At 56.5% G+C, this 55,242-nt stretch carries 59 protein-coding genes, 3 tRNA genes, 1 CRISPR repeat array and 1 other annotated feature (1 of these 64 only partly in view); of the genes, 15 read left to right on the plus strand and 47 right to left on the minus strand.

Annotated features, from left to right (window positions below):
• Positions 1-307 precede the first annotated feature (307 nt).
• Positions 308-994 carry a hypothetical protein gene (locus NFS22_RS13700; protein WP_251318317.1) on the minus strand — a complete coding sequence of 229 codons (687 nt, stop codon included), beginning with the start codon at positions 992-994 and terminating at the stop codon, positions 308-310.
• A gap of 157 nt (positions 995-1,151) precedes the next feature.
• On the opposite strand from NFS22_RS13700, the gene NFS22_RS13705 reads away from it, so the two are divergent.
• The 3 genes from NFS22_RS13705 to NFS22_RS13715 all read left to right on the plus strand — a co-directional run bounded on the left by NFS22_RS13705 (position 1,152) and on the right by NFS22_RS13715 (position 2,865).
• On the plus strand, positions 1,152-1,436 hold the full coding sequence (locus tag NFS22_RS13705; RefSeq protein WP_251318318.1) for a helix-turn-helix domain-containing protein: 285 nt from the start codon (positions 1,152-1,154) through the stop codon (positions 1,434-1,436).
• Positions 1,437-1,541: 105 nt separating this feature from the next.
• Positions 1,542-1,787, plus strand: coding sequence for a helix-turn-helix transcriptional regulator (locus NFS22_RS13710; RefSeq protein ID WP_251318319.1), 246 nt, complete (start codon positions 1,542-1,544; stop codon positions 1,785-1,787).
• Positions 1,788-1,824: 37 nt separating this feature from the next.
• Positions 1,825-2,865 (plus strand): IS30 family transposase, encoded by a 1,041-nt coding sequence (locus tag NFS22_RS13715; protein ID WP_251318320.1) that lies wholly within the window; start codon positions 1,825-1,827, stop codon positions 2,863-2,865.
• A gap of 227 nt (positions 2,866-3,092) precedes the next feature.
• On the opposite strand, the gene pyk is transcribed toward NFS22_RS13715, so the two are convergent.
• On the minus strand, positions 3,093-4,523 hold the full coding sequence (gene pyk / locus NFS22_RS13720; protein ID WP_251318321.1) for a pyruvate kinase: 1,431 nt from the start codon (positions 4,521-4,523) through the stop codon (positions 3,093-3,095).
• Between the two features lie 225 nt (positions 4,524-4,748).
• Between pyk and NFS22_RS13725 the strand changes: the two genes are divergently transcribed.
• Positions 4,749-5,486, plus strand: coding sequence for an XAC2610-related protein (locus tag NFS22_RS13725; RefSeq protein WP_251318322.1), 738 nt, complete (start codon positions 4,749-4,751; stop codon positions 5,484-5,486).
• A gap of 51 nt (positions 5,487-5,537) precedes the next feature.
• Here the strand turns inward: NFS22_RS13725 and metG are convergent, their stop codons facing one another.
• The 4 genes from metG to mnmA all read right to left on the minus strand — a co-directional run bounded on the left by metG (position 5,538) and on the right by mnmA (position 10,163).
• The gene (metG, locus tag NFS22_RS13730; protein ID WP_251318323.1) at positions 5,538-7,580 is read right to left on the minus strand and encodes a methionine--tRNA ligase; all 2,043 of its coding nucleotides are present in this window, start codon (positions 7,578-7,580) and stop codon (positions 5,538-5,540) included.
• A gap of 84 nt (positions 7,581-7,664) precedes the next feature.
• Positions 7,665-8,498, minus strand: coding sequence for a hypothetical protein (locus tag NFS22_RS13735; RefSeq protein WP_251318324.1), 834 nt, complete (start codon positions 8,496-8,498; stop codon positions 7,665-7,667).
• 227 nt (positions 8,499-8,725) lie between these two features.
• Positions 8,726-9,028, minus strand: a complete 303-nt coding sequence (locus NFS22_RS13740; RefSeq protein ID WP_251318325.1) for a hypothetical protein — start codon at positions 9,026-9,028, stop codon at positions 8,726-8,728.
• Positions 9,009-10,163, minus strand: coding sequence for a tRNA 2-thiouridine(34) synthase MnmA (gene mnmA / locus NFS22_RS13745; RefSeq protein ID WP_338147975.1), 1,155 nt, complete (start codon positions 10,161-10,163; stop codon positions 9,009-9,011). Before mnmA ends, NFS22_RS13740 begins: the two co-directional genes overlap by 20 nt.
• 223 nt (positions 10,164-10,386) lie before the next feature.
• Here mnmA and nrdD point away from each other — a divergent pair, with 223 nt between their 5' ends.
• From nrdD to nrdG, 3 genes are read left to right on the plus strand one after another with little or no spacing between them, the layout of a single operon-like run.
• Positions 10,387-12,513: an anaerobic ribonucleoside-triphosphate reductase gene (nrdD, locus tag NFS22_RS13750; RefSeq protein ID WP_251318326.1), complete on the plus strand. Its 2,127-nt coding sequence runs from the start codon at positions 10,387-10,389 to the stop codon at positions 12,511-12,513.
• Between the two features lie 57 nt (positions 12,514-12,570).
• A complete protein-coding gene (locus NFS22_RS13755; protein WP_251318327.1) occupies positions 12,571-13,089 on the plus strand; it encodes a YcxB family protein in 519 nt (172 codons plus the stop codon).
• Positions 13,090-13,102: 13 nt separating this feature from the next.
• Positions 13,103-13,621 carry an anaerobic ribonucleoside-triphosphate reductase activating protein gene (nrdG, locus tag NFS22_RS13760; protein WP_251318328.1) on the plus strand — a complete coding sequence of 173 codons (519 nt, stop codon included), beginning with the start codon at positions 13,103-13,105 and terminating at the stop codon, positions 13,619-13,621.
• 44 nt (positions 13,622-13,665) lie between these two features.
• Here the strand turns inward: nrdG and NFS22_RS13765 are convergent, their stop codons facing one another.
• The 12 genes from NFS22_RS13765 to NFS22_RS13820 form a co-directional block, all read right to left on the minus strand.
• Positions 13,666-14,211, minus strand: a complete 546-nt coding sequence (locus NFS22_RS13765; protein ID WP_251318329.1) for an ATP-binding cassette domain-containing protein — start codon at positions 14,209-14,211, stop codon at positions 13,666-13,668.
• A 44-nt stretch (positions 14,212-14,255) separates the two neighbouring features.
• Positions 14,256-15,038: an ABC transporter permease gene (locus tag NFS22_RS13770; RefSeq protein ID WP_251318330.1), complete on the minus strand. Its 783-nt coding sequence runs from the start codon at positions 15,036-15,038 to the stop codon at positions 14,256-14,258.
• A complete protein-coding gene (locus NFS22_RS13775; protein ID WP_251318331.1) occupies positions 15,025-16,080 on the minus strand; it encodes an ABC transporter substrate-binding protein in 1,056 nt (351 codons plus the stop codon). Before NFS22_RS13775 ends, NFS22_RS13770 begins: the two co-directional genes overlap by 14 nt.
• Positions 16,081-16,098: 18 nt before the next feature.
• Complete coding sequence (locus NFS22_RS13780; RefSeq protein WP_251318332.1) at positions 16,099-16,740, minus strand: Crp/Fnr family transcriptional regulator; 642 nt, start codon at positions 16,738-16,740, stop codon at positions 16,099-16,101.
• 151 nt (positions 16,741-16,891) lie between these two features.
• Entirely contained in the window at positions 16,892-17,464 is a 573-nt protein-coding gene (locus tag NFS22_RS13785) for a rubrerythrin family protein (protein WP_251318333.1), read from the minus strand.
• 100 nt (positions 17,465-17,564) lie between these two features.
• Positions 17,565-18,941, minus strand: a complete 1,377-nt coding sequence (locus tag NFS22_RS13790) for an immunity protein Imm33 domain-containing protein (protein ID WP_251318334.1) — start codon at positions 18,939-18,941, stop codon at positions 17,565-17,567.
• Between the two features lie 60 nt (positions 18,942-19,001).
• Positions 19,002-20,273, minus strand: coding sequence for a hypothetical protein (locus NFS22_RS13795; RefSeq protein WP_251318335.1), 1,272 nt, complete (start codon positions 20,271-20,273; stop codon positions 19,002-19,004).
• The gene (locus NFS22_RS13800) at positions 20,270-21,415 is read right to left on the minus strand and encodes a hypothetical protein (RefSeq protein WP_251318336.1); all 1,146 of its coding nucleotides are present in this window, start codon (positions 21,413-21,415) and stop codon (positions 20,270-20,272) included. The genes NFS22_RS13795 and NFS22_RS13800 overlap by 4 nt, the downstream gene beginning before the upstream one ends.
• Positions 21,416-21,429: 14 nt before the next feature.
• The gene (locus NFS22_RS13805; protein WP_251318337.1) at positions 21,430-21,987 is read right to left on the minus strand and encodes a Fe-S-containing hydro-lyase; all 558 of its coding nucleotides are present in this window, start codon (positions 21,985-21,987) and stop codon (positions 21,430-21,432) included.
• Positions 21,988-22,091: 104 nt separating this feature from the next.
• Positions 22,092-22,739, minus strand: a complete 648-nt coding sequence (locus NFS22_RS13810) for a hypothetical protein (protein ID WP_251318338.1) — start codon at positions 22,737-22,739, stop codon at positions 22,092-22,094.
• Between the two features lies 1 nt (position 22,740).
• Positions 22,741-23,580 (minus strand): fumarate hydratase, encoded by an 840-nt coding sequence (locus tag NFS22_RS13815; protein ID WP_251318339.1) that lies wholly within the window; start codon positions 23,578-23,580, stop codon positions 22,741-22,743.
• Between the two features lie 113 nt (positions 23,581-23,693).
• Positions 23,694-23,948 (minus strand): hypothetical protein, encoded by a 255-nt coding sequence (locus NFS22_RS13820; protein ID WP_251318340.1) that lies wholly within the window; start codon positions 23,946-23,948, stop codon positions 23,694-23,696.
• 82 nt (positions 23,949-24,030) lie between these two features.
• Here NFS22_RS13820 and NFS22_RS13825 point away from each other — a divergent pair, with 82 nt between their 5' ends.
• Positions 24,031-24,252, plus strand: coding sequence for a helix-turn-helix domain-containing protein (locus tag NFS22_RS13825; protein WP_251318341.1), 222 nt, complete (start codon positions 24,031-24,033; stop codon positions 24,250-24,252).
• Between the two features lie 367 nt (positions 24,253-24,619).
• Here the strand turns inward: NFS22_RS13825 and ilvC are convergent, their stop codons facing one another.
• From ilvC to NFS22_RS13875, 10 genes are all read right to left on the minus strand, one after another.
• A complete protein-coding gene (gene ilvC / locus NFS22_RS13830) occupies positions 24,620-25,639 on the minus strand; it encodes a ketol-acid reductoisomerase (protein ID WP_251318342.1) in 1,020 nt (339 codons plus the stop codon).
• Positions 25,620-26,186 (minus strand): acetolactate synthase small subunit, encoded by a 567-nt coding sequence (ilvN, locus tag NFS22_RS13835; protein ID WP_251318343.1) that lies wholly within the window; start codon positions 26,184-26,186, stop codon positions 25,620-25,622. The genes ilvC and ilvN (NFS22_RS13835) overlap by 20 nt, the downstream gene beginning before the upstream one ends.
• A gap of 13 nt (positions 26,187-26,199) precedes the next feature.
• A complete protein-coding gene (gene ilvB, locus NFS22_RS13840) occupies positions 26,200-27,903 on the minus strand; it encodes a biosynthetic-type acetolactate synthase large subunit (RefSeq protein WP_251318344.1) in 1,704 nt (567 codons plus the stop codon).
• 236 nt (positions 27,904-28,139) lie between these two features.
• Complete coding sequence (locus NFS22_RS13845) at positions 28,140-28,631, minus strand: YfbM family protein (RefSeq protein WP_251318345.1); 492 nt, start codon at positions 28,629-28,631, stop codon at positions 28,140-28,142.
• Positions 28,632-28,656: 25 nt separating this feature from the next.
• Entirely contained in the window at positions 28,657-29,028 is a 372-nt protein-coding gene (locus tag NFS22_RS13850; RefSeq protein ID WP_251318346.1) for a hypothetical protein, read from the minus strand.
• 24 nt (positions 29,029-29,052) lie between these two features.
• Positions 29,053-29,562, minus strand: a complete 510-nt coding sequence (locus NFS22_RS13855; protein WP_251318379.1) for a GNAT family N-acetyltransferase — start codon at positions 29,560-29,562, stop codon at positions 29,053-29,055.
• Between the two features lie 5 nt (positions 29,563-29,567).
• Positions 29,568-30,053: an acetolactate synthase small subunit gene (gene ilvN, locus NFS22_RS13860; RefSeq protein WP_251318347.1), complete on the minus strand. Its 486-nt coding sequence runs from the start codon at positions 30,051-30,053 to the stop codon at positions 29,568-29,570.
• Between the two features lie 12 nt (positions 30,054-30,065).
• A complete protein-coding gene (ilvB, locus tag NFS22_RS13865) occupies positions 30,066-31,694 on the minus strand; it encodes a biosynthetic-type acetolactate synthase large subunit (RefSeq protein ID WP_251318348.1) in 1,629 nt (542 codons plus the stop codon).
• Positions 31,695-31,733: 39 nt separating this feature from the next.
• Positions 31,734-31,962 (minus strand) — a binding site (T-box leader).
• 185 nt (positions 31,963-32,147) lie between these two features.
• Positions 32,148-32,690 carry a hypothetical protein gene (locus tag NFS22_RS13870; RefSeq protein ID WP_251318349.1) on the minus strand — a complete coding sequence of 181 codons (543 nt, stop codon included), beginning with the start codon at positions 32,688-32,690 and terminating at the stop codon, positions 32,148-32,150.
• Positions 32,691-32,786: 96 nt separating this feature from the next.
• On the minus strand, positions 32,787-33,260 hold the full coding sequence (locus NFS22_RS13875) for a hypothetical protein (protein ID WP_251318350.1): 474 nt from the start codon (positions 33,258-33,260) through the stop codon (positions 32,787-32,789).
• A gap of 227 nt (positions 33,261-33,487) precedes the next feature.
• Between NFS22_RS13875 and NFS22_RS13880 the strand changes: the two genes are divergently transcribed.
• The 3 genes from NFS22_RS13880 to NFS22_RS13890 are packed head-to-tail and all read left to right on the plus strand — an operon-like array spanning position 33,488 to position 34,701.
• Complete coding sequence (locus NFS22_RS13880; protein ID WP_251318351.1) at positions 33,488-33,847, plus strand: PadR family transcriptional regulator; 360 nt, start codon at positions 33,488-33,490, stop codon at positions 33,845-33,847.
• A 15-nt stretch (positions 33,848-33,862) separates the two neighbouring features.
• Complete coding sequence (locus NFS22_RS13885; RefSeq protein ID WP_251318352.1) at positions 33,863-34,258, plus strand: hypothetical protein; 396 nt, start codon at positions 33,863-33,865, stop codon at positions 34,256-34,258.
• Positions 34,255-34,701, plus strand: a complete 447-nt coding sequence (locus tag NFS22_RS13890) for a hypothetical protein (protein ID WP_251318353.1) — start codon at positions 34,255-34,257, stop codon at positions 34,699-34,701. Before NFS22_RS13885 ends, NFS22_RS13890 begins: the two co-directional genes overlap by 4 nt.
• Before the next feature lie 49 nt (positions 34,702-34,750).
• Here the strand turns inward: NFS22_RS13890 and NFS22_RS13895 are convergent, their stop codons facing one another.
• Together NFS22_RS13895 and NFS22_RS13900 are read right to left on the minus strand one after the other, a co-directional pair.
• Positions 34,751-35,074 carry a sigma-70 family RNA polymerase sigma factor gene (locus tag NFS22_RS13895; protein WP_251318354.1) on the minus strand — a complete coding sequence of 108 codons (324 nt, stop codon included), beginning with the start codon at positions 35,072-35,074 and terminating at the stop codon, positions 34,751-34,753.
• A complete protein-coding gene (locus NFS22_RS13900; protein WP_251318355.1) occupies positions 35,055-35,288 on the minus strand; it encodes a hypothetical protein in 234 nt (77 codons plus the stop codon). The genes NFS22_RS13895 and NFS22_RS13900 overlap by 20 nt, the downstream gene beginning before the upstream one ends.
• A 233-nt stretch (positions 35,289-35,521) precedes the next feature.
• Here NFS22_RS13900 and NFS22_RS13905 point away from each other — a divergent pair.
• Positions 35,522-35,597 (plus strand) — tRNA-Thr (locus tag NFS22_RS13905).
• Positions 35,598-35,606: 9 nt separating this feature from the next.
• A tRNA-Tyr gene (locus tag NFS22_RS13910) sits at positions 35,607-35,691 on the plus strand.
• Positions 35,692-36,045: 354 nt separating this feature from the next.
• On the opposite strand, the gene NFS22_RS13915 is transcribed toward NFS22_RS13910, so the two are convergent.
• The 3 genes from NFS22_RS13915 to NFS22_RS13925 all read right to left on the minus strand — a co-directional run bounded on the left by NFS22_RS13915 (position 36,046) and on the right by NFS22_RS13925 (position 39,598).
• Positions 36,046-36,456: a hypothetical protein gene (locus NFS22_RS13915; RefSeq protein WP_251318356.1), complete on the minus strand. Its 411-nt coding sequence runs from the start codon at positions 36,454-36,456 to the stop codon at positions 36,046-36,048.
• Between the two features lie 151 nt (positions 36,457-36,607).
• Complete coding sequence (locus NFS22_RS13920) at positions 36,608-38,215, minus strand: leucine-rich repeat protein (protein WP_251318357.1); 1,608 nt, start codon at positions 38,213-38,215, stop codon at positions 36,608-36,610.
• Between the two features lie 57 nt (positions 38,216-38,272).
• Complete coding sequence (locus tag NFS22_RS13925; protein WP_251318358.1) at positions 38,273-39,598, minus strand: glucose-6-phosphate isomerase; 1,326 nt, start codon at positions 39,596-39,598, stop codon at positions 38,273-38,275.
• 191 nt (positions 39,599-39,789) lie between these two features.
• Between NFS22_RS13925 and NFS22_RS13930 the strand changes: the two genes are divergently transcribed.
• Positions 39,790-39,865, plus strand: a tRNA-Val gene (locus NFS22_RS13930).
• Positions 39,866-40,027: 162 nt separating this feature from the next.
• Here NFS22_RS13930 and NFS22_RS13935 read toward each other — a convergent pair.
• Complete coding sequence (locus NFS22_RS13935; protein ID WP_251318359.1) at positions 40,028-41,296, minus strand: tyrosine-type recombinase/integrase; 1,269 nt, start codon at positions 41,294-41,296, stop codon at positions 40,028-40,030.
• Positions 41,297-41,299: 3 nt separating this feature from the next.
• Entirely contained in the window at positions 41,300-41,596 is a 297-nt protein-coding gene (locus NFS22_RS13940) for a DUF6809 family protein (RefSeq protein ID WP_251318360.1), read from the minus strand.
• A 79-nt stretch (positions 41,597-41,675) separates the two neighbouring features.
• On the opposite strand from NFS22_RS13940, the gene amrS reads away from it, so the two are divergent.
• A complete protein-coding gene (amrS, locus tag NFS22_RS13945; protein ID WP_160570068.1) occupies positions 41,676-42,497 on the plus strand; it encodes an AmmeMemoRadiSam system radical SAM enzyme in 822 nt (273 codons plus the stop codon).
• 165 nt (positions 42,498-42,662) lie between these two features.
• Positions 42,663-43,821: direct repeats of the CRISPR family, unit length 32 nt; unit sequence ATTTCAATTCACGCCCCCGCGAGGGGGCAAAC.
• A gap of 178 nt (positions 43,822-43,999) precedes the next feature.
• On the opposite strand, the gene cas2 is transcribed toward amrS, so the two are convergent.
• The 12 genes from cas2 to NFS22_RS14005 form a co-directional block, all read right to left on the minus strand.
• Complete coding sequence (cas2, locus tag NFS22_RS13950) at positions 44,000-44,290, minus strand: CRISPR-associated endonuclease Cas2 (protein WP_251318361.1); 291 nt, start codon at positions 44,288-44,290, stop codon at positions 44,000-44,002.
• A 2-nt stretch (positions 44,291-44,292) separates the two neighbouring features.
• Entirely contained in the window at positions 44,293-45,318 is a 1,026-nt protein-coding gene (gene cas1c, locus NFS22_RS13955; RefSeq protein ID WP_251318362.1) for a type I-C CRISPR-associated endonuclease Cas1c, read from the minus strand.
• Positions 45,315-45,977 carry a CRISPR-associated protein Cas4 gene (gene cas4, locus NFS22_RS13960; protein WP_251318363.1) on the minus strand — a complete coding sequence of 221 codons (663 nt, stop codon included), beginning with the start codon at positions 45,975-45,977 and terminating at the stop codon, positions 45,315-45,317. The genes cas1c and cas4 overlap by 4 nt, the downstream gene beginning before the upstream one ends.
• Positions 45,970-46,965: a type I-C CRISPR-associated protein Cas7/Csd2 gene (cas7c, locus tag NFS22_RS13965; protein ID WP_160570071.1), complete on the minus strand. Its 996-nt coding sequence runs from the start codon at positions 46,963-46,965 to the stop codon at positions 45,970-45,972. Before cas7c ends, cas4 begins: the two co-directional genes overlap by 8 nt.
• Before the next feature lie 3 nt (positions 46,966-46,968).
• The gene (locus tag NFS22_RS13970) at positions 46,969-48,726 is read right to left on the minus strand and encodes a type I-C CRISPR-associated protein Cas8c/Csd1 (RefSeq protein WP_251318364.1); all 1,758 of its coding nucleotides are present in this window, start codon (positions 48,724-48,726) and stop codon (positions 46,969-46,971) included.
• A complete protein-coding gene (gene cas5c, locus NFS22_RS13975; protein WP_160570073.1) occupies positions 48,720-49,370 on the minus strand; it encodes a type I-C CRISPR-associated protein Cas5c in 651 nt (216 codons plus the stop codon). Before cas5c ends, NFS22_RS13970 begins: the two co-directional genes overlap by 7 nt.
• A gap of 123 nt (positions 49,371-49,493) precedes the next feature.
• Positions 49,494-51,686 (minus strand): CRISPR-associated endonuclease Cas3'', encoded by a 2,193-nt coding sequence (locus NFS22_RS13980; protein WP_160570074.1) that lies wholly within the window; start codon positions 51,684-51,686, stop codon positions 49,494-49,496.
• 237 nt (positions 51,687-51,923) lie between these two features.
• Positions 51,924-52,322 carry a hypothetical protein gene (locus tag NFS22_RS13985; RefSeq protein ID WP_251318365.1) on the minus strand — a complete coding sequence of 133 codons (399 nt, stop codon included), beginning with the start codon at positions 52,320-52,322 and terminating at the stop codon, positions 51,924-51,926.
• Between the two features lie 359 nt (positions 52,323-52,681).
• Positions 52,682-53,448 (minus strand): IS5 family transposase gene (locus tag NFS22_RS13990; RefSeq protein WP_420908868.1). Its coding sequence is split into 2 segments (ribosomal slippage): positions 52,682-53,088 and positions 53,088-53,448, totalling 768 coding nucleotides; the frame shifts between segments, so codons are not numbered across the junction.
• A 64-nt stretch (positions 53,449-53,512) separates the two neighbouring features.
• Positions 53,513-53,836, minus strand: a complete 324-nt coding sequence (locus NFS22_RS13995) for a hypothetical protein (RefSeq protein ID WP_251318366.1) — start codon at positions 53,834-53,836, stop codon at positions 53,513-53,515.
• Positions 53,802-54,317 carry a MotA/TolQ/ExbB proton channel family protein gene (locus NFS22_RS14000; protein WP_160570077.1) on the minus strand — a complete coding sequence of 172 codons (516 nt, stop codon included), beginning with the start codon at positions 54,315-54,317 and terminating at the stop codon, positions 53,802-53,804. The genes NFS22_RS13995 and NFS22_RS14000 overlap by 35 nt, the downstream gene beginning before the upstream one ends.
• Before the next feature lie 147 nt (positions 54,318-54,464).
• Positions 54,465-55,242, minus strand: the 3' portion of a protein-coding gene (locus NFS22_RS14005) for a putative periplasmic lipoprotein (RefSeq protein WP_160570078.1). It continues 605 nt past the right edge of the window; the window shows 778 of its 1,383 coding nt (coding positions 606-1,383); its start codon lies beyond the right edge, outside the window; the stop codon is at positions 54,465-54,467.

The following is a 55,242-nucleotide window of genomic DNA, read 5'->3' on the forward strand; positions in this document are numbered from 1 at the left end:
GCCTGGTCCCAGGTCAAGGGCCTGGCCGTGGTATGGTACATGGTGGTGGCCGCCGTTGTGGTGGGCTTTATGGTGGCCTACGCCGCCATGTTTGGCTTTGATAAGCTCAAAGAGGCCATCATGCAGCTTGAAAAGAAAAAGGCGTAAAGCCCCCGGCGGGAAATGCCTCTATTTGGCCCGTAAAGGCCCCCACAAGGGCCGTCAAGGCCGGGAGGGGTAAAGATACCCCCGGCACCGTGACCGGGGGTGTTTTTTCCAATGGAAAAAAGCCGGAGGGGCCTGCTGGCCTCTCCGGCTTTTTATGTTTTTACTGCTGGATGTATTCCGTGCCGCCTATGTTCAAAGATACCGGCTCCCCGGTGCTCCTATCAATCAAGACCTGGAATTTTTCCGTACTTTCCACGCCCATGGCGTTTTGGGCTGTTACGCTGGATTGTATCACATCATAGCCGTCCTCATTGACCCCAAAGGCCCACTTGGATGCGCTGCCAAACTGGGCACTGTCCGGGTGGCTCAGGCACTCCTTGACCAAGAGCTGGACGCTGACCCGGTACTCATCACACTGGGCAGAGGACACATAAAAGCTGGGCACCTGGGCCACCACGGCCCCGTCCACATAGATGTCCTGGTCATCAAAGTAAATGGCCTCAACGGCCTTTGTACCGTTGTCCAGCCACACCACGATGGTCCCGTCCATGCCCCGGTAGTGGTCCGTTTCCACGTCCCTGACATGGTAGGAGGTTTGGCTTTCCCCCTCTTTGAACTGGGTGACCTCTTTGACCTCCAGAACGCCGCAAGCGTCAAACACCTCAAGCAAATCCCGCTCCTGCTGTTCTGTCAGCCCTATTGTTTCCGCCAGCAGGCTTTTGGGCTTTTGCCCTGCCGTGCCGCTGACCCCTGCCGCTATCCCGCCGATGATAGCAATGAGGACAACGGCAAAGATGGCCAGCGGGATGAGGCACCCCCGGCGCTTTTTGGGCTCATTATTTGGCATCCCTCTCTACCTCCTCAAAAATTCTGTTTTCGGTCTTTCTTGACCTTTACAAACCCCATTATATCTGGCCTCTGCCGTGCTGTCAAGCAACAGAGCCTATTTGATAATGACTTGACGGCCATGCAAAGTATAATTACTTTGAAAGGAGGCGCTGCGGATGATTGCGGAGAAAATAAAGGCGTTAAGAGAGGCACGGGGCTGGACACAAGCGGAGCTTGCCCGCCGTATGGGTATCACCCGCAACGGCGTGAACTCCTGGGAGCAAGGACTTTCCATCCCGTCCCCGGCCAGCATCGTGGAGCTGGCAAAGACCTTTTCCGTGTCTACAGACTATCTTCTGGGCCTGGAGCCGTTGGCCAGCATTAACGTGTCCGGCCTGGATGAGCGGGACGTTGCAACACTTGCCATGCTTGCGGACCGGCTGAGGGCCACAAAGGATTAAAAAATTGCCCGGCAAAATTTCTTTTTGCACGGGCTTTTTTCTATCTTGACATTATATACCTTTTGGTATATAATTCGTTTATAAACATCAAAGGAGGCCGCACCTGTGGACAGCAGACTAAAAACAGCCCGCCTTGCACATGACCTGTCACAGTCACAATTAGCCAAGGCCGCTGGCATCAACCTCCAAATGCTCCAGCACTATGAGCAAGGCGTGAGGGACCTGAGTGGTGCCAAGCTGGCCACGCTGCTCAAGCTGTGCAGGGCGCTCCAGTGTTCTTTAGAGGACATCCTGCCAGACGGAGAAACAACGGAGCTATTGAGGCTATACACAGCAGAGCAAGCGGGGTGAACAGCCCCGCTTTTCTTATTTTCTGGAGGTGCTATAAATGAACCACAAAGGAGCCACCCATTTCACACTCAATGACCGGCAGACCCTGGAGCGGATGCTGAGAAAAGGCTTTTCAAAGCCCGCTATTGCGGAGGCCCTGGGCAAGTGTGAACGGTCTATCTACTATGAAATAGGCCGGGGCCTGTGCGTCCAGCGCACCACGGACCTCATTGACGTTGAGGTCTATTGTGCGGACGTGGCACACCGCAAATACAAGGCTTTCCTCAAGGAAAAGGGCAAGGAGCTCAAAATCGGCCATGACCACGCCCTGGTCCAACGGCTGGAGGAGCTCATCATGGTCCAAGGCTTTGCCCCTGGTGCCGCCCTTGCGGAAATCCGAAACAACGGAGAGCATTTTGACACGGAAATCTGTGAGAATACGGTCTATAATTACATCTACCGTGGGGACGTGTTCCTCTTTCTTACCCCGGAGCACCTGCATGACAAAGGCCGCCGCCACTACGCCGCCAAGAGCAAAAAGGAGGCGGCCAGGGCTCCCCGTGGCCAGAGCATCGAAAAGCGCCCGGAGGAGGTCAAGAGCCGGGGCAGTTTTGGGCACTGGGAGATGGACAGCGTTATGGGGTGCAAGGGCTCCAAGCAAGCCCTCCTGGTGCTGACAGAGCGGAGGACCCGCATGGGGATTGTCCTGCTGGTGGAGGACCACACGGCGGCCAGCGTGGTCAAGGCCATCAATAGCCTGGAGCGGCGCTTTGGTAAACTGTTCTATAAACTTTTTAAGAGCATCACCGTTGACAACGGCTGTGAGTTTCAAGACTTCGAGGGCATAGAGATGTCCCACCGGCGCAAGGGCAAGCGGACTATTGTGTTTTTCTGCCACCCGTACAGCGCCTATGAGCGGGGCAGCAATGAGAACATGAACCGGCTGATTAGACGGTTTTTCCCCAAAGGCACCAACTTTGATGAGGTCACAAAGGAGGAGGTGATGGCAGCGGAGCGGTGGGTCAACAACTACCCCCGCAAGATACTGGGCTGGAAGTCCGCCACCATGCTCTTTGACCAGGAGCTCCAGGCGGCGTAACGCCCCGGTCCTATATAAGCGTACCAGCCGAATGGGATTGACCCATCCGGCTGGCTTGTCATGTCATTTTGTTGTGAAAACGCATAAAATATGCCCGCCTCACTTATGCAAGGTGCTATTCTTTCTTGTCTTTTGCAAATTTCTCTTGACTTTTAGGTAGTCTAAAAAATTTATTCTGAACACAAAAGGCCGCCCCGTCTGGGGCGGCCTTTGTGTGATGCAGGCTGTTACATGGATTCCTCGTCAATAACCTGGGCTTTAATCAGGTTGGTGCAGCCGCTCTTCCCCAGGGGGATGCCGGCGGTGATGACCACCACGTCGCCGTTTTGAACCAGCCGCTCCTTCACCGCCACCTCGGTGGCCAGAGAGAAAATGCGGTCGGTGGAGGTGACCTCCCCGGTGAGGAAGGGGATGATCCCCCAGGAGATGTTCAGCTGGCGGCGCACCTTTTCGTGCATGGCCAGGGCGGCGATGGGACAGGCGGGGCGGAAGCGGCAAATCATCCGGGCACTGCGGCCGGAGTTGGTGGCGGCCAGAATGGCCTTGGCCTCCAGATCCTTGGCGGTAAGACAGCAGGTGTGGGTAATGGCGTCGTTGATGTCAGCGGTGGGCAGGATGCGCTGCTTCTGGAACTGCTTCCAGTAGTCAATGGCCCCCTCGGTCTCGGTGACGATACCCACCATAGCCTGGAGGGCCTCCACCGGGTACTTGCCCCCGGCGGTCTCGCCGGAGAGCATCACACTGCCAGTGCCGTCGTACACGGCGTTGGCCACGTCGGACACCTCGGCCCGGGTGGGCCGGGGGTTGCGCATCATGGAGTCCAGCATCTGGGTGGCGGTAATCACCGGCTTGCCCACCTGGAGGCCCTTGCGGATCATCTGCTTTTGCAGGATAGGCACCCGGGCGGCGGGAATCTCCACGCCCAGGTCGCCCCGGGCCACCATAATGCCGTCAGCGGCCTCCAGAATGTCATCCAGGTTGTCCACGCCCTCCTGGTTTTCAATCTTGGCGATAATCTTCACATCGTCCCCGCCGTACTGGTGGAGGACGGCCCGGACGGCCTCCACATCCGCCGCCCGGCGGACAAAGGAGGCGGCAATAAAGTCAAAGTCGTTCTCCACGCCGAAGCGGATATCGTCAATATCCTTCTCCGTGAGGGCGGGCAACTGGATATGTACGCCGGGAATGTTGATGGACTTGTTGGCGGACAGGGTGCCGCCGTTTTCCACTGTACAGATAATTTTCGTATCCTCAATCCGCTCCACCCGGATGGCCACCAGGCCGTCGTCAATCAGAATCTCCTGGCCTGGAGTCAGCTCCTGGTGGAGCTTAGGGTAGGTGACAGACACCCAGCCCTGATTTCCCACCACATCCTCGGTGGTGAGAGTAAAGGGGTCGCCGGGCTCCAGGGTGATGGATTTGGTCTCAAAGCTCTTGATGCGGATCTCAGGTCCCTTGGTGTCCAGGATGGTGGCCACCGGACGGCCCATGGAGTCCCGGACGTTTTTCAGCATGTTCAGCCGCTCCAGGTGCTCGCCGTGGCTGCCGTGGGAAAAATTGAACCGGGCCGCGTCCATACCGGTGCGGATCAGGGTACGGATCATATCCTCACTGTCCACTGCGGGGCCCAGGGTGCAGATAATTTTTGTTCTTCTCATAGTGATTACCTCCTTCGGGTATCAACGTTCTTTTCTGTTCGGACGCCCTTATGTTACAGGAAAAAATCCCGGATGAATAGGGCAGATTTTCATAAAAATGAAGCTTCTGTCGGAAAAAAAGTGGGCTGTCCCACCAAGAAAACCGCTATTTTGCGTCATATTATGTTTGTCTTGCGGGGAAAAGAGGATTTTGCTATACTGGTGTAAAAAGGGGGCTGAACCGTGATGAAACGAAAACAGTGCCTGGCAGTTTGCCTGCTCTGCGTGATAATTCTGACTGGGTGCGGTTCCGGGGAACGGGAGGCCGGTTCCGGGCCAGAGGGGGCGGAAAACGCTGTGTCCAGCCGTTCTGATTTGGAAACCAGGCAGGGGCGGGAGGCCATCCCGCTGGAGCTGCCCCAGGGGGAGGTTCCGGAGCGAACGGTGGTGGAATACACCTGGGACCACCCGGTTACAGTGGACGGCGGCCGCCAGCTGACTATCCGGCTGTTCTGCCAGGCGGAATACCAGTACAGCTCCTGGGGGTACAGCGTAAAGGACATAGAGGTGCTGGAGGGGAATGCCCTGCTGCAAAGTATATCCATAGAGGAGGCCGACACCGCAGCTCTGGTTCAGGAGGGGATCGACCCGGACTATGCCCAGGCGCAGACCCACTGCTGGGAACCGGACGGCAGTCTTCACCTCAACGACCTGAATTTCGACGGTCACCCCGATCTGCGGCTGCTGGAGGGTACCGGCGTGGTCAACAGCCGCTATCTGTGCTGGCTTTGGGACCCGGATTCCCAAACCTTCCGCTTTGCCTTCTCTCTGGTGGGCTATGATGTACAGATCGATGCGGAGGAGAAACAGATCATCACCACCGCCCGGGATTCCATGACCCACATTACAAGCTATTATACATATGACGAAACTGGTACGCTCCAGCTGGTGGATAGGGACTCTGTAACGCCGGAAATGGGGTAACAGACGAACAGCCGCCCGGTGCATATGCGCCGGGCGGCTCGCTTCATAATATCAGCACATTTTGGCCCCGGCGGGGATTTTGTCGTCCAGGATCAGCAGGTTCAGGCACTCCTCCCCCTTCTCGGTGTGGACGGCGGAGATGAGCATGCCTTGGCTCTCCTGCCCCATCATCTTCCGGGGGGGCAGGTTGACAATGGCCATCAGGGTCTTGCCGATCAGCTCCTCAGGCTTGTACCACTTGGCAATGCCGGAGAGAATCTGACGGTCGGTTCCGGTGCCGTCGTCCAGGGTGAATTTCAACAGCTTGTCGCTCTTCTTCACGCTCTGGCAGTCCTTCACCTTCACTGCCCGGAAGTCACTCTTGCAGAAGGTGTCAAAGTCCACCTTCTCCTCCAGCTGGGGCTCAATCTCCAGGCTGGGGAGGGCGGCCTTTTTGGCGGCCTCGGCGGCTGCCTCCAACTGCTCCAGGGCCTTGTCCGTGTCGATGCGGGGGAAGAGGTTGTCCCCGCGCTGAACGGTGACGGTCCCGGACAGGGAACCCCAGGCGGCGGCGCTCTCCCAGGTGGAGCACGCCTCGCAGGCGCCGATCTGACGGAGCACCTCAGCGGCGGAGGTGGGGATAAAGGGAGTGAGCAGGATGGCGCAGATCCGCAGGGTTTCCAGCAGATTGTACATCACATGGGCCAGCCGGGAGCCATTGGCCTCCATGTCCTTGGCCAGCACCCAGGGGGCGTTCTCGTCGATATACTTGTTGGCCCGGCCGATGACCTTAAAGATTTCCGTCAGGGCGTTCTGGAAGGCGAAGCGCTCCATCTGATCCTCGTACAGGTTCCGCAGGTTAGCGGCCTGAACGATAAGAGACATATCGTAAGCGTTATCTTCGGGGCCTACAGGGGCGGCGATAAAATGCTCTTTTACACACTCTTCCGCCAGGTGTCGGTCGGATTCCGACGCTCCAGAGCCCTCAGGCAGCTGCCCACCGAAGTACTTGCCCACCATGGACACGGTGCGGCTGAGCAGATTGCCCAGGTCGTTGGCCAGGTCCACGTTGATGGTCTGGATCAGGGCCTCGTTGGAGAAGTTGCCGTCAGAGCCGAAGGGGAAGGTGCGCAGCAGGAAGAAGCGCAGGGCGTCCACCCCGAACAGCTCGGCCAGGATATAGGGGTCCACCACGTTGCCCTTGGACTTGGACATTTTCCCTCCGTCCAGAAGCAGCCAGCCGTGGCCGAACACCTTTTTGGGCAGAGGCTCTCCCAGGCTCATGAGCATGGCGGGCCAGATGATGGAGTGGAACCGGACAATCTCCTTGCCCACAAAGTGGACATCAGCAGGCCAGAACTTTTCATAGTCGTCATACCTGTCGTTGAGGAAGCCCAGGGCGGTGATATAGTTGGACAGGGCGTCCACCCACACATAGACCACATGTCCCGGGTCAAAGTCCACCGGGATGCCCCAGGTGAAGGAGGTGCGGGACACGCACAGGTCTTCCAGGCCGGGCTTGATAAAGTTGTTCACCATCTCGTTCACCCGGGAGCGGGGCTCCAGGAAGTCGGTGTCCTCCAGCAGGTGCTGGATCTTTTCCGCATACTTGGACAGCTTGAAGAAGTAGGCCTCCTCCTCCGCGTCCTGCACCTCCCGGCCGCAGTCGGGGCACTTGCCGTCCACCAGCTGGCTGTCCGTCCAGAAGGACTCACAGGGCTTGCAGTATTTGCCCACATACTTGCCCTTGTAGATATCCCCGTTGTCGTACATCTTCTTAAAAATTTTCTGGATGGCGGACACATGGTAATCGTCGGTGGTGCGGATAAAGCGGTCGTTGCTGATGTTCATCAGCCTCCACAGATCCAGGATGCCCCGGTCCCCCTGGACAATGTTGTCCACAAACTGCTGGGGGGTAACTCCCGCCTCCCGGGCCTTGTCCTCAATCTTCTGGCCGTGCTCGTCGGTGCCGGTGAGGAACATCACCTCGCAGCCGGTAAGCCGCTTGTAGCGGGCCATGGCGTCGGTGGCCACGGTGCAGTAGGTGTGGCCAATGTGCAGCTTATCGCTGGGGTAGTAGATGGGGGTGGTGATATAAAAACGTTTCTTTTCCATTTCAGCAATCTTCCTTTTGTCATTTGTAGAGGCAGCCTGCCGCCGCCCGCTGTGGTATTTGATTTTCGCAGGCGTTCCTGCCCATCACCCGTGCTGTTCCTCCTCACAGGGAGGCATTCGTTCCGGCCAGGGCCCGCCCAGCAGTCCGCGGACAAAGCCCAGGGCGGACAGGGAAAAGGCCGCCGTGGCAAAGATGGTAAACCAGTCGGGCCAATCGGCCAGAGAGGTAATCCCCACCGCCACCCCCATCAGGGCACAGAAGGCGGTCCTTCTGGGCCGTGGCTTGCCGTAGAAAAAGCCCGCCAGATAGTAGTGGGCCAGGGTGAGCAGCAGCGCGGCAAAAAGGGAAAAGCCATATTTCATCAGGACCGGCTCAGTGCCGTGCTTTAAGTGGGTGGCAAAGAGCCATATCAGCCCCGCCAGGGCGGGGAAGGAGACCAGATAACAGGCGCTGTCAGTGATTTTCCCCCTGTAGGCCATCCGGCCCATATATATCACACCCCATCCGGCCAGAACACACAGCCCCCCTGTGAGCAGCTGGGAGACGGGAATGGACATCTGATACATCTCGGGCGCGGCCCGCCACAGGCGCAGGGTCCGAAAGCCGTCCTGCATGCCGAATCCCCCGGCGGCCAGCATCAGAAAGCCGGCGGCGGCCAGAAGGGTCATCTGCCCCACGCCAGGGGAGCCGAAGGCGGGCAGAAAGTCGTCCAGTCCCTCCCGCTTCTCCCGGAGGAGCACCAGAAACAGGACAGCCAGCAGGGCCAGCAGCCCAAACAGGGCGCAGGTGGCGGGGGCGCCGTGGACAAACAGGCCCATATCGGGCTGATAGGCGGAGGCCGTCTGCCACCGCCGCAGAAAAAATCCGGCCGCCCCTCCGGCCACGGCCAGAACGGGCAGGGTGATATCTCTTCTCATTGCGCAAGTCCTCTCATTCCCAGGCGTATTTCTTACAATAAAAGCTATCATATACCAGATCAGACTGAAAATCAATCCTTTTTCCGGAAAGCGCAGGGAAATCAATTTTGGCGCTGTAGGGCGCGCCGTTGGAAAAATCTGTGGGCCAGCGGCGGGCCGAGTCGTCCCGCCCTACAAATTCGGCGGGGTGCTTTAAAATTGATTTCCGTGGGGAAAGCGGCTTCTTTCTACAGCCGCGGCCCGCTCCCGCCGCCTTTTCCCTTTCCAAACTGGAACCACAAAGCGACAATCAGTAAAATCACGCCGATTATGGTCCCCATCGCGCCCACCAGCTCAGACACCAGGCCCTGATACTCCAACAAGGAAAAGAGGGCCAGAAACACCAGATCGCCGTAGAGCAGCAGCCGGGCGGTGGGGTCCATCCGTTTTTTCGCCCGGTCCTTGGCGTCGGCCAGCTTCTCCTGCTCCTGCTGGCGCTTGAGCTCCACTGTGCGGCTGTGCTGCCGCCTTTTATTCTTTTTCGCTGCCATAGGGCTCTCCTTTCAAAATGGCGGCCGCCCCCACAACCACGTCCCCATCATAAAGAACCACAGTCTGGCCGGGGGTGATGGCCCGCTGGGGCTGGTCGAAGGTGAGGCGGATGGAATCCTCCCCGGTCTGCTCCACCAGGCAGGGCTGTTCCGTCATACGGTAGCGGATCTTGGCCCGAAGGCGGAGGGGGCCGTCCAGCCGGGCGCAGGGGATCAGATTCAGCCGGTTGGCGCTGAGGGTACGGGCAAACAGGCTCTCATTGCCCGACAGCACCACCGTGTTGTCCCCGGGGCGGACCTCCTTCACGTAGAGCCGTCCCCGGCTGGAGGATACCCCCAGTCCCCGGCGCTGGCCTATGGTATAGTCGATAATGCCGGTGTGCCGGCCCAGCACCGCTCCCCCCTCGTCCAGAAAAGGGCCGGCGGGATAGTCCTGTCCGGTGCGGCGGCGGATAAAGGCGCCGTAGTCCCCGTCAGGGACAAAGCAGATGTCCTGGCTGTCCCCCTTGTGGGCGTTGAGCAGGCCGGCCTCCGCGGCAATCTCCCGCACCTCCTCCTTGGACAGCTCCCCCAGGGGGAACAGGGCCCGGGACAGCTGCTCCTGGCTGAGCACGGCCAGCACATAGCTCTGGTCCTTGTCCAGGTGGGCCGCCTTTTTCAGCAGCCAGCGCCCCGAGCCGCCGTCGTAATCCAGCCGGGCGTAGTGGCCGGTGGCGATCCTGCCCCAGCCCAGCTCCTCCGCCCGGCGGAGAAGGGCGCCGAATTTGACCCGCCGGTTGCACTCCACACAGGGGTTGGGGGTCCGGCCCGACTCATAGTCCTGGACAAAGGGCTCCACCACCTCCTCCCGGAAGCAGTCCGTCATATTGAACACATAGTGGGGGATGTGCAGGCGGCGGGCCGCCGCCCGGGCGTCCTCCACGCTGTCCAGAGAGCAGCAGGCGCTCTCCCCGTCCAGGCCGGCCAGGGTGTTGTCCACCAGCTTCAGGGTGACGCCCACCACGTCATACCCCTCCCGCCGCAGGAGCAGGGCGGCGGCGGAGCTGTCCACCCCACCGCTCATGGCGGCGGCAATCTTTTGATTCATAGAGACCTCCATGGGCATTTCGCTGAAATTTCCTTCCAAGTATACCACAAAATCACACTCCTGGCAACCGAAACCCCTGGAACGCCCGGATTGTTTACACCCTGACGGGTGTAAAATACATCTTGTATTCATACCTTTCGAGTTCACAAACACGGCACAAGATGTAGTAGACAAAGGGGACATGCTGTGCTATAATCGCCCTTGGACTTCGATTTGAGGACCTGGCGAAACGGCCCTTGTCGAGGTCCCTTACAATGAGAGGAGAACAAGCATGAAGGTTATTAAACGGGATGGCACCAGCGTGGACTACGACCGCAGTAAGATCGTCATTGCTATTGACAAGGCCAACGCGGAGGTCCCCGAAACAGAGCGGATGAGCCGGGAAGACATCGACGCCATTATCGACGGCATTGAGGCCCTCAAGCGCCCCCGCATGCTGGTGGAGGATATCCAGGATCTGGTGGAACAGGGCCTGGTGGCCCGGAACAAGTTCTATCTTGCCAAAACCTATATCATCTACCGCTACAACCGGGCCCTGGTCCGCAAGGCTAACACCACCGACGAATCTATCCTGGCCCTGCTGCGCAACGAAAACAAGGAGCTGGCTGAGGAGAACTCCAACAAAAACACCATGATCGCGGCCACCCAGCGGGACTATATCGCGGGTGAGGTGAGCCGGGACCTGACCCGGCGCATTCTTTTGCCCGAACACATCTCCAAGGCCCACGACGAGGGGGCCATCCACTTCCACGACGCCGACTATTTTGTCCAGCCCATATTTAACTGCTGCCTGATTAACATTGGCGATATGCTGGAAAACGGCACCGTGATGAACGGCAAGCTGATTGAGAGCCCCAAGAGCTTTCAGGTGGCCTGCACGGTGGTCACCCAGATCATTGCCTGTGTAGCCTCCAACCAGTACGGCGGCCAGAGCGTGGACCTGCGCCATCTGGGCAAGTATCTGCGCAAAAGCCGGGAGAAATTCAAGGCCCACATCGCCTATGAGTGCGCCAACCAGGTGGATGAGGCCACCATGGAGCGCCTGGTGGAGGACCAGGTGCGCAGTGAGCTGAAAAACGGTGTACAAACCCTGCAATATCAGATCAACACCCTGATGACCACCAACGGCCAGTCCCCCTTTGTCACCTTGTTCCTGAACCTTCAGGAGGGCGACCCCTACATCCAGGAAAACGCCATGATTATCGAGGAGGTCCTCCGCCAGCGGCTGGAGGGCATCAAAAACGAGAAGGGCGTGTTCATCACCCCCGCCTTTCCCAAGCTGGTCTACGTGCTGGACGAGCACAACTGCCTCAAGGGGGGCAGGTACGACTACCTCACCGAGCTTGCCGCAAAGTGCTCCGCCAAGCGGATGTACCCCGACTACATCTCCGCCAAGAAAATGCGGGAGAACTACCAGGGCAATGTCTTCTCCCCCATGGGGTGCCGGTCCTTCCTGGCCCCCTGGAAGGACGAGGAGGGCAATTACAAGTTCGAAGGCCGCTTCAACCAGGGGGTGGTGTCCCTCAACCTGCCCCAGATCGGCATTTTGTCCGGCGGCGACGAGGACAGGTTCTGGCAGCTGCTGGACGAGCGGCTTGAGCTGTGCTTCCAGGCCATTATGTGCCGCCACAACGCCCTGAAAAAGGTGCGGTCCGACTCCTCCCCCATCCACTGGCAGTACGGCGCTATCGCCCGCCTGCCCAAGGGGGCCTCTATCGAGCCCCTGCTCTACGGCGGCTACTCCTCCATCTCCCTGGGCTACATTGGCCTGTATGAGGTGACCAAGCTGGTCAAGGGAGTCAGCCACACCCAGCCCGGCGGCACCGAATTCGCCCTGGCGGTGATGAACCGCCTGCGCCGCGCCTGCGACGACTGGAAGGCGGAGACAAATATCGGCTTTGCCCTGTACGGCACCCCGGCGGAGTCCCTGTGCTACCGCTTTGCCCGCATTGACAAGGAGCGCTTCGGCACCATTCCCGACGTCACCGATAAGGGCTACTACACCAACAGCTACCATGTGGACGTGCGGGAGAAGATTGACGCCTTTGACAAATTTATCTTTGAAAGCCAGTTCCAGCGCATCTCCACCGGCGGCTGTATCTCCTATGTGGAAATCCCCAACCTGCGCCACAACCTGGAGGCCCTCCAGGACGTGGTCCGGTTTATCTACGACAACATCCAGTACGCCGAGTTCAACACCAAAAGCGACTACTGCCAGTGCTGCGGCTACGACGGCGAGATCGAGATCAACGAGGAGTTCCAGTGGGAGTGCCCCGTGTGCCACAACAAGGACCAGTCCAAGATGAACGTCACCCGCCGCACCTGCGGCTACCTGGGTGAGAACTTCTGGAACGTGGGCAAGACCAGGGAGATTAAGGCGAGGGTTCTGCATCTGTAATTGATGGGCGGGGCCTCCAAACGGAGGCCCCGATTTTATCTGGGGAGATGACCTGAAATGGATCAGTACCGGACCTCTGGAACATTTAATGAGGCCGCCATAAAGGAAACCGCAAAAATTTATGTCCCGTCCTGGTATCGCTGGCTGAACAGAGTATTTTGTGCTTTTTCTTTTTTGATGTTCCTTCTATTCAGCCTTGTTGGAAAGGATGTTGGATTTTCCTGCTTTTTCCTGTTCGCCGTGGCAGTGTTCGTCAGCTACCCCGCCCTGCTGCGCCGCCGGCACTGGAAACTGGCCATTATCCGCCTGACCGAGCAGACCGGAACTTCCTCGTTCCGGCTGGAGACCTTTTTTAATGTGGACGGCCTTGTCGTCCGCAATCTGGAGACCGACGGTTCTGTCCTGCTTCGCTATGAGGACATTGCGTTTCTGTCGGAGAGCAAGCATTACTTTGCCATTATGACCAGGGGCCAGCAGTTTACGCTGATTTTCAAGGACTGTTTGACTGACGAGCAGAAAAAGAGCTTCATACACAACATGAAACAGCGCTGTCCCAAACTCAAAGTCAGAAAATAAGACGGTGATTTTTATGAACTACGCCGATATCAAAAAAGTGGATGTGGCCAACGGGCCGGGGGTGCGGGTGTCGCTGTTTGTGTCCGGCTGCACCCATCGGTGCGAAGGGTGCTTCAACCCGGAGACCTGGAGCTTTGATTTTGGCTCCCCCTTTGGGGAGGCGGAGGTGGAAAAAATCCTCACCTTTCTGGCCCCGGACCACATCCGGGGGCTGTCCCTGCTGGGGGGCGAACCCTTCGAGCCGGACAACCAGCGGGCCGTTCTGGACCTGGTGCGCCGGGTGCGGGAGCAGCTGCCAGAGAAAACCATCTGGTGCTACACCGGTTACCTCTACGAGGATCTGGCCGCCAACCACATGGGCACCCACAGCCGCCCCCTGCTGGAGGGGCTGGACGTGCTGGTGGACGGCCCCTTCATCCTGGAGAAAAAAGACCTGGGCCTGCGGTTCCGGGGCTCCTCCAACCAGCGGATCATTGATGTCCCCACCTCCCTCCAGGCCGGAGAAGTCCGGCTGGCGGAGGAATATATGTAATCAAAAGCGCCCATATCTCGACTTTGTGCGAGGTATGGGCGTTGTTATACATGATGGCTCCGGAACTGCAGCGGCGGGCCGTCCAGCTCTATGACAGTATCGGCGCGGGCCAGTAGGTTGGGCTCGTGGCTGACCAGCAGAACGGGGGCGGGGAGGGCCTTGAGCCGCTCCAGAATACGCAGGGCCCGGGGGAGGTCCACCCCGGCGAAGGGCTCATCCAGCAGATAGAGCCGGGCGGGGAGGGCCAGGCACCGGGCCAGGGCCAGGCGGCGGCCCATCCCCCCGGACAGGGCGGCGGGGCGGGTCTTCTCCTCACCGGTCAGCTCGGCCAGCTCCAGAAGGCCGGGTACCACGTCCCGGCACCCCTTTGGAAGGACGTCGGTGAGGTGCTGCTCCACCGTCCGCCAGGGGAGCAGGCGGTCGTCCTGAAAGAGAAGGGCGGTCTCACGGGGGGCAGCCCCCTCCACTGTCCCCCCCTGGGGCTTTTGCAGGCCTGCCAGTATCCGGAGCAAAGTGGTCTTCCCGCAGCCCGATGGACCGCTGAGGGCGATGACGCCCCGGTCCGGAATTTGGAGGGAAAAGCGGTCCAAAACCCTTTTGTCTCCAAAGCGGACCGTAAGGTCTTTGCACAATATCACCCGTCCCACCCCCTTCCCCACCGGGCCAGGCCGGTCCGGAGCAGACGTTCCAGCGCCATGCTCAGGGTGACTGTGGCCGCCGTCCAGGCGAAGAGCTCCGGGATATCCAGATAATACTTTGTGTAATAAATCCGCTGTCCCAGGGAGGGCTCGGGCAGGCAGAGCACCTCCGCCGCCACGCCGGACTTCCAGGCCAGTCCGGCGGCATTGGTGAGCGCGGACAGAATATGGGGCCGCAGGGAGGGCAGACCAATCAGCCAGAGGGTTTTCCAGCGGGAAAAACGGTATACCCGGGCCAGCTCCAGCCGTTTGGGGTCGATGGACTGGATGCCCCGGCACAGGCTGTCCCACACCACAGGCAGCACCATCATGGCGGAGATCACCGCCGGCACCCTGTTCCGCCCGGTCCACAGCAGCACCAGCAGGATGAAGGAGGCCACCGGCGCCGCCCGCACCACCCGGATGGCCGGGGCCAGCAGCCGTTCCGCCCAGGGGGAGGCGCAGGTCAGCAGGGCCAGCATCGCCCCCAGTACAATTCCCGCACCCAGTCCCAAAGCAATCCGGCCCAGTGAGGCCAGAACCACAGCCCAGAAGTCCCCTGTCCCAATCATGGAGACAAGGGCGTTCCAAACGGAAACGGGATAGGGCAGCAGCAGCTCGTTGCCCCTGCCCCCCACATGCCGGTCCACCAAACAGGCGCAAGCCTGCCAGACCCCCAGCCAGAAGGCGGGGGCCGGCAGGGCGTATAACAGCTTTTTCAGGGGTTTAATCCACCCCATAGTAGAAGGAATCGTAGGGCAGTCCGCCGCCGATAGACTTGGGCTCCACCTGGAAGAGAATCTCATAGTAGCTCTCCAGCATGGTCTTCATAGTTTTGCCGGAGAAAAAGACCATAGAGCACTGAGGAATAGCCTTCTCCGCCACCTTGGCATTGGGGGCAATGCCATAGTCGGCCACCAGCTGGGCGGCGCCGGCAAGGTTGGCGGGGTCGGTCATATACTGAATAGATTCCTCGTAGGCGGACAGAAATGCCTCCACTTCTAGGGGGTTCCCCTCAATATAGTCGGTGCGGGCTACGATACAGCCCATAGGCAGGGAGCTGCCCTCCAGGTCGTTCCAGGCCTCAGACAGGGAGACCGCCTCACGAACGTCGCTGTCCTGAACCATCAGGGCGGTGGCGGCGGGGACGGGAAGCATGCAGATACCCGCATCGGAGGAGGTCATCTTGGCTGTGATCTCCTGGGGGGTAAGCCATTCAATGTTCACCTCGGAGGGGTCCACGCCGCTGCCCTCCAGCAGGTGATTCAAAATGTGCTCCGGGTTGGCCCCTTTGGTGTTGGAGGGACAGTACAAAGTCTTGCCCGCCAGGTCGGCCATACTGTGGACTGTGTCCCCCTTCTCCAGGATATAGAGCACTCCCAGGGTATTGACAGCCAGCACCTGGATGGCACCGTCGCTCTGGGCGTAGAGCATGGCGGCGGAGTTGGTGGCGATAGCGGCAATGTCCACGTCCTTGTTGATTAAGGCGTTGGTGACCTCCTGGTTGTCTGTGACCACCTCTGCTGAGGAGATGGCGTCCATATCGGTCATCAGCTTGGCGGCGCCCACGCCGGTGGGGCCGGAGAGAACCATAAATCTGGGACCGTCAACGGGGTCAGAATTGCCAGGCTCAGCGGAGGAGATGGAGCCGTCCGTCCCGGCGGAAGAACTTACGTCGGGAGTGGAGGAGCTGGAGCCGTTGGAGGCAGGCTTAGGCCCGCAGCCCGCCAGCAGGGACAGGGCCAGGGCGGCGGTGAGAAGCAGAGAGAGGGTACGTTTCATAGTAATCATCCTTTCATATTACAGGACTGTCTCCAGCCCCGCGGGATCGACGACGGTGATGGTCTTGCCCTTGCGGAGGATAAGTCCGCTGTCCTCCAGGGCGGAAAAGGCCCGGTAGAGGGAGGCCCGGCTCACTCCCAGGCGCTGGCACAGCTGGGTGGCGGGACAGGTGACCGTTCCGCCGCCGGACAGCAGGTAGCGGGCCAGCTTGCCCTCCACCCCCGGCTGGGCCAGGGTTTGCAGCCGTCCGGAGAGAAACCGCACCCGTCCGGTGAGGTAGCGCAGATAGTTTTCCCGGATCTGGCTGTGTTCAGCCAGCAGCCGGTCCACCAACGGCTGGTCCAGCATCAGGCACCGGCTGAAGCACCTGGCGGCGATGGTGGCGGCGAACTCCGGCTCGTCGCTGTACAGCGCGGCGGCCCCGAACAGGTCTCCGGGCCCCAATACGCTGACGGCCAGCGCCCCCTTGGTCACCTGGAGCTGTCCGGACAGCACCACCCCCAGCCGCCGCTGAAAGCTCTGGGGGCTGTACACCGTCTGCCCCGGCAAAAACTCCTCCCGCCCGGCCATTTTGGCCAGCCGGCACAGAAAGTCCTCCTCCACTCCCTGGAACAGGGGGCAGGCGGACAGCAGGGCGGTTTCCTCTTTTGTAAGCGGCAAAGGCGTCGCCTCCAGACTGTCTTATTTGAGACAATCCAGAGTATACCCCAGGGCAGAGAAAAAGTCAACCCCGACGATTGGAAAATCGTCAGGGTTGATGGTTTCGTTCGCAGCGGCCACCGACGGCGGGCGTTCTCAGGCCAAACTGCGCTTATTCGTAGTACTCCACCAGCTCAAAGGCGCCGATGGCCTGGCACACGTCGCAGATGTCTGGCCGCTCCTCAAACACCGCGCCGCAGAACTGGCAGCGGTAGCCCATCTTTTTCTTCCGGGGGCCGGTTTGCTTCTGACTCTCCTCCCGGGCGGGCGCGGTGGCCTGTTCCGGGGCGGTTTGGGTCAGCTTGGCCAGCAGAGTCATAAAGCAGCTCTCATGATTGCGCTCAATGGCGGCCACCTTTTCAAACATGACGGCAATGTCCTCCAGCCCCTCCTCCCGGGCCTGGGCGGCGAAGCCGGGGTACATGTCGTGCCACTCGCTGTACTCCCCTATGGCGGCCTGGGTTAGGCACTCCTGGGTGTCGGTGGCCTTGCCGTAAAGCAGCTCAAACCAGAACCTGGCGTGCATCATCTCGTTCTGCGCCATCTGTTCAAAGGCGGCGGCCACCTCCTCATTCCCGTTAGCCCGGGCGGCCATGGCAAAATAAGTATACTTGTTGCGGGCAATGGACTCCCCCGCCAGCGCCTTGCGGAGATTTTCCGCAGTCTGAGTATTTTTGATGTCCATGTCTGTTTCCTCCTGTTCAATTTATAGAAATCATCAGATTTGCCGCCCCTGCAGCTCCGGTGTCAGCAATTTTGTAGCTTGCTATAATATGTAAGATTGGTCAATCCTCATCATACAGCTCAGGCCGGAACACTCCATCCTCTCCCCGGCTCCAGGCGGTGCCGGGCTCAGAGTCCAGCAGAGGGATGATATCCGGGTCGTAGTTGCAGATGGTATTCAGGGCGTACACCGCGAAGTGGTCCCGGTCCTCCAGATAATCGCCGTTCTCGTCCCCGGCGGTAAAGCGCCAGCCGCTGTCCCAGGTCTCGTCCTTGGCATCGGGGGTAACCCGGTAGCAGTAGCCTACCCTTGCCCCGTCCACCAGAATGCGGTCAGAGGCGATGCAGCCCTGAGGACCATCCCCCTGGTAGAGGGCCTTCAGCGTCTCCATAGGAATGGCGTAAGCCTTGGGAGGCAGGTCCCGGCAGACGTTGGGGCGGTCTATGCCCACGATCTCCAGCAGCCCGGCGTGAAAACGCTTGAGCAGTTCCTCCGCGCTGTGTTCCATTTTGAACTGCATCTCCTCAAAGTACAAGGGAATCATCTGGTAAAAGTTCACCTCGTCCCCGCTGGGCAGGGGACAGCAGACGGCCTCCTCGTCAAAGGCTCCGGGCTCGGTCAGGATCAGACCGCACAGCCTGGTGTTAGGGGCGAAGGGGGCGTCGTCGGGATTGGCAATGGTGTGGCCCCAGCCCAGCCAGCCGTCCTCCTGGATGGGCAGCCGGGCCAGAATTTTCAGCCAGCGGATGGGCCAGTACCACTCCTCCCCCTCCTCCCCGATTTTCCAGTCCGGGGGCAGGGTGACGATAATCTCCGCCCGCTCCAGCTTCTGTTCCGCCAGCTCCGGGGGTACGTTCATCCGGTGGGCCCCCATGCCGAAGGTGGACAGGACGTAGTAGTTCCGCTCCGGCGTGGGCTCCATAATATAGATATCCACATGGATATCGGGGGACATGATCTCATGAAACACATTGCCGCAGGGGCCGAAGTACCTGCTCAAGTGGGCCTCCACCGCATCCCAGTCCTCCTGCTCGTACATCTCCGGGCTGTATGTTTTGGCGGAGATATATTGTTCGCACCTTTGGATAAAGTGCTCCGCGTCCTTGTCGGCGGGGTCCAGCTCCAGCACCCGTTGGAAGCAGGCCAGGGCCTCCTCCTCCCGATCCAGATAGAACAGGGCGTAGCCCAGGCGGTAGTGCCAGAGGGGGTCCTCCTGCCCCTCCGCCGCCACCGACCGCAGCAGCTCCTCCGCCCGCTCCAGCTGGCCACGGGACTCCGGCTTGTCCAGATCGGCAATATTGTTGTAGGCCCGGGCCAGATGGCCGGTGAGGGTATAGTCCAGCCCCTGGGTATCGCTCATCCCCTCCAGGCAGTCGATAATCTTCTGATACTCATCCTCCTGGTTCCACTTGTCCAGAAGGGCTAAAATGTCATTCATGTTTGAAACACCTTCTTAACCAATTTGCAGGGGCGGCCTGCGGCCGCCCTTTTTCTATTCTCACAGCTCCTTGCTTGCCTGTATGGTCTCTTTCCGGGCGGTGCTGCTGACTACGCAGATGCGCCCAATGGTCTGGGCCACCTGGCCCAGGTCGCCCGGGGCGGTGCAGGTGGCGGTGAGCACATAGAGGAAGGGGCCGGCAATCACCTCGCACTGGGCCTGATAGAGCCGTTCGCCCCCCTCCCAGATCTCCTTCCAGCCCCAGCGCAGGGCGCCCCCTTTCAGTTCCATACCCTCCACCCCGTTGAGGGTGGCCAGGTTATCGGTGAAGCGGGCGTCCCCCTCCCGCATGCGGTAAGCGCTCACCCGCCATACAGGGTCGTCTTCGCCGCCGCTCCACAGGTGGGCGCCGCCGCCGTTTTCCCACCGCTCCCAGCTGTAGAGCCAGGCGCCGGGCAGGGTGAGCCTCAGCACCCCCACCGCGTGAGTCACAGGCCCCTTGCGGTAGCCGGGGGCAAACTCCTCCTCCAGCTCGGGGCCCTCTGGCAGCGCCGGTTCCCGCTCCGCCAGGGCGCACACCTCCCGATAAGCTCCGCGGGGCAGGGGCAGGCTGGGGTCCAGCTTGGCCGCCCGCTCCAGATCGTCCAGGATGGCGCCGTTGACGGCGGTATCCTCCAGACTGCGGGTGGAGGGGGCAAAACAGCATGCCTCCCACAGGGCGTTGATGGCCCGGTTGCGGAAGAAGCAGGCGTCATGGGTCCGCCCGTTCCAGAGGAAAAAGCGGCTGGCCAGAGCCTCCACGCCCCCCACCTCCGTCAGCCTCACCAGCTCAGACAGGCGGAAGCGGCCCATGGGGGTAACCACCGTGTCGGGAATGTCCTCAGGGGCGTACTGCTCCAGGTCCCAGCACAGCTGCATGCCGGACACACCCTTGCCGCTCTCCCTGCGGCACACATCCACCAGGGTGCGCAGCCAGGGGTAGAAGTGCTCCTCCTTCATGCGCTGAAAGTCCCGGTGGCGGTAAAAGCCGGTCTCATCCTCCACCACCAGGGAGCGGATGGGCAGATTATCCACCAGCTCCACCGCCGCCCGGTGCAGTCCCGCCCCGGCGGGGGTAGACATGCACCCGCCCCGTACCAGCCAGGGTCCGGCGGGGTTCTCCTCAGGCCGCCACAGAATGTTCAGCTCCCCTCCCAGCGGGCACAGAACAATTTTCAGGCCGCCCTCTCCCCCGGCCAGATGGTAATTGCGTTCATCCGCCAGGATTTTTGCCGCCTCCAGCAGCGCCTCCGGCCGGTCTATCTTGCCGGCAAATTGAAGCCCGATGCTCATACGTTCTCTTCCTCCTGTTTCAGACCAATTCCCCAGGCGTCCCTGCGGAAGGTATGAAAGCTGGCCCAGGACACCGGAGCCCCGGCAAAGACCTCTACAGCGGCGTCAAGCAGTACCTTCAGGTCCCAGGCGATAAAATCCAGATAGCCAAAGGCGGTACCGGTGGCCCCGCCGGTGAAAGTGACCACGCCCTCCCCCGTCCGACCCAGGATGGCCTCCTCCAGCTGATCCCGCAGGTCTAAAATCTCCTTCCGGCCCACCTTGTCCAGGGGATAGTAAAAGAAGCCGGGAACCGCCCCGTCCTGGTACAGGCGGTCCATATAGTAGTCCTCCCCCTGGAAATAGGCACTGATGATAGGGATACAGCAGGTTACGCCCACATAGATGTCCTGACGCAGGGCCCAGTTCTCCTCTTCGCTGGGTTTGCCCTCATAGGCGGTGTACCGCTGGCAGGCCAGCCCCGGGTCGCCGGCCTGGAGCCAGCCCTCCGGGTCTACCTCACTGGCCACAAAGCCGGCCAGTTCGCTCAGCGGAATGCTCTCTCCCCCCTCGGGGACCTCTAAAATGTCCAGATAGTCCACATATCGCATGGCGGCCAGCTCTCCCAGCGCCTGGTCCAGCAGTATGCACATCAGTTGATAGACCTGATTTCTGTCCTCCTTCATCAGGGGGGCCAGCTTTTCGCAGCACAGCCGCAGTCCCACGCCGTTGTCCTGCGTCTTCTCCACCCACACCCGAACATCCTCCAGGGCGATATCCTGTCCGAACATTTGCAGGATGTAGCTTTTGGAGCGGGTACGGCCCACCAGGATATTCCAGTTTTTCAGCAGCTCCCTGGGGACCCGCTGCTGGAAATAGGCCAGCTGGAACAGCCGGGCCCGGTCCCCCTCGGGGCTGAGGATCAGCTCATACTTCTCCCCGTTGTAACCCAACTCAAAGGAGGGACTTGCAAAGGCGGGGGTCAGCAGCTCGCCGCACCGCTCCACCAGCCGCCCGCTTACGGCCCCCCGGTCCTTCTGGTCCATCAGGGCCCGCAGCTCCCCCTCCCCGGCCAGAAACGCGGCCCAGGCCTCCTGCGTCCGCACCCGGAAGGGCTTTATGTTCAGGGGCAGGGACAATTCTCTCATACGCTCCTCATCCATGGAAAACGCTCCTTTCAGTTCAGGCTGTCCAAATAGGCCGCCGGGCCGCTGTGGTACAGGTCGCCGCCATGGGGGTCCAGAATGACGGTGAGGGGCATGTCCTCCACCTTCAGCCGGCGCACCGCCTCACAGCCCAGGTCCTCCCAGCAGATGACCTCCAGCTCCTTGACGCAGGCGGCCATCAGCGCCCCCGCTCCCCCCAGGGCGGCCAGGTAGACCGCTCCGTTTCGGACTGCTGCCTCCTTCACGGCCTGGTTCCGGGCCCCCTTGCCAATCATAACAGCCTGGCCCAGGTCCAGCAGCCGGGGGGAGTAGGCATCCATCCGCCCGCTGGTGGTGGGCCCGGCGGAGCCGATCACCTCCCCGGGCCGCTCCGGGGTGGGGCCCACGTAGTACAGCGCCGAGCCCTCCACCGGGAAGGGCAGCTCCTCCCCCTTATCCAGCAGCTCCATCATACGCTTGTGTGCCGCGTCCCGGGCGGTGTACACTATCCCGGACAACAAAACGGTATCCCCCGCCTTCAACGGGGCCAGATCCTCCCGGGTGACGGGAGTGGTCAGCTTATGCTGCATGAAGATCCCTCCATAATTTAAATGTAGGGCACGACGACCCGGCGCGCCGCTATGGACCGGCCTTGTAGAGCTCGTCGCGCCGGGTCGTCGCGCCCTGAACACGTTCAAAACATGTTTTCAAAAATTGCGAACGTCTCCTCGCTCATCCGCCGGGTGGCGGCCAGACTGCTGGACAGCACGCTGCCGTTTGCAGTGAATTTCAGAGGTTTTTCCTTGCTTTTCGGGTAGCCGAAGCGCAGCTCAGCCAGCACCTCGTCGGGCAGCTGGCGGGGCTCAATGGAGGAGCCCTCCTCCCCCCACACTGCCCACTGGGAACAGCAGTTGAAGGGGTTCTGGTGCTCCAGATGGGGCTTCTCCACCTGTTCCAACAGGGGAATCACCTGCATACCCTCTGGCACCGCAGCCAGATTCTGGTAGCTCTTGCAGTCCCAGCTCCAATAGTAGATGTCCCCGCGGCAATCTCGAGACTCCTCCACGATTCCTTCCGGGATCAGCGCGCCGTGCCGGGTTCCCAGCTCCCGCATGGTGTAGTCAAAGGCGGGCTCCCGGTGGGTCACGGGCAGGCGGGCCAGCACATACAGGTGCTTTTGCATGTAGGTAACCGGAAAAACTACATCCCCCACCTTGATAGATGCGATAGTTGGCATACGAGAGTGAATACTGCCATAGACCACCTTGATTGGGCCGGTATCTCTCGCCTTTTCAATTTCCTTCCATCGGTCCTGGGGCCAATAGACCATATATCCAGCCATCTCACAGCACCTCCGTCGCCCGGCGGGTGACGTGACAGCTCACATTCACCGCCACAGGCAGTCCGGCCACATGGGTGGGGGCCGTCTCAATGGTCACCCCCAGACAGGTGGTCTTACCGCCGAAGCCCTGGGGGCCAATCCCCAGGGCGTTGATCTCCTCCAGCAGTTCGTCCTCCAGGGCCTCATAGAAGGGGTCGGGATTTTCCTCGTCCAGGGGGCGCAGAAGGGCGTGCTTGGCCAGGGCGGCAACCTTGTCGAAGGACCCGCCGATACCCACGCCCAGCACAATGGGCGGGCAGGGGTTGGGTCCGGCCAGCTTCACCGTCTCCACCACAAAGCGCTTCACGCCCTCCACCCCGTCGGCGGGCTTGAGCATGGCCAGGCGGCTCATATTCTCCGAGCCAAAGCCCTTGGGGGCCACGGTGAGGACGCATTGGTCCCCTGGGACAATACGCACCGTAATAGAGGCGGGGGTATTATCCTCTGTGTTAACCCGGCGCAGAGGGTCGCCCACAATGGACTTGCGCAGAAAGCCCTCGCCGTAGCCCTGGCGGACCCCCTGGTGGATAGCCGCTTCAAACTCCCCCTCAATGTGGACCTCCTGGCCCAGCTCCACAAAGACGCAGGCCATACCGGTGTCCTGACAGATGGGCAGCTTTTGCTTCCGGGCCTGTTCCTGGTTTTGCCGGAGCAGGTTCAGCGTCTCCTGGGCCAAAGGCCAGGGCTCGGTGCAATGCGCCCGCTCCAGGGCGCAGTCCACATCCATGGGCAAACGGGTATTGGCCTGGACGCACAGCCGGGCCACGGCGGCGGTGATGTCAGCGGCGGAAATGGTTCGCATGGCGCAAAACTTCCTTCCTATAATTTTTCTACTTTATTTTACCATAGCACAGCGCGGCTTTCAATGCACAACAGCATAAAAAAGAGGAACCCGTTGGTCCCCCTGCCGCGCTGTCACCAATCATGCCGGTTGGTGCTGATATCGTTTTTGTGGTATAAGCTGACAATTTGGTCAACGCGCTCCAGACAATCCGGGTCATCTAAGGTGTCGTCGTTCAGAATAGCCCGGATTTCCTCCAGAATCTCCACTGCCTTGCTGTCAATCTCACTGATGCGCTGCAAAACCTTGCTTTCCTCGTTTTCGAGATGGCACAGCAATTCCTTCCCAAGGATTTGAGCATACAGCGATTCTTCGATTGGCATTGGCATCAATATCACCTCATTTATATTATAGGGCTAAATCACCCTAATATCAATAGGTCAAATTGACATACTTTTTATGGGTGATACTATGTCTCAACTGCTGAAATTGAGAAAAAAGAGAGGCTTTACACAAATTAAGATGCAAATGCTGACCGGAATCGACCAGAGCGACTACTCTAAAATTGAGACTGGAAAGCGAAATATGTCCTTTGAGCAGTGCAAACGAATTGCGCTGGCACTGGATACCAGCATGGATTACCTGGCTGGTCTGACCGACGAGCCAAAGCCATATCCAAGAAGCAAAAAATAAATCCCGCTGTGCTCTTGGCATAGCGGGATCATTGTTGAATCATGACAAATAAGGTACGCTTGCAAAGCGGCGGCGGTTTGGTTACACCTCTGCAAAGGAGGTGAACGCCCCATGCCTGTGACTATGACGGTTACATTTCATATCGGCAAGTATACCGTAACAGTTCAAGTCAAGGTAAAGTGAAACCGCCACCTTGCGCCAGGTGACGGTTTCTTAGGCTTTACCTAAGTTTCTTTTATTTCCTGCGCCGGGCCAAACCGCCGAAGCTCAGCAGTGCCCTGCACACCTGCAGTATAATACATCCAACGCAAACTGTCAAGGGTGCGGGCGGCCCCGCCTCCGTTTTGGAGGCGGGGCCGTTTTTTCATTAGTTGGAAGCGGTATCGGGGTCGGTGTCGTCGCCCCAGAGCATGTTCTTGCGCAGCTCGGCGCCCACGGTCTCCATCTGGTGCTTGGCCAGCTGGGAGCGCTTGGCGTTGAAGAAGGTGCGGCCGTTCTTGTTCTCGGCAATCCAGCGGCCGGCGAACACGCCGTCCTGGATGTCGGTGAGGACGGCCTTCATGTTCTTCTTGGTCTCCTCATAGGGCAGGATGCGGGGGCCGGAGACGTACTCGCCATACTCAGCGGTGTCGGAGATGGAGTAGTTCATCATGGCCACGCCGCCCTTGTTGATGAGGTCGATGATGAGCTTCATCTCGTGGATGCACTCAAAGTAGGCGTTCTCGGGGGCGTAGCCCGCCTCCACCAGGGTCTCAAAGCCCAGCTTCATCAGCTCCACCACGCCGCCGCACAGCACGGCCTGCTCACCGAACAGGTCGGTCTCGGTCTCATCCTGGAAGGTGGTCTCCATCACGCCGCCCCGGGCGCCGCCGATACCGGCGGCGTAGGCCAGAGCCAGCTTATAGGCGTCGCCGGTGGCATTCTGCTCCACAGCGATCAGGCAGGGCACGCCCTTGCCCGCCACATACTGGCTCCGGACGGTGTGGCCGGGGCCCTTGGGGGCGATCATGGACACGTCCACACCGGCGGGGGGAACGATCTGCTTGAAGTGGATGTTAAAGCCGTGGGCAAACATCAGCATGTTGCCGGGCACCAGGTTGGGGGCGATATCCTTCTTGTATACGTCGGCCTGGACCTCGTCGTTGATAAGGATCATCACAATGTCGCCCCACTTGGCGGCCTCAGGGACGGTCATGACCTTCAATCCGGCCTTTTCGGCGGCGGCCCAGTTCTTGGAGCCCTCCCGCAGGCCCACGCACACGTCGCAGCCAGAGTCCTTCAGGTTCATGGCGTGGGCGTGGCCCTGGGAGCCGTAGCCAATGATGGTGATCTTCTTGCCGTCCAGATAGTTGATGTCACAGTCCTTCTCATAGTACATTTTTGCCATAGTTGTATTCCTCCTTCAATTTGTTGTCGTCATATATGGTGCTGCGCCCTCTTTCGATGGCGATGGTACCCGTTTTTGTAATTTCCAGAATGCCAAAGTCAGCCAGCATTCCGATCAGCGCGGCCGTCTTCTCCTTGTCACCGAAGGTGGCCACTGTGAGGGTCTCCCGGCTTACATCAATGATGTTGGCCCGGAAAATATTGGCCATTTGAATCACTTCGTCCCGGGCGTTGCGGTCAGCCGCCCGGACCTTAATCAGCGCCACCTCCCGCCGGATGGAGCTGGCCTCATCCAACACCTTCACCGCCTGGACGCAGATCAGCTTGCGGCACTGGGCGGCAATCTGGTCGATCATCAGTTCGTCGCCCATGATGCTGATGGCCAGCCGGGCGGTGTGGGGGCGGTCGCTCTCACCGGTGACAATGGACTCAATGTTATACCCCTTCCGGGAGAACAGCCGGGCTACCTGGCTCAATACGCCAGGGGTATCGTCGGCCAGAATACACAGGGTATATTCTTTCTTTTGGGTGTCAAATTCACGTTTCATCCCTTGCGCCCCCTTACTTTAACAGAAAATCCGTGATGTGGGCGCCGCCGGCCACCATGGGGCGGACCATCTCGTCCATGTCCAGCACGCAGTCGATCACGCAGCCCTGGCCCGCCTCCAGAGCGGCCTGGAAGGCTGTCTCCATCTCCGCCATGGTGGTGGCCCGAAAGCCCTTAAGGCCGTAGGCCTCAGCCAGCTTGACAAAGTCGGGGCCCCGGTCCAGGGTGGTTTCGGAAAAGCGCTTGTTGTAGATCAGATTCTGCCACTGCCGCACCATGCCCAGCGTGCCGTTGTTGAACACCACGGTGATGATGGGCAGATTGTAGTGCTCCACGGTGGCCAGCTCGTGGCAGTTCATGCGGAAGCAGCCGTCGCCGGTGGTGTGGATTACCACCTTGTCCGGGTTGCCCACCTTGGCCCCGATAGCCGCCCCCAGGCCGAAGCCCATGGTGCCAAAGCCGCCGGAGGTAAGCAGCTGGCCGGGGTAGTCGAAGTGGAAGTGCTGGATGGACCACATCTGATGCTGGCCCACGTCGGTGGCCACAATGGCGTTCTGAGGGGCCAGACGGCGGATGGTCTCCAGCACCTGCTTGGGGGTCAGGCTCTCGCTCTGTCTGGGAACGGAGGGCTCCCGCAGGGGGAGGATGTGCTCCTTCCAGTGGGGGTGGCTGTACTGGGGCAGGCGCTGGTTCAGCAGCTCCAGCACCCGCTTGGCGGAGCCGATAATGTGGTGGTCGGTGAGAACATTTTTGTCGATCTCAGACCGGTCAATATCAATGTGGACAATCTTGGCCTGGCTGGCAAAGGTGTCGGGCTGGAGAGCCACCCGGTCGGAGAACCGGCAGCCTACCGCGATTAAAAGGTCGCACTCGTTGCAGGCCACGTTGCTGGCCTGGGAGCCGTGCATGCCGATCATACCGGCGGTGAGGGGGTGCCCGCCGGGGAAGCCGCCTCCGCCCATGACGGTAATGGCCACCGGGGCGTCCAGCCGCTCGGCAAAGGCCCGAAACTCGTTGTGGGCCCTCCCCCGGACCACACCGCCGCCGCAGATGAGCAGGGGCTTCTCCGCCTGGGCGATCATGTCCACCAGGGTGTTGATGTCCCCAAGGTTGGGCTCGGGGGCCTTCAGGTCGTGGCTGCCGGCCAGGGAACGCAGGCTTCCGCACTTCCGGTTCTCGGTCCAGGGGACAAACTCGTAGTCGATCTCCACAGTGGGGAAGGTGACGTTTTTCACAAAGTCGATCAGCACCGGCCCGGGCCGTCCGGTGGCCGCAACGGCAAAGGCCTGGCGCATCACGTCGGGGATGGTCTGGGCATCCCTAACCAGGTAGGCCGCCTTGGTGATGGGCATGGCAATACCGGTGATGTCCACCTCCTGGAATGCGTCCTTGCCCAGGGTCTGCTCGGTGACGTTGCAGGTGATGAAGACGATAGGTGAGGAGTCCATATAGGCGGTGGCAATGCCGGTGACCAGATTGGTGGCCCCGGGACCGCTAGTGGCAAAGCACACCCCCACCTTGCCGGTGGACCGGGCGTAGCCGTCGGCGGCGTGGGACGCGCCCTGCTCGTGGGCGGTCAAAACGTGGTGGATTTTATCCTTATAATTATACAGCTCGTCATAGAGATTCAGGATGGTCCCGCCGGGATATCCGAAGACGGTGTCCACCTCCTGCTCCAGCAGGCACTCCATGATGGCCGCGGTCGCTCTGATTTTCAAGCTCTCAGCCTCCTTCAGTTCAACTCTCTCGTAAGCCTCCTTTTGAAAGGAGGTGGCACGGCGAAGCCGTGACAGAGGATTGTATTTTGGCGCAGCCAAAATGTATGAAATATTCCAGGTTTCCAAACACTTGTTTACTTCCTATGTTCGCTTCGCGAACGTAATCCTCAGTCAGCCTTACGGCTGACAGCTCCTTTCAAAAAGGAGCCTTTTAGGTTCGGACCAGCCAGCTTTCTTTATTGGTCCACGTCAAACAGGACCCAAAGTTCCTTTTCCGCCGCGCTTTTCCAGAATGGAATTGAATCCGACAGATAATACCAGGTGTATTCAAAATCTTCCTCGCTCAGCTCAAAGCCGTACTCTTCGGGGTCGATAGCAAAGTAAAGTTTCCGGAATTTCTTCCGGGTCAGGGCGGCCAGGAACTGAAAGACCTGCTTTACCTGATTGGGGGATTTGCAGGTGACAATATAGTCCTCCTCGCCCTCCTGGCTGCCCCGGAGGACCTCGCCGCCCAGAACGACCCAGCAGCCGGGGGAATTTTTATCGCCGTACTCCAGCTTTCCGTTGGTCAAGGCCCGGTGAATGGCATCCCAGGCCTTGTCCAGGTCGCAGGAGTCCTCCTGTTCCATCTCATCCAGATAGTCCGGCAACCGGTCCGCCCGGGGGACGGAGCGCAGCTTGTCCAGCTCTTCCTTGGTAATGGCCCGAAAGCCGCCAAGACAGCCCATATCAGAATCCTCCTTACATTGATTACTATTCCCACCGGAAAGGCGGCGGGGACACTTGAATCCGCTCCAAAAACCACTCCCGCGGTTTCTGCTCCTCCGGGGTGAAAAAGAGGTCCAGAAGCCCTTCCAGCAGGGCAGGCTCCGCTTGCAGGCAGGGCACGTCCAGCGTTTCGCGCCCGCTGCCCTCATACCAGCCGATGACATAGGCCACCGCCTTGGGCCGGAACAGGTCGACGGCCCAGCACTCCGGCCAGGTCAGCCGCAGACGGAAGACGGGCTGCTTGCTGTCCTCCCGGAAGACCCGCAGCTCCTGGTATTGGGGATAGTCCGCCAGGGTATAGCGGTAAACCGCCGCCCCGACTGTGATTTTCCGGGGCTTTTTCCACCAGCGCCGCATTGCTCTCGCCGTCCTCCTGTGATTCTACAGTCCAAATTCTTTTGGATAGGTGACAGTCCCTGAAATCGGGGCCGCGTCCTCCCGCAGCTGGATGGCCATAAAATTTGCGGAGGGGATGCCATCCGGGACAGTGACGCCCAGCCGCTCCGCCGGGATATACCCTATTCTGGGGTAGTATGTCTCGCTTCCCAAGACCAGGGAATATGGAAAACCCAAACTGACCGCAATCTTATGGCCCTCACGAATCAGCGCGGTCCCCAGGCCCCTGCGATGGTATTCTGGCCTGACCGACAGGGGGGCCAGGACAAGGACCTCGTCCGCCCCCACCTTTGCCCGTGTAAACAGGATGTGTCCCGCCAGCTTACCGTCCAGCTCCGCCACCAGAGACAGCTCCGGGAGAAAGGCGTCCCCAGCTCGCAGGGCGTTGACCAAGTCCTGCTCGTTCCCGTCCGCGTGCTCCACGGAGGCGAAGGCCTCCTTCACCAAGTCATATACAGCGGCATAGTCCGCCGGAGCTTCCTGCCGAATGATGATTGCCACTATATTTTCCCCCCGCCCTTTTGCAGTGCGATTACGCCGGTACGGACCACCTCCAGGATGGAGAAGGGCCGGAGCATGGCCTCGAAGGTGTCGATGCGGTCAGGGGTGTCGGACAGCTCCAGGGTCATGGAGTTGGGGGAGATGTCGGACACCTTGGCCCCCATAATGTCGCAGATGGTCATAATATCCTGCCGGGTCTTGTTGGTGGCGTTTACCTTCAGCAGCACCAGCTCCCGGCCAATCATCTTATCCTCCGGGATAGTGCGCACCTTGATGACCTCAATGAGCTTGTTCAGCTGCTTTTCCACCTGCTCCACCACGCTGTTGCCGCTGTCCACAATGATGGTGATCCGGGATATGGTGGGGTCGTCGGTGACTCCCACAGCCAGAGAGTCGATATTAAAGGCCCGGCGGGAGAACAGCCCGGTGATGCGGTTGAGCACGCCGGCCTGGTTCTCCACCAGAACGGAAATGGTCTGTTTCATCTTCTCCCTCCTTTAATCGGTGGTGGACACGTCGGGGTGGACCTGGCAGATCATCAGGCAGGGGCCTTTTTCTGTCAGGAACCGGTCAATGGAGGCGTCCAGCTCCTCCTCCTCGCAGACGGTAACGCAGGGGATTGCGTAGGCGGCGGCGATAGTCTCAAAGTCAGGGGAGCCGTCCAGCGACACCCCGAAAGGGCCGTGGTAGGGGGGACGGCTCTGAATCTGGTGGACCAACCCCAAAGTGTTGTTGCGGAACAAAAGGATTTTCAAGTCCATATTGGCATACTTCACAGCGGCCAGCTCGTTCATGGCCATCTGGAAGGAGCCGTCGCCGCAGACTACAACAGTCTGCCTGTCCGGCTGGGCCACCTTCACCCCCACCCCGGCAGGCAGAGCGTAGCCCATGGTGCCCAGGCCGCCGCTGGTGAGCAGCCGGCCGTGCTTCTGGGGCAGGTATTTGCAGGTAAAAATCTGGTTTTGGCCCACGTCGGCGCACACCACCGCGTCACTGTCCAGCCGGGCCCCCAGCTTGCGCATGACGGTGCCGGGGAAAACGGAACCGGGACGGCTGGGGAACTGACGGCTCAGCTCCGCCCTGCGGTAGTCGGCCAGCTGGGCCCGCCACTGGGTGCAGTCGGGGGCCTGGACGCCCAAGTCCAGAATCTGCCGCAGGATGACCTTCACATCCCCCACCAGGGGGACAGCGGCCTGCATATTTTTTCCAATCTCCGCCGGGTCCACGTCGATATGGATGGTGGCCATCCGGCGCTGGATTTCGTCGGGCTGGATGATGGCCCGGTCGGCGGCCCGGGTGCCCACCATAATCAGCAGGTCAGACTTGGCCAGCGCCTTGTTGGCGCAGTGGTTGCCGTGGGCGCCAATCATCCCCATGTTCAGGGGGTGGTCTGTGGGCATGACGGAGATGCCCATCATAGTCTTCACCACCGGGATGCCCGTCCCCTCTGCCAGCTCCAGCAGCTCCTTTTGGGCGTCAGCCAGCCACACGCCTCCGCCGGCGCAGATAATGGGCTGTCTGGCCTTTCCAATGGCCTCCGCCACCCGCTTGATCTGCAAATCGTTGCCCTTCACGCTGGGCTTATAGCCCCGGATGCTTACTGTCTCTGGCCAGTCGAAGGCTTTCAGCTGCTGCTCCTGCACGTCGATGGGGATATCGATCAGCACCGGACCGGGGCGGCCGGTGGAGGCGATATGGAAGGCCTCCCGGACCACCCGGGGGATCTGGTTGGGGTCCTTGACCAGATAGCTGTGCTTGGAGAAGGGGGCTACCGCGCCGGTGATATCCACCTCCTGAAAAATGTCCCGGCCCAGCAGGTGGCTGGGCACCTGGCCGGTGATGGCCACCATGGGGATGGAGTCCATATAGGCGGTGGCAATGCCGGTAATCAGGTTGGTGGCCCCCGGGCCGGAGGTGACCATGCACACCCCCACCTTGCCGCTCACCCGGGCATAGCCCGAAGCCATGTGCCCCGCGTTCTGCTCCGTCCGCACCAGGGTGTAGCCAATCTCCGGCACATCCTTCAGCGCGTCCACCGCCGGGCAGATGGTGGCCCCGGCGTAGCCGAACATATGGGTCACACCCTCCCGTTTTAAGCTCTCAATCAGCGCCTGCGCTCCGTTCATGTAAACGTCACCTCCAAAAACAAAAAGCTCCGTCCTAACCAATAGGACGAAGCTGTAACTCCGTGGTACCACCTAAATTCATGGCAAATCCGCCATGCGCTCAACGCCCCGCTAACGGAGGGCAGCCGTTCCGGTTTACTGCGCCTGTGGGCGGTTCAGCCGGACTGCTCGCGGGTGACGTTCGGCAAAGTCCTTCGCGGGCGCTTACACCAGCCGCGCCCTCTCTGCGGCTTTCGGACAAACCTACTGTCCCGGTCATCGCTTTTGTGGATGATTGCTCATTATCTTACCCCATCAAACTCCATTTGTCAATTCCCTTTTTTGGATTTTCTTCCGCCTTTTTCCCAGCAGACTCCTCCGTAAGACGCAAACAGCCCCTGGCGAAATAACCCCGCCAGGAGCTCGGTTATTAAAAGCTATATTCACAGGTGTAGAACACCTAAATACAGCTTCTCACTCTGTTTCAATGGTGAAACGGGCAATTTTGGAATTTACTTCTGAGGTGCTGGCTTTTGCTTGATAAGTATACACCGCATCGCCCTCGACAAATGTAAATGTCACCTTTTCGTTGCTGCTGACATTGGGAGCCCAATCCTGCCACATTCCGTTTTTATTGGCCAGGCCGATATTAACGGTGGGCATCGTCGAAGGCAGATTTCCAACAGAAACCACAACGGTTGTATCGGGCGAAATTACAAAATCATGCCCCAGCTGTACTCCATTGGTTCCAGCTGCGTTGGCAATGGGAACCTGATAATTTTGGGTGTGCGAATAGGAATATGTACTGATTTCACTGTACATCGCCTCAATTTCCTCCAATGTCATCGGCGCAATCTCATACCGAATGCCATTGGACAACACCCCGCAGCGGACTTCATTGTGGGAAATGGAGTCGGGGCTGGGCGAATAGCGCATTGACGGCGCTGCCAGAGCAGAGCTGCTCATCACCGAAATTGCCATTACAACAGCCAGGGCCATTGATACAAAGCGTTTCATAATTTTTCTCCTTGTCAGAGCAATTTTCAATAATTGATGATACCGCCCCTACGGGGGGCGGCATCATCTGTAAAACGTATGGAGTAGATATTCTGTTTAAAGCTCGGGATGCTTTGTATATTGCGCCAAAGATACCGTCCCCAAAACAGCACCGCCATCCTCAGTATTTTCAACTTTGATATAATAGGTTTTGGATCCCGCACCGGCAATGTAGAATACAGAATGCTTCTCACCATTTTTGTCGATTCGCATACTGCTGGCCACTTCCCATGAATCCCCGTCTTCCATCATGAGATAGACGGTACATCTGGAGGCAGTGTCGTTTTTGTAGTAGAAACGGATATAATCTCCGTCCTCCGCATTGGCGGTGACCTTAGAGGATTTCGCGGTGTTGGTAGCGTCCAGGTTCTGGGTCAGAAGAGAAACCCGGGGCATAATCACTTCTTCCCCGGCAGTCACCGCAGGAACGGCCTCCACAGCGCAGTCGGGGATAGCCTCCGCGGCAAAAGCGGGAACAGCAAGGCAAAGGGACATCACAGTGGCCAATGCCATAGATACAAAGCGTTTCATAATTTTTCTCCTTTTATTGTTTTATTTTGATAGGAAATGTGGATTGCTAACTCATAACCGATTCCTCCCCTCTGGGGCAGACCGCCTGGACAATTTGGAGTATAGCACGGAATATATCATATGTCAATAAAAATATATTTATCATTAAAAATTATACTTGACAAACAGATAATCTTAGATATAATTAAGTTACCCCTTCCTCAGGGGTGTACAAGGAACTATTTGATATGGAAAAACGAAAAAAAAGCAGCGGAAATCCCATAAACATCCAGACCTCGTTAAAAAAGGCCACCACAGAGCTGATGGTCCTGCATCTTTTACGCCAAAAGCCGATGTATGCTTATCAGATCATGGCGGACATTGACAGGCGGAGCGGGGGGGACATTGTGTTTAACACGGTGTACCTGTCCATCTACCGCCTGGAGGAGAACGGGTATATCCGGGAGCACAGCAAGGAAATCAGCGCGGATAACCGTACCCGCATCTACTTTACCATTACCGACGCAGGGGCCGCCTATCTGGATGAGCTGCTTAAAGGCTACCTGCGCTATACCGCCGCCCTGGCCCGGGTTCTGGAGTTGGAGTGAGAGGGGGTGAGCAGTGTGGAAAGCGTTAACATGTGGATGTCAGGCTATTTCCAAAGCCTGAAGCGGTTGCTGGACTGCCCAAAACCCTTTCGCAGGCACTTTTTGACCCATACCCGGCGTATGGCGGAGGACTTTATGCAGGGCAAACCAGATGCTACTCCACAAGAGCTGGAAGCCTACTTGGGAGCCCCCCAGGAATTGGCCCAAGGGTTTTTGGAGACCCTGGACCCCAAGATATTGGAGCGTTATCATAAGTGGAAAAAACTCATTTTGAACAGCTGTCTTATAGCTTTAGTCGTTTCAATAATCTGTATTGGCTCTTGGTGTATCCATCTTTGGAGCGTATCAGACAACATAGAAGCAACTGAAACCATTGTCATTTATTCAGAATTCACGGAGGGAATGCAATGAAAAAATTATCGTTTCTTTTAGCCCTTGCTTTAATGGCGGGGCTAATGATTCCAGCCGTCCATGCAACACCGAATGATTATCAGAGCACTGAGGTAACTTATAGTAAATTTGGTGATTTTGAGATTGTGACCACAACCATTCTCTATGATTTGCCCACTCGCAGCAATGCAAGAGCCGCAGATAAAACGCTTTCAGTGAAATATAGTGGCAATGTGATAGCCGATGTAACACTATCAGCTACTTTTGGTTATGATGGAGAAACCGCTTGGGTTTCAAAAACCAGCAGTTCGCATACTACATATAGCGGCTGGTCTTATGGCAGTGAAAAAATTTCACAATCAGGCGGAACTGCCTCTCTCAGCGGCAAGTTGAGCCATTTATTACATGGCAGTCATTCCGTCAACATCTCCTTAACCTGCTCCCCCACGGGGCAAATCAGCTGAACACACAAGACCGCCCCCAACCGGAAGTCCGGCTGGGGGCTTGTCTTGTTTACAGGTTATCCATATTGCGCAGGTAGGCCTCCGCGCCGTAGCGCAGGCAGCGCTGGAGCCGCCGCTCCCCCCGTTTGATGGTGCGGGACACGGTGGACTTGTCCACCCCCATAAACTCGCCGATCTCCCGCATGTTTTTGCCCTCGGCGTAATACAGCAGCATCATCTGCCTCTGCTTGGCGGTGACATCCTCCCGCAGGGCGCGGATCAGGTTGCGTTTCAGGCGGCTGATCTCCTGGCTGTTGTCCGCTGCGATCTGGCGGCTGTACATGGCCATGTCGGCGGCATACAGCTTGCCCTTTCTATATCGTGTATTTGGCATTGCGCCGGTACCCCCTGTCGTAATAGCGCCCGGTGAACACGGCCAGCTCATTGGCCTCCCGCAGCATGGTGGACAGCATCCGGATCCGGTCCTGGAGCTGGCAGCGCTTGTCCGCGTTTGTGGTGCCCTCCAGTTTATGTTCCAGCTGGCAGATCCGCAGGTCCAGCGCGTGGGCGTGGGCCCGGTACTCCAGCGACAGTTCAGCTAATGTCATCACGATCCCTCCTCAGCTTGTAAATATCCAAAACACCGGGCGCACAGGCGCTTTCCCCGCCATATTTCGCCCCGGTCGCAGCAATACTGCTCCCCGCCGCATCGGGGACAGAGCCAGACCGGCGGCCTGGTCTGGGGGTCCCAAAATGGCGGGTCGAAAAAAATTTGTTTTTCTACTTGACATACCTCCTTTTCTCTGTTATAATAACGTCTGCTGTTGGACAGCCGCCATGTGCTGGTGTAGCTCAGCCGGTAGAGCAGCTGATTTGTAATCAGCAGGTCGGGGGTTCGAATCCGTCCACCAGCTCCAACAAAATACGGAGGAGTTCCCGAGTGGCCAAAGGGGGCAGACTGTAAATCTGTTGCGTTTCGCTTCGGTGGTTCGAATCCACCCTCCTCCACCAGAATTCCGGCTTTTCCGAAAGGAGAAGCCGGAATTCTTTTATTTCCGCCCTTTAGAATATCACAGATATAGAACATTAGTTCTATATCTGTGATTAGAATACTCTTTTCCATCGGAAATGTCAAGGGTCTATTCGAAAATTTGTTCTAGTTCAGGCCGGTTTAATGTACTATTACAGGTTGTAACCTCCCCCCAAAGGCCTTGGAAACAGTGAAACCACCGTCCCCTTTGCGGGGAAAAGAATGCCTTGGGGGCGGAACCTTTCGTTTTATCGCATGCAGGGGCGGCCGCCCCTACAGCTGGCAGCAAAAAACAGCTCCCCGGCCTACGCCGGGGAGCTGTTTGAGATTACAAATCAAAAATACTTCTTTACGCCTTCGGGGGCCAGGGACTCGTCGTCGCTGATGGTGATGGTGAACTTGATGTTGTGCCGCTCGGCAAACTTGTTCAGCCAGTCCAGGAACTTCTCGGTCTCGTGGCCGCACTCGCCGCCCACAATTTTGGTCAGGCTGTCAATAAAGATATGAGTAATGTCGTAATTGCCGGCGTACATACCGCTGATAAAGCCTTTCAGGGCGGTGTAATCGGCGATATCATACTCGCTGGCCTCTACCAGCCGGATGTGGTAATGGATGTCGAAGGTCAGCTTGTTGCCTTTCTCAATGCAGACCACATTGCCGTGCTCGGTCTGGACGGCGCTGTTAATCAACTCAATGACATTTTTGGTCTTGCCGGAGCCCTTCTTGCCCATGATAACGCGAATCATGTGTATCACTCCTTATTGATTTGACATTGGGGTTTCCCTCTGTTTATCTATACTCTACCATATAACGGCGTTTATTTCAACTAAAATAATTGTGAATTTTTTGAAACAGCAAAAAACGGCCGGTGGCCTGCCTGCCACCAGCCGTTCGGAGTTACTCGGAGTAGGGTTTATCTGTTTCGATATACATGCCGCGCTCTGCGGACCAGCCCACGTAGAAGTTGAGGGCCTTGCCCAGGTCGCGGAGTTTGAAGTAGTTGGAGCCGTTGATTTTATAGACCTCAGCCTCAATTTTCTGGCTGTCCACGTAGATGGCATCGTTGCTGGTCTCGGCACTTTGGTTTCCGCCGGTGGCGGCCCCCGCCAGGTCGCCGGTCTGCTTGGCATAGCCCTGGCCAGTGGTGGCGGTAACGGCGTTCTTGGTGCCGTCGTAGCCCACGGCAAACTGCTTTTCGGTCCCGTTGAGCAGGGCGGCCACGTCGCGAATCTTAAAGTAGTTGCTGTCGCCGATTTTGTACACTGTGGGGTTGGCAGCCGTGCCGTTGACCTCCAGCTTGTCGTTGGTGGGGGAGGCCGTCTCAGACTTGGCCGGCTGGGTCGGAGTGGTGGAGCCGGTGTAATGGATGTTGGCTTCAGTAAGGGACTCGTTGAACTCGCCAATTTGAATGGCCTTCCACTGTTCCTCCGTGCCACCGTAGTAGACGTCCTTCAGGCTGCTGTTCCAAAACGCGGCGTACTCAATACTGGTCACGCTGACCGGGATGGTCACCGTAGTCAGGGAACCGGGGTCGTCGCACCCAAAGGCCCACTCTCCAATGCTGGTGGCGCCGGAGGAAATGGTTACTTCTTTCAGGTTGTTACAGTTATAGAATGCATACTTCGTAACCTCGGTAATACTGCCCGGGATGGTTACTTTTGTCAGCGTGGGAAATTTTTGGAAGGCATACGCCCCGATACCAGTCACACTGGATGGAATTGTCCATTCACTTGTGCTTCGGTACACACGGGGCGAATATTGCCAAACATTGGGGTTTACCCCAGTCCCAGTTTCGGCGTTTCCTTGGACCCGGTTTAGAAGCGTATCGGTATAACAGGCTTTCCAGCCATCAATCAGCCGTGAGTCGTAGATTTCCTGTGTCTCATGCAGATTAAACTCTTCCCCCAATCTCTGGCTCAGTTGCTCCGTGAAATGTATAAATTCATGGACATAGAGAGTTGGAAGCCAAGAAACGTTTCCGTTCGGATAGTTCTCCAGACAATCCTCCCTATCTTTGAAATGAACACATGAGTAGCCTGTGCCATTCTCAAGCGCAGCGCCGGTTAGGCCCGCATAGGTTGTGCTGATGTTCAAGCTGATAATGGCAAACACATGGTCGTATTGGTCCAGATCAACTTTGTCCTTTAGGAGAATGTCCACTTCTTCTGGTGAAAACCATGACCCGCCTTCGTAGTCTCCCAATTTCGTAATAGGTGCGTCGATTTCCACCACATCCACATGGGCGCACATCAGCTCTACCTGGTTCATGTATTCTTCAAAGGCTTGGGCGTGGTCGTGGATAGCGTCAATTTCATCCTGGGGCATGGCATACTTTGTGTGCTGCTGTATACCGTCCTTGTCTTTACCGTCAGCATCCACATTTTCGAAGATGGCGAACAGGAAATACCAGTCAGGGAGGTCGGCCTCCGCTGCGGAAGCCGCCGCGGGCAGAAGCCCCAGGCACAGCACCAAGGCCAACACAAGGGATAGGATTTTCTTTTTCATATGGTGTTCCTCCTTCATAAAAAAGAGCAGGGAAACGAGTCCCTGCTCTTTTCAAAATTACAGCTTTGCCAGCAGCTCAGAGCGCAGCTCCTCGTAGCCGGGCTTGCCCAGCAGGGCGAACATGTTCTTCTTATACGCCTCCACGCCGGGCTGGTTGAAGGGGTTGACCTCCAGCAGGTGGCCGGATAGGCCGCAGACATACTCGAAGAAGTAGATCAGGAAGCCCACGCTCTTTTCGCTGATCTGGGGCAGCTCCAGCAGCACGTTGGGCACACCGCCGTCCACGTGGGCCAGGATGGTGCCCCGCATGGCCTGCTCCGCCACGAAGGACAGGGGCTTGCCGGACAGGAAGTTCAGGCCGTCTACGTTGGCGGGGTCGTTGGGAATCTTGTACTCGCCCTCGGGGGCAAAGGAGACCACCGTCTCAAACATGATCCGCTCGCCGTCCTGGATGAACTGGCCCATGGAGTGCAGGTCGGCGGTGAACTCCACGCTGGCGGGGAACAGGCCCTTGCCGTCCTTGCCCTCGCTCTCGCCGTAGAGCTGCTTCCACCACTCGGCGAAGAAGCGGAACCGGGGCTCGTAGCCGGCCAGCACCTCAATGCGCTTGCCCCCCTGATACAGCCCGTGGCGGGCGGCGGCATACTGCCAGGCGGGGTTGTCCAGGCCGCCCTGGCCCAGCTCCTCCATGGCCTGGCGGGCACCGGCCATCAGGGCCTCGATATCCACGCCGGCCACCGCAATGGGCAGCAGACCCACCGCAGTGAGCACCGAGAAGCGGCCGCCTACGTCGTCAGGCACCACGAATTCCTCATAACCCTCGGTGTCGGCCAGACCCTTCAAAGCGCCCCGGGCCTTGTCAGTGGTGGCGTAGATACGCTCCTTGGCCCCCTCCTTGCCGTACTTCTTCTCCAGCAGCTCCTTGAAAATGCGGAAGGAGACGGCGGGCTCAGTGGTGGTGCCCGACTTGGAGATGACGTTGACGGAGAAGTCACGGTCACCAATGAGGTCAATGAGCTCCAGCAGAGCGTCGGTGGACAGGCCGTTGCCGGCAAAGAAAACGTCGGGGGTGTCCTTCTTCTTCAGGTTGTAGTTGTTGGACTTGAGCACCTCGATCACAGCCCGGGCCCCCAGGTAGGAGCCGCCAATGCCAATGACCACCAGCACCTGGGACTGCTTCTGAATCTTCTTGGCCGCCGCCTGGATGCGGGCAAACTCCTCCTTGTCGTAGTCCCGGGGGAGGTAGACCCAACCGGTGAAGTCGCCGCCAGGCCCGGTGTGGGTGGCCAGCATCTCAGCCGCCTTGGCCAGCCGCTCCTCACGGGAGGTCAGATAGTCCTCCGGGATAAATCCGCTGAGTTTGGACAAATCAAGTTTTAACATGGAACATTCCTCCTAGTGAAAGAATTGCAGAAATGGGATAATAAGCGGTTTTATTATAGCACACTCTTTGGGACATTTCACCAGTAATTTTAAATTTCTTATCTTTCAAAAATTTTTTCTCAAATTTTAAAAAAGTCGGAATTTCCTATTGACAATCTTCCCCTCGGTGAGTATAATAATTTTTGCTGTTCGGACGATTAGCTCAGCTGGTAGAGCATCCGCTTGACGTGCGGGAGGTCACAGGTTCAAGTCCTGTATCGTCCACCATGAAAGCCGCTCTTTTCGAGAGAAAAGAGCGGCTTTTTATAACTCTTTCTACGGTTTTGAGCAGTGATATGCTATGTGGTCTTTCCGCTGACCACACAGAAAGCCACAGACAGGAAAAATTGCCCTCCGGGATAAGATTTCCCGGAGGGCACTGGACTGCGTTCAGTTCACCTTTTTCTGCGTGCGCAGATTGGCGATTTCCTGCTTCATCTGCATGATCAGCATTGCCAGCTTTTCCTCGCATTCCGCCTCGGTTGGGGCGTAGATGTTTCGTGCCATGCGCTTTCCATTGACTTTCGGGGAATAGCGCCCCTCCCAGAGATGGTCATTGATGTCTCCAGTGACGTGGGCGTAGGTGTCCAGGGTGAAGCTGGCCTTGGTGTGACCCAGAATACCGGACAAGGTTTTAGCGTCCACCCCGCCGGCCAGTGCATGGGTCGCGAATGTGTGACGGAGGTCGTGAAATCTGATGCTGGGCAGTCCGGCTTCCGTCAGAATCTTTTTCAGCTGCCGGTAAGCAGTGCCAGGGTTCATGGGCCGCTCCGGGTGGAGGAAGTCTGGGAAAACCCATTCGGTAAGCGCAAAGTGTTTTCTGGCTTCAAGCAGCTGCGCTGTGCTGCTGGGAAGCAGGATGGTCCGTTTCCCGGCGTAGGTCTTGGTATCCCCCGCTTCCAGCGTGCCGCCCTTTCCGGAGCGGATGGTGCGGCAGATTTTCAGTGTCCCGGCTTTGCTGTCGAAGTCCTCCCATTTGAGACCGCACAGCTCACCCCGGCGCAGACCTATAGTCAGTTCCGTGTAGAAGAAGTCGTGCCAGAGGGTATCCTTGCGAATCGCTGTCATGAGGGCGTCCAACTGTTCATTGTTGAGAATACGCTTCGACTTGTTTGATACCTTGGGTGGCATCACCTGACCGGCAGGATTGTCGGGCAGCAGACCTTCTGCTTCAGCTGTTTTCAGCGCGTGGTGAAGGATGGTATGAATGCCATGCACGGTGGTTGGCGAAAGTCCGGGGTGATTGCTTTTCCCCTTGGCGATCCGTCCATGTTCCAGGAGGAACGTATACAGATCGTTCAAATCGGATGGTGTAATCTTAGACAGTTGCTTTTGTCCCAAATAGGGATTGACGTGGTTGTTAATATCTCGCCGGTATCCCTCCAGGGTGTGACTGCGGATGGTTCCCACCATGCGCTCGCCCAGCCATTTGTCCAACCATTTTGAGAGAGACATTCTGCTCTGCTCTGTCAGCTCTACCCCCCGGTAGGCGTCAATGTTCTGGTGGAGCTTGGCGGTCAGTTCCTTTTGTGTGTCGGCATAGATGTACCGAAAGATAGACTCGCCGTTTTCCTTGTGACCCACCACGATGCGGCCCTCCCAGCGTCCGTCATCACGCTTGCGCACCATGCCGTCGCCCGACGGTCTGCGTTTTGCCATTTATTATTCACCTCCAGTCCGAATATCACCGTCGTCGTCATCCATACACTCCGCCATCAGCCTCACGCCTAACCGAAAGCCCAGAATGAAATTCTCGGCCGCTGTGATGCTGTCGATCTCATGCTGTGACCGGATGAGTTTTGTGAGAGCCTCTTGCCCAGTTTCCCCGAGCTGCTCCATGAGTTGTTTTTCACAGCTGGCGGCACGAGCTACCGCTTTTTCCATCTCTGAGCCGGGGGTCATCCTCTGCTCATTGGGTGTGATGTTGCCGTAGTAGAGATCTTCCAGGGTTTTTCTCATTTCAACCAACCTCCTTTGCAGCAACACACAGTTCCCAGGAGAAGTACACCTTGGAGCGGTTTGAGGTGGTGCGTCACACATGATCTGCAAACTGTGCTTTCACCACTGCGATTTATCTGAAGGACAGACCGGCTTCTGTCGTGCCAGGGTCCGCCGGGATGGGGCCATTGTTCCTCTGAACTATGGCAAGATGACCTGTCTGGCCCTGGACCCCATTGAGAAGAAACCCCTGCGACGATTTCACCCCGGCAGTCGGATATTGTCCGTGGGCAGCTTCGGATGCAACCTACGCTGTCCCTTTTGCCAGAACCACGAAATCTCCATGTCCAGGGACGGGGAGCTTGAAATGGCGGAGGTGTCCCCGGAGGCGCTGGCCGACAAGGCGCTGGAGCTGAAAGGCGACAGTAACATCGGGGTGGCCTACACCTACAACGAGCCGCTGATCGGTTATGAGTACGTCCGGGACTGCGCTGCCTTGGTGCATGAGCGGGGCATGGTCAATGTTCTGGTCACCAATGGTACCATCGAGGAGGCACCCTGGCGGGAACTGCTCCCACTCATCGACGCTGCCAATATTGACTTGAAGGGCTTTACTCCAGAGTGGTACCGGAGACTGGACGGCGATCTGGAGACGGTGAAGCGCACCATCTCCCTGGCGGCGAAACAGTGCCATGTGGAGGTGACCACGCTCCTGGTTCCCGGCGAGAACGACAGCGAGGAGGAGATTCGAAACCTGGCCCAGTGGCTGGCATCAGTAGACGGGGATATCCCCCTGCACCTGTCCCAGTTTTTTCCTCGTTATCAGATGATGGACAAGCCGCCCACTCCGGTGGAGCAAGTGTACAGGCTGGCCGATGTAGCGAGGGAGTACCTGTCCTTTGTCTATACAGGGAACTGTTGACAGTGTCAGTACTCCTTTGTCGATCGATGACAAATTGAACGGTATAAAAACTTGGCTCTGTTTCACAAGTATTCTTTAAGCCGTAGCCTCAATGGGACTGAATTTTAGTCTGCGCCCCATGAAGGGGCAAACGTGACGCTCGAAGTTTACGCGGTCGTTGTAGAAATTTCAATTCACGCCCCCGCGAGGGGGCAAACAAGTCCCTGCTTCCGTTGCCCTTGGTCAAAATCTGATTTCAATTCACGCCCCCGCGAGGGGGCAAACGGGTGCACGATCGCCCAAGAACAGGCGTGGAAGCTAATTTCAATTCACGCCCCCGCGAGGGGGCAAACTAGTGAGCGCACAGAACCGACAGCGCCTGTATTGATTTCAATTCACGCCCCCGCGAGGGGGCAAACGGGGACCGGCTGGCTACCTACCACCCCTTTGACAAATTTCAATTCACGCCCCCGCGAGGGGGCAAACTGCCGCCATATTATACTCTCCTCTACATCCAAAAATTTCAATTCACGCCCCCGCGAGGGGGCAAACCCTACGCTTTCCGCTGGCTTCGGGACCGCAAATGATTTCAATTCACGCCCCCGCGAGGGGGCAAACAAAAGAATCCTTATGGATTTGCTGATTGTGTTGGAATTTCAATTCACGCCCCCGCGAGGGGGCAAACGAAATGGCGGGACTGTGAGGAACAGAAGGCTATGATTTCAATTCACGCCCCCGCGAGGGGGCAAACAAATCAGGTCTGTCCCACCTGTGGGGGAAGATAAAATTTCAATTCACGCCCCCGCGAGGGGGCAAACAGAAAAATCTTCTCTCTTCTGTCGGCGCGAAATATATTTCAATTCACGCCCCCGCGAGGGGGCAAACTGGACAAAAGCGGCAGTATGGGACCTGTGAAATATTTCAATTCACGCCCCCGCGAGGGGGCAAACCCGCAAAAGCTCTCGCATGTCGTCACCTCCTTAATTTCAATTCACGCCCCCGCGAGGGGGCAAACCTGAAGCTGGCCGGGGACTATGACAGTCATATGGATATTTCAATTCACGCCCCCGCGAGGGGGCAAACGCCGATGGCGGCGTTCTGCTGGGCCTGAGAGGCGATTTCAATTCACGCCCCCGCGAGGGGGCAAACGGAAAAGCCTGGGCGGGGGCGTAGTTCGGGGCTTATTTCAATTCACGCCCCCGCGAGGGGGCAAACCTTCTTGTCAAGCTTTTTTTTTTAATATTTATTATTTCAATTCACGCCCCCGCGAGGGGGCAAACCCGACGGGACAGAGAATTTTACCACTTTATTCCATTTCAATTCACGCCCCCGCGAGGGGGCAAACCGCAAAACTTCACAATATCTGGCGACCATCCACTCTTTCAATAGTAATAATTCACGAAAAAGCGCCGTGAAATTGCACATAATGTCACGTTCCAGGGCAGATAATGCGGTCTAATGCCGAAAAAGTGTGCGCCGATCTGCGGGCAAATTATGTAAGGAAATGACCAGCGCAAGATATTTCATAAAAGCATAGGCTCTCCAGACTGTAAAAGACCAGTGCGTCCGAGGGTATCGATTTTGTGTTGATAAGAATTTCCTAAGCGGTAGAATCGGACTGAATCCTGTTCCAAATCTATCGTTTCTGAAAGCTCCTGCTTTAATTTGACCAGATGAGCTGCGTCAACCAATACCTCAAACACAGAGTTTTGAACTCGGATCCCATGCCGTTCACAGATTTTGGCAACCTTTCGCAAGCGTTTTGCACCAGATGTCTGGGTTGTATTTACGTCATAGGTGATGACCAACAGCATAACTACCTCCAAACGAACGGCGGATAGCAGTCCAAGTCTCCGCGCAGGACTCTGGTAAACAGCATTGCCTGCGAGAATGGAATCATTCCGATTTGGATTTTTTCATTGAGAAACGGATGCTGCACTTCTTCCGCCTTCCGGCGCTGCCACGCAGTAAGAACAGTTCGCCGGCCTCTGTCGTTTAAATACACAGCTTCTTCATCTGTCTCGAAGTCCTGTTGGGAAAGTTGCCTTTTGTTGAACAGAGACAGCGTAAAGCGGTCACAAAGAGGAGCACGCAATTCCTCCAACAGATCCAATGCAAAGGAAGGCCGGCCTGGACGCAACGCATGAAGATAGCCGGTATTAGGGTCCAACCCAACAGATTCCAAAGCCGATTGAATTTCCCGGCTGAGTAGCGTATAGACAAAAGATAATACTGCATTCACTTCATTCCTGGGTGGTCGGCGGCTCCTTGTTTCAAAATGAAAACCACATGAATCAGAGAGCATTTGATCAAACTGCGAAAAATAGATCGTGGCGGCAGCCCCCTCTATCCCGCGCATAGAATCTACATCGGTTTGATCTCCTAAAAGTGCGGCAGTACTGCTGAGTTTTTCCGCTGCATGGTACAGCGATCGTGCGTTTTTCTGGTCAGATGTCGTACGGGCGCTGCGCATCAGTACTGCCTTGCTATTCCGGATTTTTGCCAGCAGCAGTGTCCTGACAAAATCGGCTGAGAAACCGGCATCGTCCAAAGTGGCATACTGTTTTTTGCGGAGCAGCACATTCCCGCTGACCGGCCCCATTACTCGTCCTAAAAAACGGCCGTGGGGCGAGAGAAATACAAGGCCGATTCCCCGTTCTCCACAGAACCCGATCAGTGGGGTGGACACTGTAACCTGGCTGAAGCATACGATTGATTCAATGGAGATCGCCGGTACAGATACTTTATCCTCACCGCCCACCCGGACACAGATTGTCTCATTCCGGAAAAACAGGTAGCTGTCCGGTGTGAGGATATAGAGCGTGTTCAGCAGTTTTTTCACAGCGGTTCCACCTCCTTTGCCTCCTGAGCAAGGATTTCACAATACCTTTGAGCAGAGGTTTTTACCTTTGGCATACAATACTCTTTTAAAGAGCACTTTTTGCATTTTCCTCCATATTCTGCCAGTGGAATGCAGAAAGAATCACGAATGGAACGAAGATCTTCCGCTGTCTTTTCTACAGTTGCTCGCAACTCATCTGTAAATAAGACCTCCAACCTTCTGTGAGCCGAGATAAAAAATAATGCACCGCTCGAAATATCCGTGTGAAACATCTCCTCCAGACACATAGCCTGGGCACAGAGCTGGATTTGATAGGACAACTCCTCCCGAACAGAACCGTGTTTATACTCGATCGGATAAAGCCGGACAGGAAACTTTGCCGCAGGAATGATACATCCATTTTCTGAATGGACTGCTTCAATACAGTCACATTTTCCTACCAGGCCAAGTGCGTCGGAAAAGACCATATATTCATATAGCTTTAATTGAGTTCCACGGCGCTCCACACGCTGAGTGTGGACATTCTTGTGCTCAGCGCGGCCCTTGGCTGTCTCTGCGTTTTCCTCCCAGACGCGCTCGTTCAGCAGCAGGGCGGCCCGGCGCAGGCAGTAATTGGCCTGAGCCAGCCAGGACAGCGGCAGATATTCCCGGTCATCCATGGCGGAACCAGATCTCGTCCGCTGGCAGCTCCCCCCAGGTTACAGGCCCGAAAGCATCCCGCTGAAAACCGATCTCCACCCCGGCAGGCAGCTTGTCCAGCTCTACCCACGCATCGTAGTCCTTGTAGCTCCTGGGATGCTCTATCTCCGCCTTCTTTTGGACATGGACCAGTTCAAACAGCCTGTGCGCAGGGGCGCAGCCCAGCCTGGCCTGCCGCACACGCTGATTTTCGTCTAAATCAGTGCCTGCATGCTTAAACAGGATCAGCGGAGAAACCACTGCCATCTCCCCCTTGCTGGCAGAGCGGTCATGCTCATACATATTTAAAATCGCTTCCCTCAGCGCCTGAAAATCCTCGTCGTCAAAGCCGGTTTCCGCAGCCAGGTTGGCACTGATAAAGCCCCGGACTTCATATAGGCCAAAGGGAATCAGCTGTTTCCGTCCCATCGTGCGCATACTGTCCGCTTCTGCCTTCTTCTCTGCTTCCTCATACTGCTCCACGGTTCCATCTTTGATATTGTCTGCGACAGCCATCCGGGTAATGGAAATGTCCAGGGGCAGAACAGGGTCCACACTCTTGCCAAAGGTGATTTGGACTGGTCCCCGGACTTGTCCCGCATTGGGACCGGTAGACATGACAGCACCGAACGTGCGCACATCATAGAACATTTCACAGGCCTTTTTCCGCCCGGCATAGACCGCATTGGTCTGCTTGGCACAGTCGTCTACGCCGGCGTTCCGCTTGGCCTGAGCGATAAAACGGTTGATATTGGTAGACTGTTGGATGATGATGTCCATACCGTCCTGACCAGCAAAGGCGGTCAGGATATAGTTGCGGATACGGCGCTTGGTGGCCACGTCGGTGATAAACCCCTGCCGGGTTTCCGGGTCGATGCGGGGCGTGTTTCCCATGTCCGGGTCCCCATTTGGATTCGCGTTGACACAGGAGACGTAGTATACAAATTCGTACCGGTTTTGGATTGACATAGCTTAATTCCCTCCCATTTCTTTTTTGGAACTGCTTTCTTTCCGGCATGCCTTGCGCTCTGCAATGTCCAGAGCAATTTTAGAACAGGTCTGCCGGTAACCCAGCGCAAAATAGGCCTGTTCCTCCAAAGTCAGCGTAACCGGAATGGTGTCTCCAATGGAGTCAGAAATCTGATTCAGCATAGTTTCATAGCGTTCCCGGATGGAGAAAGATATGATTTTACCCAAGTGGTAGTTGGACAGCCGCTGCAGCTGCCCTAATGCCAATGCGGGCGTCTGGCTCGCCGCATCATAATATCGGTCGATGATACTGGCGTTAACATCAGGCATTGCGGCACTTTGAATGGCACCATACACTGCAACCAGCGCACCGCAGTGATAAGCGGGGCTGGGATGGACCGCATTATATCCCATGGAAATCGTCTCCTTCTGATTCTTTTTTCGCTCCCTGCGCAGCAGCCAGACCTTTAGCCACTGACAGGCCAGTCCGTCCGGGATAGACTGGCCTTTGCCGTCCGGGTCGGTGTCCGCCATCCCGGAGCGAATATAGGCCAGGGCCCGGCTGGCCACGGCATCGGGCAATTCCGAATTGGAGAGAATCGCTCGAATGATGGCAGGAGTCAGGCCAGACAGTTCCTTGTCCAGACGCTGAAAGACCTTGTTGTCGTTCTTCTGCCTGGACAGCAACCGGATCAGCCGTGCCTTAAACTTTGCGGGCCGAATCCCCCCTGTTCCCCCGGAGTTGACCAGCTTTAAGTCCTCATTCCAGGCGGACAGGGCCTTTTGCAGAGCCTGATAACTGCCCCGCTCATAGTGGCGGAGCATAACCCGTCCGCCCGCACCGGAGAGCAGCAGAATAAAGTACTCATTGGGAAGTGCCGCCGCCCAGCTACCGCTGTCCAGGCTGGACACCAAAGTATCGGCCAGCGCGCGGGCCTCATTGGGGTCAGCCTCATCCTCCTCCATTGGTCCGCCGCCGAAAAAGGAGAACAATTCGTCCTCCTCCTGGGGAATCGGCTTGTCGTACCAGTGGACAAATTTCATCCCGGCCAGCACAGGGGCGTCCTGCAGCAGATCGTCCAAGGCCGCCTTGACTCCAGCAAAGGCCTCCTCAGACACGGGAGCGTTGGCCCCCTGCTTCAAGCCGTAGGAGCAGAAGGCGCTTTTATCAAAGCAGATCAAAGTGTCTCCGCTGGAGTGCCCGCCTACCACGCGTAATCCATTAACCGAGGGCAGAGTGGCGGGCGGGACAGTAGGCTGTCCGGTAATAAGACAAAGGCTTTGAACTCCGCTGGGAAGAAACTGCTTGCGGAACTCCGACCACCAGGATCGCACTGCACCGCTGTTCAGGATGGACTCCCCATCCACACAGAAAGAAATACGGTCAGAAGCTTTAACTTTCATGCGGTCCAGGGCCGCATTGATGGTCCGGACCGTCTCCGAATCCGCCAGCGCAGCAAGACAGACCTGGAGTGTGGATTCCTGCTGCCCGCCGTCGGCCAAAAGCTGACGGAAGTAGCCGCTTTTTGAGGTTGGGATATCTGGAAAGATTACAGAGCGTTTTTCCGCAAGAGGATTGCACTTGTCCGGACCGTTGGCCAGACTTCCGATATCAGGGCAAGGGAACGTCCCTCCCTCGGTCACATCCAAAAAGGTTCCCTTTGCGGACAGCCAGATGTAGGCCTTTACCGTCTTTTGCACAAAACCGGCGGGGAGGACCAGGTCGTTTTGACGGGCATAGTCATAAAGGGCTTTCAGCATGGCGATCCCCCCTTCAATACCTCTGGGCTGTCATAGGGCGGCACCTGAATCACGCCCTGCTTCATTACTGCATGGAACAAAGACAACTGGGGACGAGTTTTCTTCCGCACCTCATAATCGTGCAGATCGAAAACGTCATAGACCATCAGTCCGGCGTCCATGTCAACCGGGATCGGTTCTTTGATCCCGTCACTCTCCTCGAAATAAGCTACAAACTCCCGCAGACCCAAACTCGGCTGAAAATACGTCTTGCCGTTCCGAATCCGCCGCAGGGCCTGACGGCAGAGCTGCTCCGCTGTACCGGAAAAGGTCTCCCTGGGGACGATAGTGGCCGCAATGCGGTAGCGCACATCCCGCAAGGCGACTGTCTGCCGCTGGGTCCGGTCCTCATCGGTGTAGATGGGCTTGTCCCGCACCGTAGATTTGATCTCATTGCGTTTGAAGCTGATGTAGCGGATGGGGTTTAAAACCTCAATGCGGTTGATCTGCCAAAAAAATTCAGGGGGCTTAGAGTATATGGCTGACAGAATACCTCTAACCGCCGAAGGTGTAGGGAAGGGGTAGGACAGCCGTTCCACTTTGCCGCCGGCGGGGTCAGAAAAGCAGGCGAAATCTCCCCACACCTCCAGAATGATTTCTTCCAAACAATTCACCTCCGTTTATGTCCTGCCAATTGGCAGGACAACGATATTTTACATATTTCAATTCGCACAACCTCACGATTGCTAACTATGTTTTACATGACACATAATTATTTGTCAACCGATTTATAGCATGTAATCTTCGGGCTTTGTCTCTTGAAATTGAAGGCCCATGTCTGAGGTGTAACAGCTTTCGTGTCCTGTCAGAAGAAGATAATATCCGCTCGCCTCCACGCTTTGCCGCCGTCTGGGGAAAAACAGGGGTTCTCCGTGTAATTTAAGCATCGCTTCGTCAAAGGTAGCGACCGTAATGGGCGCTGCCTGCCTCATAAGCTCCGCTGTAACGCCGTCTGACCGAAGCTGGGAGGATATCTCCCGATACAATTCCTCCTCGCCAGCATAGGGGACAATTACCTGAATGCCTTGCTTGTCAATCAGACGGTAAGCATCTTCTACCTGAACATAGTCCTTTGCTTTCAGCCACTTGATAAGAGCTGGATCATCCTCTAAGTGCCGGAAAAGCCGGGTATAATACTCCGAAATATGCCCAGGATCATGAATATCTACCGGCCCGTTTGCCAGCATATTTTTGAGAACTGCCGCCCCTTTGCTATACCAGTCCCCCGGATAGAGCTTCCCGCTGTCCTCCGGTTCAAAGATTACGACTTGTCCTGGCTGCGGCAGTAAGCCATTCCGATTGCAGCGACCAGCGGCTTGGATGACAGCCTCCAGTGGGGCCAGCGCACGGTACATGACCGCAAAATCCAGATCCACTCCGGCCTCGATACACTGGGTTGCTACTACATGGCAGGGCAGCTTATCTTGCAAACGTTTCTTAATGATGCTAATGGTTCTGGTGCGGTGGGCTGGGCAGAGATCGGTGGTCAAATAAAACACAGAATTTTCTTCACACAGCAGTTTCAACAATTCGTACAGCGACCGGGCATGGCGGCGCAGATTGACCACCGCACATACGCTTTCCTGTTGAGACATTTCTTCCGCGATGATGGACAGCGGTACTGGCGCATCCAAGCGCCAAGTTACCTCGGTTCGACGAAGCCTTTGATACAGCTGAGGATGATCCGGCAAGATCTCCGCAGGATGCCAATTTAATTTGGGAAGTACCTCAAACGCTGGCTGAGTAGCGGTCGAAAATACCATGGAACAGCCGTAGTCTTTGCATAGGGTCTGAACCGCCTGCAGGGTGGCATGGATCAGATGAGAAGGGAGACTCTGAGCCTCATCGAACAAGATCACACTGTCTGCGATGCTGTGCAGCTTCCGGCAGTCGGTGGGACGGCGGGCAAACAGAGACTCAAAAAACTTGACCGATGTTGTGATGATAAAGGGGGCATCCCATCGGGCTGCTAACTCCCGCCCCGCTTCATCCAATTTGCTCTGACTGTGGTCTGACAGGATCTCCGGGATAATATTTTGATAGACGCTCTCGCTCTGCTCAGTCAGCGTCAGGAATGGAAGTACCAGAATAATACGTCGTTTGTGATAGCGGATGCAGTGCCGCAGGGCAAAGTGGAGTAAAGCCAAGGTTTTTCCAGTGCCGGTAGGGGCGGTCAAGTTGAAGATACCGGGAGGATTTTCTTCTCCGGCTGTGCCGCAGCGGTCATAGACCTGAGTCCGCAGCCGGTTCAGCTCTGGGTCCGACTTGGACTCAGCCTGTATCTGCTGACGGTAAACCTCCAAGCGTTCCAAAAGAAACTCAGGGCAGAGCAGGTGGGCATCCCGCTCCAGGATACCGGCAGAAGCACTGTAGTCAGCATCCACCAGACAGGAGAACAGCAGCCTGGTGTGGAGCATGGTTTCTACAGGTCCTTCCGGTGAGACATCCAGAAGAAGCGGGAGTGTAAAATCTGGAAAATCTCGGGCAAATGCCTGCATAGCCTGGGTAAACTCCGCTTTGCCTGACAAAGCGGCTTCTTTACCAGAGCGGCAGGTGACCGGACCGGCAAGAGAATTTTGCAAATCTGACTTCAGCTGTGTGAAGGATACCAGCCCGTCGTGATGACCATAAATCACTTCGACAGCGGTACGAAAGGCCGCCTTGTTTCTGGACAGTCCGTATAAAAAAGCAGCTCCACCGACTGCGTGGTCCACTCCAGAAGCCGTTCCTTTTAAAACATCCTGAAACCGCTGGCTGTATTTCCCGAAGTCGTGGAGCAGACCGCACAGACGGGCTTCCTCCGCTCTGTGAATTTCTGCACCGAATTGCTGTGCTAAATGAGACGTTTTTAATAAATGGCTCTGGTTGGTCTCCTGAAACCCATCCATATCAGGAGACTTTGCATAGTAAATTTGGTACATAATTTTATTCTCAGTCCTTTAATTTTGTAGTAGATACGATTTATAATACATTATTTGCTAAAGATAAACAAGATACTTGGGCTTGAAAGAAGAATTTTGATGCAATTGGTGAGTTTTTAATTTCCGGCCTTGAACGACCGAGACTGTGACGGTCTATATTCCATGCTGAGATTCACAAACAAAACAAGGGCAGACCTGACCATCAGTTCTGCCCTTGAAATAAATGAATAAAATTTTCTATTCGCGATTGATAGTTATACCTAAAGTGTTTTCGAGTTCAGACAAGACTTCATTAACCTTATCATATGTGCTTTTAATGGCATTATCATACACAAAAGTGTATTCTCGCTCAGTACCAATGTCAATTATTTTTTGTTTGAGATTGTCCACATTATCAACGAGTTCACCATCAAAATAGATATCTTTTTCCTCTATCCGAATTTCTGAATTTTTATTTTCTTTAGATAAATCTGATTTGGATGGTTTGTTTGTGCTTATAGAGCTTCCTGAGACTACACCATTACCGTCACCCGTTCCAGCCCCAAAACGCAAATTTGGTAGCACAAAGATAACTACACCAATAATTACAGCAATCACAGCAAGAGCGGAACCTATGATTCCCAATATTTTCCTCATGAAATAATGCCTCCACCAAAAAATGAATTACTTCAACTTGCCTTCGGATTCACTCGATATCTAAAATTCCCATTATTTGCTTGCGTTTCAGCGTCTCTAAGTGCTGTATCAACTATCTCAAAGTCCTTTATATATACTTTATCAGGATCATATGAAAAAACAATGCGCACTACAGTTGAGTTTGTATCAATATTTTGAGTATTCTCGGAAATAAACATTCGCAGATTTCGTTCAGCGCGGCTGCGATCAGTATCATTCCGGATCTCAATTCTATTTTCGCCATTTGGGTCAGCTACTTTGCCATAAGACAAATAGCGAATTGAGTTATTTGAATTATTGCTAGATAGTGTCTACATGAGTTAAGCGCGAATAGCAGCCCAAATAGCGATACAACGGACGTGTACCGCAGCAATAAAGGCATCAGAGGTCTTAGCATAACGAGTGGCAATACCTCTCCAACGTTTCAGGGTAAGGAAGCAGTTTTCTACCAAATGACGCAGTTTATAGAGATATTTATCATAGTCACGCTGTTCTTTGCGGTTCCTCTTGGGCGGAATCACAGGTTCCATTCCAGCCGAAACCGCATAGGCCAGGATATCATTTGTGTCATAGCCACGGTCTGCCAGCAAGATTTCCGCAGAAATACCCTCTATCAGGTGGACAGCTTCTTTGCAATCCGCTCGGGTACCTTCTGTAATAAGTACTCGGACTGGCATACCATTCGCATCCACGGCCAGATGTATTTTGGTGTTGAGCCCCCTTTTGTCCTGGTCATATCCTGATTGCCGCCCGTCGCCCCCGCCGCCTGGGGATGCACTTTGATGTGGCTGGCGTCGATCATCAGCCATTCATAATCCGGTTCGTCGATCAGAATTTCCAGAAGTTTTTCCCAAACACCTTTTCTGCGCCAACGGATGAACCGCTGATGAACGCTGCCCCACTTCCCATAATCGGGAGGCAAATCTCGCCAGGGCGCTCCGGTTCGCAATACCCAAAACACCGCATTGATAAATCGGCGGTTATCCTGGGCGATTCCTCCCCACTGGCCTCGTTGTCCTGGCAAATGGGGTTCCAGCAACGACCACACTTGATCGCTTATGTCGTGTCTGTGATAGGAAGCATCCATCTTTTCCTCTCCCGTCTTTTTTGATGCTTCCATTCTATCACAATTCCTCTACCTTGTGTAGACACTATCTAAGGGCAACATTAAGTATGATTATTTCATCATCTAAGGCTTGGTATGCCTCGAGTTTACTTTCTGCACTTTCAAGTCTTTGGAAGAGTTCATCAAGATTCCCTTCATCGAGCATCGCTAATGCTTCGGTAAGTTCCGCAGACAGTTCACTAATTTTACCAGCTTGTTCGATATTCTCCTGCTGAACTGCTCCAAGCTTGCTCTGTGCTTCAGAAACTAACTTACTGTTCTCATTCATCACCATGAAAATCATAATCATAATGACATCGAGCAGAGCCGTAAGTTCAATAACGATGTCCCGTTTCCTTCTGCGTCGCATACTGAATCCTCTTTTCCTCGTCGTGTTGATGAATCAGATAATCGGCATCATCAAGGGCACGTTCTAAGTCGGCTGAAAGCCATGAATCACCGATTTTGAACCCTATAGCACAAATTAGGCCTAACAAAGTTGTATTAAGAGCCGTCTCAAAATTGGCAGAGATAGCATCTGTACTAGACAAATTCATCAGGGAAATGACAGTACCCAAAATACCGAGTAATGGAAAAACAGCTGTAATGTTGATATACAATGTGTATTTTTTTGAAGCATCCTTTGAATACTTAATTAAATCGTCTACACAACCATCTGTGATATTCATATTCGCCTGTCGTCCAATACGTATATTAGCTTCTGGACGGTTGATTTCTACCAACTTTGCAATTGTGTGCTTTGTTCCGAACCATTCAAATATGTTGAAAAGAGCAAGGCCTACAATAATCCAGGAAACAGGTGAGGAAAAAATATTTATAATAGTTGCCATGCTAATCCTCCGTTCGACAGTTTTGTACATAGCAATTATATTACAAAAGCCGTGTTTGTCAACAAGGGGGCTGCGAAGTACGGAACTCGATTCGTAAAACCGAGGCCGCCTACCCGAAGATAGGCGGCCATGCAGTATCTTGGTTAATTAGTTTCCCTTTGCTGTCACCACGGGTTTTGCGACTGTCTGATAGCTGTCATTCTTGGCTTCGACGGTCAGTTCCACTTCTGTAATACTTTCCAGTTCTGTGATACCGTTTTCTTCCAGAGACGAACCCATCAATTCCACGTCCAGTATACCACTGCCGCCGGGAGCCACAGTTCTGCTGTAACAGATAAAGTCGGTCATATATCCGTTCACAGATATAGAATCGTAATCCACATCAAAGTCCAATACCTGATTCGTGCTATTTTCCACCAGTAGCAGGAGGTGGATATCATCACTGAGTTCGAAAGAGTCCGGCACCAAGCCTTTGGAGACAATATGGATCCCATCCTCCTGGTAAAGCTCTTCTCCGGAAGGATCGTAGGAGGCGTTCCCGCCCGGAACTGTCAAAGTCAGTGACTGCGGCACCACCAGCGTATCCCGGTCGCTGTCTTTTGGCTCAATGGTATATGTAACCTGTCCAAGAGCCTCCAGACCAAACGCCACCTGGTAGGATTCGTCCAGCATATTGGAGAGATTCATGGTGATGATTCGGCGTTTTCCTGCGCTGATCCAGTCGGTGGACCATGTACCGCTTTGAACACTCAGCCCGTTGAGGGCCACATCTCCCACAGCGATGTAAACTGTATCAGAGGTGGTGTTCTCCGCCTCCACCAGCAGGGCCTGTTTTCCACTGGAGTTGGTGACCAGCGTCTGCGAGACAACACGGATGCCTTTCTGATCGAAGACAACCTCCTCAGAATCGCAGTCCACAGTAGAG

Source organism: Flintibacter muris (assembly GCF_943192995.1).
Taxonomy (GTDB): Bacteria; Bacillota; Clostridia; order Oscillospirales; family Oscillospiraceae; genus Lawsonibacter; species Lawsonibacter muris.

Excerpts from the sequence above, each read along its gene's own strand:
- NFS22_RS13700 (WP_251318317.1), bottom strand. The coding sequence starts at position 994 with ATGCCAAATAATGAGCCCAAAAAGCGCCGGGGGTGCCTCATCCCGCTG.
- NFS22_RS13705 (WP_251318318.1), top strand. The coding sequence starts at position 1,152 with ATGATTGCGGAGAAAATAAAGGCGTTAAGAGAGGCACGGGGCTGGACA.
- NFS22_RS13715 (WP_251318320.1), top strand. The coding sequence starts at position 1,825 with ATGAACCACAAAGGAGCCACCCATTTCACACTCAATGACCGGCAGACC.
- pyk (WP_251318321.1), bottom strand. The coding sequence starts at position 4,523 with ATGAGAAGAACAAAAATTATCTGCACCCTGGGCCCCGCAGTGGACAGT.
- NFS22_RS13725 (WP_251318322.1), top strand. The coding sequence starts at position 4,749 with ATGAAACGAAAACAGTGCCTGGCAGTTTGCCTGCTCTGCGTGATAATT.
- metG (WP_251318323.1), bottom strand. The coding sequence starts at position 7,580 with ATGGAAAAGAAACGTTTTTATATCACCACCCCCATCTACTACCCCAGC.
- NFS22_RS13735 (WP_251318324.1), bottom strand. The coding sequence starts at position 8,498 with ATGAGAAGAGATATCACCCTGCCCGTTCTGGCCGTGGCCGGAGGGGCG.
- NFS22_RS13740 (WP_251318325.1), bottom strand. The coding sequence starts at position 9,028 with ATGGCAGCGAAAAAGAATAAAAGGCGGCAGCACAGCCGCACAGTGGAG.
- nrdD (WP_251318326.1), top strand. The coding sequence starts at position 10,387 with ATGAAGGTTATTAAACGGGATGGCACCAGCGTGGACTACGACCGCAGT.
- NFS22_RS13755 (WP_251318327.1), top strand. The coding sequence starts at position 12,571 with ATGGATCAGTACCGGACCTCTGGAACATTTAATGAGGCCGCCATAAAG.
- nrdG (WP_251318328.1), top strand. The coding sequence starts at position 13,103 with ATGAACTACGCCGATATCAAAAAAGTGGATGTGGCCAACGGGCCGGGG.
- NFS22_RS13770 (WP_251318330.1), bottom strand. The coding sequence starts at position 15,038 with ATGGGGTGGATTAAACCCCTGAAAAAGCTGTTATACGCCCTGCCGGCC.
- NFS22_RS13775 (WP_251318331.1), bottom strand. The coding sequence starts at position 16,080 with ATGAAACGTACCCTCTCTCTGCTTCTCACCGCCGCCCTGGCCCTGTCC.
- NFS22_RS13785 (WP_251318333.1), bottom strand. The coding sequence starts at position 17,464 with ATGGACATCAAAAATACTCAGACTGCGGAAAATCTCCGCAAGGCGCTG.
- NFS22_RS13790 (WP_251318334.1), bottom strand. The coding sequence starts at position 18,941 with ATGAATGACATTTTAGCCCTTCTGGACAAGTGGAACCAGGAGGATGAG.
- NFS22_RS13795 (WP_251318335.1), bottom strand. The coding sequence starts at position 20,273 with ATGAGCATCGGGCTTCAATTTGCCGGCAAGATAGACCGGCCGGAGGCG.
- NFS22_RS13800 (WP_251318336.1), bottom strand. The coding sequence starts at position 21,415 with ATGGATGAGGAGCGTATGAGAGAATTGTCCCTGCCCCTGAACATAAAG.
- NFS22_RS13805 (WP_251318337.1), bottom strand. The coding sequence starts at position 21,987 with ATGCAGCATAAGCTGACCACTCCCGTCACCCGGGAGGATCTGGCCCCG.
- NFS22_RS13810 (WP_251318338.1), bottom strand. The coding sequence starts at position 22,739 with ATGGCTGGATATATGGTCTATTGGCCCCAGGACCGATGGAAGGAAATT.
- NFS22_RS13815 (WP_251318339.1), bottom strand. The coding sequence starts at position 23,580 with ATGCGAACCATTTCCGCCGCTGACATCACCGCCGCCGTGGCCCGGCTG.
- NFS22_RS13820 (WP_251318340.1), bottom strand. The coding sequence starts at position 23,948 with ATGCCAATGCCAATCGAAGAATCGCTGTATGCTCAAATCCTTGGGAAG.
- NFS22_RS13825 (WP_251318341.1), top strand. The coding sequence starts at position 24,031 with ATGTCTCAACTGCTGAAATTGAGAAAAAAGAGAGGCTTTACACAAATT.
- ilvC (WP_251318342.1), bottom strand. The coding sequence starts at position 25,639 with ATGGCAAAAATGTACTATGAGAAGGACTGTGACATCAACTATCTGGAC.
- ilvN (WP_251318343.1), bottom strand. The coding sequence starts at position 26,186 with ATGAAACGTGAATTTGACACCCAAAAGAAAGAATATACCCTGTGTATT.
- NFS22_RS13845 (WP_251318345.1), bottom strand. The coding sequence starts at position 28,631 with ATGGGCTGTCTTGGCGGCTTTCGGGCCATTACCAAGGAAGAGCTGGAC.
- NFS22_RS13850 (WP_251318346.1), bottom strand. The coding sequence starts at position 29,028 with ATGCGGCGCTGGTGGAAAAAGCCCCGGAAAATCACAGTCGGGGCGGCG.
- ilvN (WP_251318347.1), bottom strand. The coding sequence starts at position 30,053 with ATGAAACAGACCATTTCCGTTCTGGTGGAGAACCAGGCCGGCGTGCTC.
- ilvB (WP_251318348.1), bottom strand. The coding sequence starts at position 31,694 with ATGAACGGAGCGCAGGCGCTGATTGAGAGCTTAAAACGGGAGGGTGTG.
- NFS22_RS13870 (WP_251318349.1), bottom strand. The coding sequence starts at position 32,690 with ATGAAACGCTTTGTATCAATGGCCCTGGCTGTTGTAATGGCAATTTCG.
- NFS22_RS13875 (WP_251318350.1), bottom strand. The coding sequence starts at position 33,260 with ATGAAACGCTTTGTATCTATGGCATTGGCCACTGTGATGTCCCTTTGC.
- NFS22_RS13880 (WP_251318351.1), top strand. The coding sequence starts at position 33,488 with ATGGAAAAACGAAAAAAAAGCAGCGGAAATCCCATAAACATCCAGACC.
- NFS22_RS13890 (WP_251318353.1), top strand. The coding sequence starts at position 34,255 with ATGAAAAAATTATCGTTTCTTTTAGCCCTTGCTTTAATGGCGGGGCTA.
- NFS22_RS13895 (WP_251318354.1), bottom strand. The coding sequence starts at position 35,074 with ATGCCAAATACACGATATAGAAAGGGCAAGCTGTATGCCGCCGACATG.
- NFS22_RS13900 (WP_251318355.1), bottom strand. The coding sequence starts at position 35,288 with ATGACATTAGCTGAACTGTCGCTGGAGTACCGGGCCCACGCCCACGCG.
- NFS22_RS13915 (WP_251318356.1), bottom strand. The coding sequence starts at position 36,456 with ATGATTCGCGTTATCATGGGCAAGAAGGGCTCCGGCAAGACCAAAAAT.
- NFS22_RS13920 (WP_251318357.1), bottom strand. The coding sequence starts at position 38,215 with ATGAAAAAGAAAATCCTATCCCTTGTGTTGGCCTTGGTGCTGTGCCTG.
- NFS22_RS13925 (WP_251318358.1), bottom strand. The coding sequence starts at position 39,598 with ATGTTAAAACTTGATTTGTCCAAACTCAGCGGATTTATCCCGGAGGAC.
- NFS22_RS13935 (WP_251318359.1), bottom strand. The coding sequence starts at position 41,296 with ATGGCAAAACGCAGACCGTCGGGCGACGGCATGGTGCGCAAGCGTGAT.
- NFS22_RS13940 (WP_251318360.1), bottom strand. The coding sequence starts at position 41,596 with ATGAGAAAAACCCTGGAAGATCTCTACTACGGCAACATCACACCCAAT.
- amrS (WP_160570068.1), top strand. The coding sequence starts at position 41,676 with ATGATCTGCAAACTGTGCTTTCACCACTGCGATTTATCTGAAGGACAG.
- cas2 (WP_251318361.1), bottom strand. The coding sequence starts at position 44,290 with ATGCTGTTGGTCATCACCTATGACGTAAATACAACCCAGACATCTGGT.
- cas4 (WP_251318363.1), bottom strand. The coding sequence starts at position 45,977 with ATGGATGACCGGGAATATCTGCCGCTGTCCTGGCTGGCTCAGGCCAAT.
- cas7c (WP_160570071.1), bottom strand. The coding sequence starts at position 46,965 with ATGTCAATCCAAAACCGGTACGAATTTGTATACTACGTCTCCTGTGTC.
- NFS22_RS13970 (WP_251318364.1), bottom strand. The coding sequence starts at position 48,726 with ATGCTGAAAGCCCTTTATGACTATGCCCGTCAAAACGACCTGGTCCTC.
- NFS22_RS13980 (WP_160570074.1), bottom strand. The coding sequence starts at position 51,686 with ATGTACCAAATTTACTATGCAAAGTCTCCTGATATGGATGGGTTTCAG.
- NFS22_RS13985 (WP_251318365.1), bottom strand. The coding sequence starts at position 52,322 with ATGAGGAAAATATTGGGAATCATAGGTTCCGCTCTTGCTGTGATTGCT.
- NFS22_RS13995 (WP_251318366.1), bottom strand. The coding sequence starts at position 53,836 with ATGCGACGCAGAAGGAAACGGGACATCGTTATTGAACTTACGGCTCTG.
- NFS22_RS14000 (WP_160570077.1), bottom strand. The coding sequence starts at position 54,317 with ATGGCAACTATTATAAATATTTTTTCCTCACCTGTTTCCTGGATTATT.